Raw genomic sequence first — 55,973 nt, 5'->3', positions numbered from 1 at the left:
ATTCAAGGCAGACTGCTCCAACATGAAGCCTCTAATGGCTTTGCACGGATTTTCAAGCATCTGGCAGAGGTTTGAAAACCCGTGTTTCCGAGTCTTGAAAACTGTTCTAAGAACGTGGACGCAATGAAACAGCAGGTGGCAATGAACGATCAGCCCACACCGATGATGGCGCAATATCTGGCGATCCGGGATGCGAATCCGGGCGCGTTGCTGTTCTATCGCATGGGCGATTTCTACGAGATGTTCTTTGACGATGCCGTGCAGGCAGCCGCCGCATTGGATATCGCCCTGACCAAGCGCGGCACCCATCAGGGAGAGCCGATCCCGATGTGCGGCGTGCCGGTTCATGCCGCCGAAAGCTATCTGCTGACCCTGATCCGCAAGGGGTTCCGCGTCGCTATCGCCGAACAGATGGAGGACCCGGCCGAGGCGAAGAAACGCGGTTCCAAATCCGTGGTGGCCCGCGATGTCGTGCGGCTGGTGACACCGGGAACCCTGACCGAGGAATCGCTGCTGGAAGCGCGGCGGCACAATTTCCTTGCCGCATTCTCGCAGGTGCGCGGCGAGAGCGCGTTGGCATGGGTGGATATCTCGACCGGGGCGTTTCAGGTGATGGAATGCCCGGTCAGCCGCCTGTCGCCGGAACTGGCGCGGCTTGCGCCTCGTGAATTGCTGGCGGCGGATGGCGCGGGGCTTGATGAACTCGCTGCCGATGCGGGCGCGGCACTGACCGATCTGCATGCCAGCGCATTCGATTCCACGGCGGCGCAGCGGCGGTTGTGCCAGCTTTACGGGGTTGAGACGCTGGACGGGTTCGGCACATTCACGCGTCCGGAGCTGTCGGCGATGGGGGCAATCGTCGATTATCTCGATATGACGCAGCGGGGCAAATTGCCGTTGCTGCGCCCCCCCTCCCGCGAGCGGATGGGCGGCGCGATGCAGATCGATGCTGCGACGCGCCGGAATCTGGAACTGACGCAGGCCTTGTCGGGCGGGCGGCTGCTGGAGCGCAGGATCTCGGCGCCATCACGCGACCTGCATCTGATCCATGCGCGGCAGCAGGCCGTGGCCGATCTGGTCGAGGATCCGCGCCTGTCCGCCGATCTGCGCGAGGCATTGGCGCGGGTGCCGGATATGGACCGGGCGCTGTCCCGGCTTGCGCTGGAGCGTGGCGGGCCACGCGATCTGGCGGCGATCCGGGCCGGGCTGACGCAGGGTGCCGCGATTGCCGCTATCCTGCCCGATGACGCGGCGCAGGTGCTGCGGGAATCCGCCAGCGATCTGACCGGCCATGATGAGCTGATCGATCTTCTCGACGATGCGCTTGTGGCCGAACCGCCCCTGTTGGCCCGCGATGGCGGTTTCGTTGCCCCCGGATATGACGAGGATCTGGACCAGACCCGCCGGTTGCGCGACGAGGGGCGCGGCGTGATCGCCGGGATGCAGGCGGATTACGCCGACAAGGCCGGGGTCTCCAGCCTGAAGATCAAGCATAACAATGTGCTGGGCTATTTCATCGAGACCACGGCGACCCATGCCGAAAGGATGATGAAACCGCCATTGTCGGAAATATTCATCCACCGGCAGACCACCGCGAACCAGATCCGTTTCACCACGGTCGAGCTTTCCGAGCTGGAAACCCGCATCCTGAACGCCCGCGACCGGGCGCTTGAGATCGAACGCCGGATATTCGATCGGCTACGAACCGCTTTGCTGGAGAAATCGGCGCAGATCGGGCAGGCGGCGCGGGCGTTGGCCGAGATCGATCTGGCCAGCGGTTTCGCCGATATCGCCAGCGGGGAAGGCTGGACACGGCCCCGTGTGGGTGACAGCCGCGCCTTTATCGTCGAGGGCGGGCGGCATCCGGTGGTCGAGCGGGCGTTGAAGCGGCAATCGGAAAGTTTCGTCGCCAATGACTGCGAATTGACCGAGGGCGAGACCCCGGCGATCTGGTTGCTGACCGGTCCGAACATGGCGGGGAAATCGACCTTCCTGCGCCAGAATGCCCTGATTGCGGTGCTGGCGCAGGCCGGGGCCTTCGTGCCTGCGCGGCGCGCTCATATCGGCATGGTCAGCCAGTTGTTCAGCCGGGTGGGGGCGGCGGATGATCTGGCGCGGGGGCGGTCGACCTTCATGGTCGAGATGGTCGAAACCGCCGCGATCCTGAATCAGGCCGACGATCATGCGCTTGTCATTCTTGATGAAATCGGGCGGGGCACGGCGACATGGGACGGGCTTTCCATCGCCTGGGCGGTGATGGAGCATCTGCACGAGGTCAATCGCTGCCGTGCCCTGTTTGCCACCCATTATCACGAGATGACCGCCCTGACCGCGCGGCTGGATGGCGTCGAGAACGCGACGGTTGCCGTCCGCGAATGGGAAGGCGATGTGATCTTCCTGCACGAAGTGCGCAAGGGCGCCGCCGACCGCAGCTATGGGGTTCAGGTGGCGCGGCTGGCCGGGCTGCCCGCATCGGTGGTGGAGCGCGCGCGCGAAGTGCTGGACGCGCTGGAATCGGGCGAGCGTGAGGGCGCGGCGAAACCCGCCGCCCTGATCGACGACCTGCCCCTGTTCCGCGCGGCACCACCGGCGGCTGCCCCTGCCGTTTCCGGGAAATCGCCTCTGGACGAGCGGTTGAGGGATGTGCATCCCGATACGCTCAGCCCGCGCGAGGCGCTTGACCTGATCTATGAACTCAAGGCTTTGGGAGAACCGCAATGAGCTACAATACCTTTGGCCGCGAATTCCGGTTCACCACATGGGGCGAAAGCCACGGCCCGGCGCTTGGCGTGACCGTTGACGGTGTGCCGCCCCGGGTGGAACTGGACGAGACCTATATCCAGCAATTCCTTGATCGCCGCCGTCCCGGCACATCGAAACACACCACCCAGCGGAAAGAGCCGGATCAGGTGCGTATCCTTTCGGGCGTGTTCGAAGGCCGGACGACCGGCACGCCAATTCAGTTGATGATCGAGAATACCGATCAGAGGTCGAAGGATTACGGGGATATCGCCACCAGTTTTCGCCCCGGCCATGCCGATATCGCCTATCACCTGAAATACGGGATCCGGGATTACCGTGGCGGTGGCCGTTCCAGCGCGCGCGAAACCGCGGCGCGGGTCGCGGCCGGAGGCGTGGCGCAGGCGGTGTTGCGGCATCTGCTGCCCGACCTGAAGATCACCGGTTACATGGTGCAGATGGGCGAGATGCGGCTGAACCGCGACCGTTTTGATCCTGCGGCGATTCCGGGGAACCCGTTCTTTCTGCCCGACGCGACGGCTGCGGAGGCGTGGTCGGATTATCTCGACGGTATCCGCAAAAGCCAGAACAGCGTCGGCGCGGCGGTGGAATTGCTGATCGAAGGCTGTCCGCCGGGTCTTGGAGCGCCGGTCTATGCCAAGCTGGATACCGATCTGGCGGCGGCGATGATGTCGATCAATGCCGTGAAAGGCGTCGAGATCGGCGAGGGCATGGCGGCGGCCAGTCTGACCGGCACCGCGAATGCCGATGAAATCCGCATGGGCAACCACGGCCCGCGGTTTCAGTCCAATCATGCCGGGGGGATTCTTGGCGGTATCTCGACCGGGCAGGACATCGTCTTGCGTTTCTCGGTCAAACCGACCAGCTCGATCACCACACCGCGCAAGACGATCAACCGGATGGGCGAGGAAATCGACCTGATCACCAAGGGCCGTCATGATCCTTGCGTCGGTATCCGCGCGGTCCCCGTGGCCGAGGCGATGGCCGCCTGTGTCCTGCTGGATCATCTGTTGATGGACCGGGCGCAGACGGGCGGGGTGCGGGGCGAGATCGGCTGACATTCAGCACCCGGGCCGCGCATATCGCGGCATGTGACGCCAGAGCACGGGGGTCATTGGTCCCAAAGCTCGTCTTCCGGCGTGTCTGTTTGCAAAAGCGTCTGTGCAAGACGCTGTGCCTGCGCCCGTAAAGGCACATTCCGAATGGCCTGTGCGGGATCGCACATGATCGCGGGATCCGTCGTTTCAGCAAGAGTCGCGAAGAAACGTGACAGGCCCTCCAATCCCTGACGTATCGCATCGGCTTGCTGCAAATCTCTTAGGTCATCCGCGCCGGCCGATTGGATTGCCCGCCCGATCGTTCGGTCCAGGGCTGTCAGGTCTTCCGCCAGCCGCCGTGCCTCGACCGAAGCGCGGCCAAGAACCGCCCGCATCGGTTCGCGTTTGTCTTGGGCTTTGTTTAATGAAGTCACGTCAATTTACCCGTTACCTTTTCGATACAGCCCAGCAATTGTTCTTTGGTGAAGGGTTTGGCGATGAAATTGTTCATCCCCGCCTTTTGACCGCGCGCGATCGTTTCACGGCTGGCGGTGCCGGTGATCAGGATGAAACCGATCCTCTGCGTGCTTTTGTTGCCGCGCAGCGCCTCCAGCAGGGCAAGACCGTCCATGCCGGGCATATTGTAATCCGATATCACCAGATGAACCGGTGAGACCGCGAGTTTCTGAAACGCGGTCTTGCCATCCGCTTCATATTGCACATTCGGGATCTTGGCCCAATCCAGCGCCTGTTCGATCAAGGCGCGGCTGACGGTCATGTCATCCACCACCATTACATGCAATTGCGATTTCAAAGGCATCTCATTCTCCTTCTGGGCGATTAGGTGGCAGAGTGCCGTTACGGCGGAATCGTGTCGTGCCAGTGGGATCGAACAGACCGGCTGCCGGGCCATCCAGCCGTTCGGAATGGCCGATGAACAGCGCGCCGCCATTCCTGATTTGCCGGGCGAATCTGTACCACAGCCTGCGCCGGGCAGGGGCATCGAAATAGATCACGGCATTGCGGCAGAATATGACGTTGAACTGACCGGAAAACGGCCAGTCGTCATGAAGATTCAGTTCGGCGAACCGGATGATCGCACGCAGGTCAGAATTTGCCGTATATTGCTCGCCATCCCGCTGGAAGAACCGCAACAGACGTTTCGCGCCAAGCGGGTGCAATGCCTGCGCGGCATATCGCCCCGCTTCCGCCCGCGCCACCATCGTGGGATCGATATCGGTTGCGAGAATGCGCAGATCATGACGCGCGGCATCCGGAAACAGATCCAGCAGCGTCATCGCGATCGAATATGCCTCTTCCCCCGAGGCACAGGCGGCGGACCACAGGCGAATCCGCTCACCCGCCCGTGCCGCATCGACAAGCGGAGGCAGAATCTCGGTGGCAAGCGCGTCGAAATGATGCGCCTCGCGGAAAAACGCGGTGACATTGGTCGTGACGGCCGACAGCAGATGCCGCCGCTCCTCGATCCCGTCGGCGCCTTCCAGCCGCTGGCAATATGCGCCGTAATCGCGCAGATTCAGCGAGCGTAACCGCCGATTGAGACGCGCTGCCAGCAGGCTGCGCTTGGCCTTTGTCAGGACGATGCCGCTATCCTGGCGGACGATCCGGGCCAGTCTGTCGAACTGGCGATCGGACAGGGCCGGCGCTTCGATCATCTGTAACGCGCTCATGCGGTTTCTTCCCGGGCAATGGGCAGAACCTGGGACAGATCGATCTTTCGAAGGATCTGGCCATCGTCGAATGTGATCATGCCGGTGATGAATTCGCGCGCATGCGTCAGGGCGATGTCGGGGACAGGCTGAATATTCCCGTCATTGACCGTGACGATATCCGACACAAGATCGGCCAGCAGTCCGACCACACGTTCTTCATGCATCGCGATGATGACCACATGCCGCTGCGATGGCGTGGTGGCGCCAAAGCCCAGCCGGGCCGAAAGATCGACCACGGTCACGACAGAGCCGCGCAGGTTGATCACCCCTTTCACGTAATCAGGCGCATGCGGCAGGGTCGTCGTGGGCGACCAGCCGCGAATTTCCCGCACCAGACCGATATCTATGCAGAAATCCTGCTCTGCCAGCTTGAAGGCAACGACGTCGCTTTTTCCGACAGTATTATGTGACATAGACTGAAGCATGATTCATCCCTGTGCTGCTGCGGCCGGGACTGCCCTGTCGTGATCGCCGGACGATGTCCGGACAACCTCTTCGGGGTCGATGATGAGGGCGATCTTGCCGTCGCCAAGGATGGTCGCGGCCGACACCCCCGGCACATGCCCATAATTCTCTTCAAGACTTTTGATGACGACCTGGCGCTGATCTATGATGCCATCCACCAGCAAGGCGGATCGTTTCTGATTGTCGGCCTCGATCACGATCAGGACGCCGCCTTCGATCGTCGCGGGGCAGTCACGCAATCCGAATTCTCCGGCCAGATCTATGATGGGTATCAGATCGCCGCGATTGGACAGAAGCCGGCCATCCTGCCCGACGCCATGCAGCATCGACGGATTGGCGCGCATCGTTTCCTGAACCGCGTTGATCGGAAGAACCATCGTTTCGCCGCAAAGCTGAATCAGCATTCCTTCAAGAACAGCCAGCGTCAGAGGCAGGGCGATCGAGAATGTCGTGCCCTGCCCGATCTCCGAATGGATCATCACGCGACCGCCAAGATCCATGATCTCGCGCCGGACGACATCCAGCCCGACGCCGCGCCCGGACAAAGCCGAGACCTCGGTTTTCGATGAAAAGCCCGGCATGAACAGAAGCTGATCGATCTCTGCCGGGTTCAGGGATGCGCCGGATGCGACCAACCCCCGCTCTTCGGCGATTTCACGCACTTTCGGCCGATTGATCCCGCCGCCATCATCCGAAACCTCGATCTGGACCCGGCCAGAGCGATGGGCGGCCGACAGGGTGATCCGGCCTTCCGCGGGTTTTCCGCGCGCCTGCCGGGTTTCGCCGTCTTCCAGACCGTGATCCACCGAATTTCGGATCATATGGGTCAGGGGATCGATCAGCCGCTCGATCATGGTCTTGTCCACCTCGGTCTCTTCTCCGACCGTGACCAGATTGACCTGTTTGCCGGTCGCGTCGGCGGCTTCGCGGACGATGCGGTGCATACGCTGGAACACCAGCTTCAGCGGCTGCGCGCGGATCGCCATGACGCTTTCCTGAATGTCGCCGGCAAGCTGGCCGATGGCGTCAAGGCCCGCAAGGACATCGGGATCCTCGCTCATCCCGGCGGTCTGGATGACCTGCGCGAGCATCGCCTCCTTGATGACGAGTTCGCCGATCATGTTCATCAGCCGGTCCACCCGCGCGAGGCTGACCCGGATCGTCGCGCCGGAATCGCCGCCGGATGCAGCGGGTCTTGATGGCCTGGCAGAATCGGTCTGAGCGGGTTCCGGCGGGTTGATCTGCGCGGTTTCGGGAATGTCCCCGGGCGAGGAATCAGAGATCTCGTCCGGTTTCGGGGGACCATCCGGTTCCGCTGTCAGCGGGGTTACGTGAAGCTCGCAGCAATCCTCGACGAATTCGAAAATCTCGGCGATCTCATCGGCGGCGCAATTCGTGTGCAGAATGATCGTCCACCGGAGCTGCGGCTGATCTTCCGACCAGTCCGACAGAGGCGGCACGAAATCGGAATCCACCCGGATCTCTGCCTCGCCCAGTTTCGCTAGGGCAAGGAACAGGGCTGCCGGCTCGTTCCCGGAGCGGTAAAGATCGCCATCGGGAATGAAATGAATGTTGAACCCGGCCTCACCGGCAAGCCCGGGCAGGGGATCTTCGCCATCCAGAGCGCCGATATCGATGACCATCGGCGTGAACTCTATCGCGTCGTCATCCCCGCCATCGGCCATGATCCGGTCAAGCTCTGTCAGCAATGCCTCGCGCTTGGCGTGGTCCGGCTCGGACGACTGGCGCGCCGCCGTCACAAGATCGGCAAGGCAATCCGACGACCGGTGCATGATGGACATCAATGCCGGATCCGCTTCCAGCCTGTCCGAGCGCAGCAGATCAAGGACGGTTTCGAACCGGTGCGCGAAAGTGACCAGATCGTTCAGCCCGAATGCGGCGGCACCACCCTTGATCGAATGGACGGCGCGGAAGACGGCATGAACCGTTTCCTTGTCATATCCGGGCTGGTCCATTTGACGAAGACCGTTCGCAAGCCCCTCCAGAAGTTCACCGCATTCGTCGAAGAACATTTCCTGGATTTCGTCCATCTCCGCCATTTGCTACCTCCCCAACACCCTGTTGATGATTGCAATCAGCCTGGCATCCTCGAACGGTTTGACGATCCAGCCGGTGGCGCCCGCGCGGCGTGCCCGAGCCTTCAGATCGGCCCCGCTTTCCGTTGTCAGGACAAGGATCGGAACGTCCGGGTAACGGTCGTCGGCGCGAACCGCTTCGATAACTCCGAACCCGTCCATTCGCGGCATGTTGATGTCGGTGATGATCAGATCGGGCTGGGCTTCCGGAAGGGATTCGATCCCGCTCACCCCGTCAGAGGCAAGAACGACCTCGAATCCGGCGCCGCGAAGCGCCTTGGCGACAAGTGCGCGTATGGTCGGCGAATCGTCGATCGCGAGAATGCGTATTGTCATTGCCCTGCCTCACCCGTCAGCATATCCACAGATGCGCCGATACGAGTCAGCGCCTGCATGGCGTCTTCGGACCAATTGCGAAATTCGATTTCCAACCCGTCCGCCTGCCATTGATGCCGCGCGGCGATCAGCATTTCGAATCCGATCGTGCCCAGTTTCCGGACGGAGCCCGCATCCAGCACGATCGCGGCGCCGCGAAGGGCCAGAAGTTTCGGGGAAAGTTCCGCTACTGCCCTTCGGTCAAGCGTTTCGGGCAAGGTCAAAATGGTCACGGCAACTCCTTTCGAGGCGATGACCCGATTCCTAGCAGCGGGGATTTAACAAATGGTTGCGCGGAATCGCTTTCATCCGGATGCGACACCGGCAGGTATTCCTTAATCTTTCGCCCGTAATCTCATCCGCATCGCAACAGGAGTTCGAATGTGGGTTTTACGACTGCATGGCATCGAATCCGTCCGGATCCCGATTCCGGGCACAGGACCGGTCGGTCTTATGCCGGCCCGGTTACGCTGCGCCTGCGGGACGCCGCGCCGTCATTGGCGAATCACGCCAGAACATCAGGCCGGAGCAAGACGATTGCGGCCGAATAAGTGTCAGTAAATATTTGAGGAATCTCATGTTACGGAACGTGAAAATTGGAACGCAGATCTTCATATGCTTCGGCATCATCCTGACTTTGGTCATCGCTTTCGGATTGATTGCGGGCGGCCAGTTGCAACGCATGCACAGCCTGCAGCAGGCGGATATGCAGACAGATCGATTTGCCGAGACGGGTGAAACGCCCTCCCTGTCGCAGCCTTTCGCGCCGCATGCCTCTGAACGGCAAGCGGCATTGGATGAACGGCGTGCGGCGCTTCACCGTGGCATGCTGATCACGATCATGGCCGGGATTGCCGCGATTGCGTTATGTGGCGGCATGCTTGCCGCGATGCTGGGCCTGTCGATCTCGCGGCAGATTTCCCGCATTGTCACGCAGGCCAGGTGCCTTGCGGATAATGATATGTCGATCGAAATCACCGGGCTTGAAGGCAGGAACGAACTGGCGCAACTGTCCCGGGCGCTTTGGAAATTCAGGGATAATACGCAGGCGCGCAGCAGGCTGAGTGACGAGATTCTTGCAAGGGAAGCAAAGGCAAACAGCAGCCGCGAAGCCGAGCGGCAGGCGCAGGCCCGGGTTGTCGGAGAGATCGGCGCGGGCCTGAACCGGCTGGCGAATGGCGATCTGACCGAGGCGATCGCCAGTCCCGAACAGGATCCCTTTCCCGCCGAATATGAGGCGCTGCGCGAAGCCTATAACAGCGTGGTCCTGATATTGTCGGGTGCGCTTTCGCGGTTCTCGGATGTGGCGGATCAGGTTCGCGGCGGATCGGCGGAAATCACCTCGGCTGCCGAGGATCTGTCCAGCCGCGCCGAGACCCAGGCCGCCACGCTTGAACAATCGGCAGCGGCGCTGAACGAATTGACCGAAAGCGTAAGGTCGACGGCGATTCGGGCCAAGAATGCCGAGAATGCGAGTCTTGAGAACCGGAAGATCGCGGAAAGCGGCGCGTCGGTCGTGCGCGAAGCGGTCGAAGCGATGAAGGGAATCGAGAAATCCTCGGATCAGATCACCAGAATTATCGGTGTGATCGACGATATCGCCTTCCAGACCAATTTGTTGGCATTGAATGCCGGGGTCGAGGCCGCCCGGGCCGGTGAAGCCGGGCGCGGTTTTGCGGTTGTCGCCTCGGAAGTTCGCGGACTGGCACAGCGTGCGTCCGAATCCGCGCGCGAGATCAAGACATTGATCTCCAAAAGCGCCACGCAGGTCGAGGCGGGTTCCGCCCTGGTCGACCGGACGGGCGAATGTCTGGAACAGATTCTGCACAAGGCCCTGGATGTGTCTGATCAGATTTCCGCAATCGCGGTTGCGGCAAGCGAACAGTCGACCGGGCTGGGGGAGATCACGGTAGGCGTCAATCAGCTGGATCAGGTGACTCAGCAAAACGCAGCCGTGGCCGAGTCGACAAATGCCGTGGCTGCGTCGCTTGTGCAGCGTGCGGATGATCTGCTGCGCGAATTCGCACGGTTCAGCATCGGTGAAACACCGGAGCCCGATATTTTGGAAGAGATGGAACCGGATATGGAAATGGCTGCCGATATCGCCCCGGTCGCGCTGGTCGCCGCGATGGGCGGCGCGCCAGCAGGCAGCGCCCGGTTCCACGAATTCTGACCTGTGCGATTCGGACCTGACGGCCAGCCATTGCCCCGCGCGTTCCCGGACGCGCGGGGCAATGCGTTATGCCGGCCGGAAGTTGCGTTCAATTGTATCGAATTGAATCCGCATCCTTCAGGATGCCTGCCTCCGGGTAACGAAATCTTAGAGATCCGGGGTCAGGATGGGGACACAAGCCAATCTTACCTGGGCAATGATTCTGAAATGACAGCCGCAACGACATTCATCATAGACGGAGCGCTTGCGCCAAGCGACGCCGCTCAGGTTCTCGACGATCTGAGAACCTGGCTTGGTTTCAAACATGGCGGCACACTGGATATCGCGCCCGTGCCGACGGATCCGCTGCTGCCGACCCAACCCGCGATCCAGCTGCTTTTCGCCGCCATTCGGGAACTGAGAAATCAGGGTGACGCAACGAGCCGGGTCACCTCCCGGGCTCGGGAAATATGCAACCGTCTGGGTCAGGCGGAACTCGTCGGCAACCACAAACCGGAGGGCCGAAATGGCTAAGACCGTATTGATAATAGATGACAGCAAGGCAATCCGTGACATGGTTGCATTCACGCTGCAGCCCCATGGCTATCAGATCGTCACCGCGGCGGATGGGGCAGAGGGGCTTAGCAAGCTGCGGGCGGATCAACCCGCCCTGATCATCACGGATCTGAACATGCCGGTGATGAACGGGATCGAGTTCATTCGCAACGCGCGGCAAGACGCGGCCGGTGCCGGCATTCCGATTGTCATGCTGACGACCGAAACCAAGCCGGAGCTGAAGGCAGAGGGCAAGTCCGCCGGCGCGACCGGCTGGATCAACAAACCTTTCGATGCCGAAATGCTGTTGACCGTGGCCAAGAAACTGGCGGGGTAAGTCATGGATGACATCAATCCCGCAATCGGCGCTTTCGTTCAGGAGGCGCAGGAGATTCTTGAAGGTCTCGAAGATCTGCTGCTGGATCTGGAAGATCGTTCGGATCCCGAACAGATAGATGCCGTGTTCCGGACCTTGCATACCGTCAAGGGCTCGGGGGCGATGTTCGGCTTCGGCACGCTTGCGCGGTTCACCCATCATTTTGAGGACGCGTTCGATCGCGTTCGCGAAGGCCGGTTATCGATAGACGGCCGGCTGATCGACCTGTCATTGCGGGCGCGGGACCACATGATCGCGCTGTTGAACTGCGGTGGAGATGGTCCGCAGGCGACCGCGCTGGAAGAGGCGCCCGAAGCGATTGCCCTGCTTGCCGCGCTGTTCGAGATTACCGGCAGCGAGACGTCAAAGACCACAGGCGGCAACGAAGACACGGAAACGACGGCTCCGGTTCAGCAACCTGGAACCGCGCGGCGCTGGTTGATCCGTTTCGTGCCCGAGGTGAATGCCTTGCGAAACGGGATGCGTCCCGACCTGCTGATCGAAGAGCTTGGCGGCCTTGGACCGGTCGATGTCTCGGCTGATATTACGGCGCTTCCGTCGATGGATGAGCTTGAACCGACCCGGGGATATCTGGGCTGGACCATCAAACTTGAAACCGATCAGCCCAAAAGCGCGATCGAGGCCGTGTTCATCTTTGCCGATGATGCCGAACTTGCAATCACCGAAGAGATGATCGCGCCTCCGGCGAAAGCCGATCCCTCCGAAGTTGAGCCATCATCCAGCAATGTCAGGGAGAAAAGCGGCGAAAGCGTTCGTGTTCCCGCTGCGAAACTTGACGAAATCATGGATCAGCTGGGCGAATTGGTCATTGCTCAGGCCCGGTTGTGCCAGATGGCGTCAGCAGATGCCGAGTTGGAATCGGTGGTCGAAGAGATCGAAAGACTGGTGACCGGCCTTCGCGATGCGACCCTGTCGATCCGCATGCTGCCGATCGAGGTCGTGTTCGGCAAGTTCCGCCGTGTCGTACGGGATCTGTCCACCGAATTGGGCAAGGTCGTGACCCTGATTACCGAAGGCGGTGAGACCGAAATCGACAAGACGGTTATCGACCGCTTGTCCGAGCCGCTGGTTCATATGATCCGTAACAGCATGGATCACGGGATCGAAAGTGGCGGCGCGCGCACGGCGGCGGGCAAGCCGTCACGTGGGACCGTGCGCCTGTCCGCGCGGCAGGAAGGCGGAGAGGTTCTGATCACGATCAAGGATGACGGCGCCGGGCTTGACGCCGAGGCCATCCGTCTCAAGGCGATCGAGCGCGGCCTGCTTTCACCCGAAGCCCAGCCGACGGAAAGCGAGCTTTTTCAACTCATCTTTGCGCCGGGCTTCTCGACCGCCAAGCAGGTTTCAAGCGTGTCCGGCCGCGGCGTCGGGATGGATGCGGTGCGATCCACTGTGGATGCGTTGCGCGGCTCGATCGAGGTTGCGTCCCGCCGTGGGACCGGAACGCGGGTTACGCTCCGGTTACCTGTGACCCTGGCGATCATCGACGGGTTGCTGGTGCGCCTGGGCAATGCGGTATTCGTCATCCCCCTTGCCGCAGTCGAGGAATGCGTCGAACTGGATGCGGCCGAGCGTCAGCGTGAATCGGGCCGGACGATGCTGTGTATCCGCGAACATCTGGTGCCGTTCCTTGACCTTGACGAGGTGTTCGGCTGGCCGCCCAGCGTTGAAAGCCGGCGGCGTGTGGTGATCGTGAAATTCGATGGTCAGCGTCTTGGGCTGGTGGTTGATGACATTCTTGGTCAAAACCAGACGGTCATCAAGACATTCAGCCAATATCATCGGGATGTTCCGGGTTTCGCCGGTGCAACGATCCTGGGCGATGGTTCAGTGGCATTGATCATCGATGTGGCAACCCTGGCCCGCCGGGCGCTTGCCGAACGGATTGAACGGAAACCGGCAGCATAAGGGAATGCGCATGACCAAAGCCTCTCGCCAGTCGTCGTCATATGAAATGGTCCTGATCTTCCGGCTTTCCGGCGAAGCATTCGCCATCTCTGTCAGCCGGGTCCACGAGATTCTCGATCCGATCCCGGTGACCGAAGTGCCGAATGCGACCGCGTTTGCGCCTGCACTGGTCAATGTGCGCGGCGCCATCGTTCCGCTTATCGATATCCGCCAGCGTCTTCGCATGCAGCCGGAGAGGCCAAGCAATTCAACCCGGCTGGTCGTCCTTGAGCTGCCCGTTGCCGGAATCCCCACGCGGCTCGCCATCATGACCGATGCGGTCGAGGAAGTGGCGGAAACCGATATCTCCGCGCTCGAACCGATCCCGGATCTGGGATCGCGCTGGCCCGAGCAATATGTCAGCGGCGTGATCCGGCACGGAAGCGATCTGGCGATATTTCTGGACACTGAAAATCTGTTCTGCCCCGATCCCGAACGGGCTGCGTAAAGCTGAACACGGATACTGTCATGCGTTTGACGATAAAAGCCAGGTTCGCGGAAATATCCGCCGCGCGGTCGTTGATGCCGCTGGCTGTCATTGCGCCTTTTTTTGATCATCTTGCCCTCAGGAGCCGCGATCATGCCCGAATTGCAAAGCGAAGCCTCAGAATTATCCCCGGATCAATGGGCGGATGCCGGTGACGGCGTCAGGGGCGCCGAGCCGCAGACTTATGTCACATTCGAGCTCGCCGGTCAGATTTTCGCGGTAGAGGTCGGCACCGTCCGCGAGATTCTTGACCTTCAGCCGATATCGTGTTTGCCGAATGCGCCTGCCGATCTTCTGGGAATGATCGATGTTCGCGGCCAGGGAATCGCGGTTATCGACCTGCTCAGCCATCTTGGCCTTGGCCATCCCCTGTCCAGGGAAGAGGGGCGGATCGTCGTATTCGAACTTGATGCGGACAGCCGAAAGCCGGTCGGGGTCATCGCCGACCGGGTTCTGAGCGTCGTCGCCATCGCCGATGCCGAGATCGAGCCTGCGCCCGTGACGATGGTGCGCTGGAACGCGGCTGCAATGACCGGCGTGGCGCGGGTCGATGGTCAGCTCATCATGATGCTTGCCCTTGATCGCTTGTTCAAAAGCGATGCCGCAGGGCCGTTTGATTTCGATTGATCGCCATGACTCATCTGGAAAATACCTTCGCTACGCCGAAACTGACCACCGCACAGGCGCAAACCCTGATCGCCACGGCAAAGCGTATCACCGGTGTTGCCGTTTCGGTTGACAAGATTTCGTTTCTGGAACTGCGGGTCGGGCGTCGGCTGCGCGAGCTGAACTGCCGTGATTTCGACAGTTATCTTGAAACGTTGCGCGGCCCGGGTGGCGAGGTCGAAGCGCGGTATCTGGCAGAGGCGCTTACCACCCATACGACCAGTTTTTTCAGGGAGAAACTGCATTACGACTGGCTGGCAAACGAAGGTCTGCCCGCGCTTCTCGAGAACGGAGCGGGTCGCGATCACAAGCTGACCGTCTGGAGCGCGGCCTGTTCGCTTGGCTCTGAAATGTGGACCGCCGCGATCGTGCTGGATCAGTTTGCAAGGAATCTGCCCGGCGGCATGTCATGGGATGTCGCGGGCACCGATGTTTCCCGCCAGATCCTGCGCCGTGCCGCTGCCGCCGTTTTTTCCGAGGATCAGATTTCCGGACTGCCCGACGCCCTGCGGCGCGAATATCTGATGCATTCGCGTGGAACGCCGCGGATATATCGCATCGTGCCCGAATTGCGAAGCCGTGCCCGGCTTTGCTGGGCCAATCTTGTCGATCTGGATCGCCGTCTCAGCATTACCGCGGATGTGGTTTTTCTGCGCAATGTGCTGATCTATTTTCAGCCTGAAGACCAATTGCGCGCGGTAGAAGGGGTTGTTTCGCGCCTGCGCACCGGCGGTTACCTGATGACCGGCCATTCCGAAAGTCTGTCAGAGCTGCCCGGCAACCTGCGGCAGATCGCAGCTTCCATTTATCAAAAGGTCTGATGCCATGACCCCTTTCGCTCGCCGCCGGATACGCGTTCTTGTTGTCGATGACAGCGCCGTCGTTCGCCAGACCCTGGCGAGCCTGCTGTCCTCGGACCCGGAACTGGAGGTCATCGGAACCGCCGCCGATCCCTTCGCCGCTGCGGCAAGTATCGGCAGGAACCGGCCTGATGTGATTACGCTGGACGTGGAAATGCCCAGAATGGACGGGGTGACCTTTCTGCGCAAACTGATGTCGCAAAACCCCATTCCCGTTGTCATGTGCTCGTCTCTGGTGGGCGAGGATACGGAGACGCTGACGCAGGCGCTTCAGGCCGGCGCGGTCGATGTCATCTGCAAGCCGCAGATGGGCGTGAAGGGATTTCTCGAGGAAAGCCGCACGATTCTGTGCGATGCGGTCAAGGCGGCGGCACATGCGCGGATCGGCAAGATAGCGCCCCGGCCGGTGTCGGAAAAGCTGTCCGCCGACGCTGTGCTTGCTCCGCCTTCTGGTCGCGCCATGAGCAAGACGACCGAGACGCTGATCGCTATCGGCGTCTCGACCGGTGGCACCGAGGCGGTGCGCGCGCTGCTTGAGGCGATGCCCGCCGATTGCCCGCCGATCGTCGTGGTTCAGCACATGCCGGAGCATTTCACCGCTGCATTTGCGCGCCGGCTGGACGGGTTATGCAGGATTACCGTGCGCGAGGCCCAAAGCGGTGTCCGGATGTTGCGCGGCCATGCCCTGATCGCGCCAGGGAACCGGCATACGCTTCTGACCAGAAGCGGCGCAACCTATTGCGTAGAGGTCCGTGACGGCCCGCTGGTATCGCGGCACAGGCCCTCGGTCGATGTCTTGTTTCGCTCGGTCGCCTGTAACGCCGGGCGCAATGCGATCGGCGTGATCATGACCGGCATGGGCGATGACGGCGCCCGGGGGCTTCTGGAAATGCGGCAGGCAGGGGCGCGGACGCTGGGGCAGGACGAAAGCAGTTGCGTGGTCTACGGGATGCCGAGGGAAGCGAAAAAGCTTGGTGCGGTCGAGGACGAAGTTCCGCTGTCGCAATTGCCGGCGACGCTGCTTCGGCTTGCCGCAGGTTAGGGGAAGGGGGCCTGTTCGATGCGGAAAAATATGAATGAGGCGGTGATGGCGTCGGCATATCCTGCAGATGCAGTGTCGAAAGCGGCCGAGCTGGGCGCCCTTCGGCGCGAGTGTCAGAATCTGTTCGAACGGCTGACCGGCGTGCTTGGAAAGGTGCACCATGCGCTGCATGGTATCGGCGGCGATTTCGCATGCCTGAGTCAGCTTGTCGGTGATGTGGGAAGCGCCCGCCGCGAATCCGGGGCGCTGCGTGTCGCCTGTAGCCATCTTGCCGAACAATTGCGCTGTGCCCATAGCGCGATTTCGACGGTGGATCTGACGAATGCGATTTCCGACGGGCTGGACGCGGTCGAGACCCTGCGCCGCGAGTGCCGTCAGCTGAACGCGATCGCATCCATGACGCGGGTCACCGGCTACTCGGTCAATATCGAGGCGATCGAGGATTACATCGTCACCCTGCGCGGCATGATCCAGCGATTGTCCCATACCACCACGGCGGTCCATGAAGGACTGTCGAGTATCGGCCTGGCCGTCCGGCAGGCAACGGCTCAGCTTGGGACGGCCGCGTCTTGCGCGCGGCGGGCAATCGACCAGCAGGCTGGGGATCAGGCGGCTCCGGCGATGGAGGAGATCTGCGGCGCGGCAATCATCCTGGCCGAGCAGCTTCGCGAAAATACGCAGGTGAATACCGGCATTCTCATGACCGGTATCCAGTTTTCGGATGCTTTCGCACAGCGGCTGGATCATATCGAAACGATCCTGACGGCGGCGGAAACGAAACCATCGGCCGCGGTTCTGGCAACGGCGCAGATCTCGGCGCTTGTGTCCGATGCGACGAGAATGCTTTCCGCTACCCGCGACGCGCTGGAGCAATTGGGGACGGTCGGCCAGTCCGCCGTTCGTGCCCTGACCGGCGATACCGGGGCGCAGGCCACGAAACTTCTGGCGGTCTGGCGTGCCGAACTGGATGACGGCCACCAGATCGAGCAGCTTGTCGCTCCGGCTTTGAACGGGGCGATGGATGCGGTGCAGAACATCAATTCCTCTATTGCCGATGCCAGGGAGAATCTTGAAACGCTTTCCTCCACCGCGCTTGAGGTCAGCCTTGCCACCGTCAATGCGGGTCTGCTGGCGCGGCGCAGCGGCTCGGCCAAATCCGCGATGGATGTGCTTTCCACGACGGTTCGGGAACGCGCGCATGCATGCAATGAGCTGAATGGCCGCTGCCGTACCAATTTCGGCCGGATCGATGAGATCACGCAAAACGCGGATTTCGGCCGCCTGACCGCGGATGCCGGACATCTGAGCGAGTTGATCGCCCGCGCGGATGCGGATCTTGTTCTGGCCGCAGAGATGTTTTCCCGGCTGGAGGCGTTGCAGGAGGCGGCGCATAAGGCGGCGCTTACCCTGCAGCACTCGGTCGATGAAGGGCTGCACGCGCTGTCCGGTTTGCCGGAACTGATCTCGCGGATCGCCACCTATGCGCCCAGGGTCGGCGCAAGGCAATTGTCACCCGATGACGCCGCCGCCCTTGCGCCATTCGCCGCGATCTACACGATGGATCGGGAGCGGGAGGTTCATGCGGAACTTGTCGGCTCTTTGCCCCCCGCCGCCATACCGGCGGCTCAGCTTGGCGAACAGACATTGGATGACATCTTCTTCTGACGCCGGATCGGCGGCGGTTTGCAGACAGGCTTGCCGATCGCGCGTCAGTAGTTGTGGCAGCCGTCTATTCCACCGTCACGGATTTCGCCAGGTTGCGCGGCTGATCGACATCCGTGCCTTTGGCAACCGCCGTGTGATAGGCAAGATATTGCATCGGGATGGCGTAAAGGATCGGCTGGATCAGATCCCCGCCGGCGGGCATGGTCAGGGTTGCATGAACGCCTTCGCTTGCCGCCTCGATGCCCTGCCGATCCGACAGCAGCAGGATCTGGCCATGACGGGCCATGACCTCCTGCATGTTCGAGATGGTCTTGTCGAACAGATGGTCGAACGGCGCCAGCACGATCACCGGCACATCCCGGTCGATCAGCGCAATGGGGCCGTGCTTCAATTCGCCGGACGCATATCCCTCGGCATGGATATAGCTGAGCTCCTTCAGCTTCAGCGCGCCTTCCAGCGCCACCGGGAACAGCGCGCCGCGTCCCAGATACAGGACGTCCCGCGCCTGCGACAGCCATTCGGACAGGGCCTGGCAATCGCCGGAAAGATCAAGCGATTGCTGGAGCAGACCCGGAAGCGCGCGCAATTCGTCAAGATATCTGACCAGCCCGTCATCGTCGATCCGCCCGCGATCATGTGCCGCTTTCAACGCAAGGATCGCCAGCACGGTCAGCTGACATGTGAAAGCCTTGCTGGAGGCGACGCTGACCTCGATCCCGGCCAGCGTCGGCAGCGCGATATCTGCGTCCCGGGCGATTGCCGATGTGCCGACATTGACCAGCCCGATGGTGCGGTCGACCCGTCCCCGCGCATAGTGAAGCGCCGCCAGCGTGTCGGCGGTTTCGCCGGACTGGCTGACCGCGACGAACCAGCTTTTCGGTGACAGCGGCGGTTCGCGATAGCGGAATTCCGACGCGACATCCGTGTCGCAGGGAAGACCTGCCAGCGATTCGAACCAGTATTTCGCGACATGGCCCGCATAATGCGCCGTGCCGCAGGCGACCAGCGACAGCCTGTCCACCTTGCTGAAATCAAGGCCCTCGGGCAATACGATCCGGTTATCCTTGATATAATGGTTCAGCACATCGGCAATCACCGAAGGTTGCTGTGCGATTTCCTTCGCCATGAAATGACGATACCCGCCCTTGTCGATCGCCGTCGTGCCGACATCGATCCGGTGTTCGGGGTGGCTGACCTGCTCGCATTCCGCATTGTAGATCTGCACGCCTTCGCGGGTCAGAACCGCATGATCGCCATCCTCCAGATAGGTGATCCGGTCGGTAAAGGGCGACAGCGCGACGGCATCCGAGCCAAGGAACATCTCGCCCTTGCCATGACCGATGGCAAGCGGGCTGCCCTTGCGGGCGGCAATGATCAGATCATCCTCGCCCTCAAACAGAAAGGCCAGCGCGAAAGCGCCCTTCAGCCGGGCAAGGGTTGCCCGCGCCGCTTCGCGCGGGGGCATGCCTTCGGCCATGAATTTCCCGGTCATGAGCGCGACGGTTTCCGTATCGGTCTGCGATTCCGGCTGGATGCCGGCCGAGACCAGCTCATCCCGCAATTCGCGGTAATTCTCGACAATGCCGTTATGCACGACCGCGACCGGGCCGGACCGGTGCGGATGCGCGTTCTCTTCGGTCGCCGCGCCATGCGTAGCCCATCTGGTATGGCCGATGCCGGTATGTCCGCGCAGCGGTTCATGCACCAGCCGGTCAGACAGATTGACCAGCTTGCCGACGGCGCGGCGGCGGTCAAGCTTGCCGGCTTCGTCGATGGTGGCCACGCCCGCGCTGTCATAGCCGCGATATTCCAGCCGTTTCAGCGCATCGACAAGCTGAGGCGAAACCTCGTGACGACCCAGGATTCCGATAATGCCACACATCAGCTTTTCTCCTTTTGCGCGCGCAGCGCCTGCATCAGCCGGATGCCAAGCCCCGGCTTCGTGACCTGCCGTGCCCGCCCGAGCGCCAAAGCGCCTTCCTCGATATCCTCGGTGATCACCGAGCCAGAGCCGGTCACGGCCCGTTCCCCCACCCGTACCGGCGCGACCAGCATCGTGTCGCTGCCGATAAAGGCGTTCGCGCCGATCTCGGTGCGGTGCTTCATCACGCCGTCATAATTGCAGGTGATCGTGCCCGCGCCGATATTGGCATGCTCGCCGATATGGGAGTCGCCCAGATAGGTCAGATGACCGACCTTGACGCCTTCATCCAGCACGGCATTCTTGATTTCCACGAAATTGCCCACATGCACCTCGCTGCCCAGTTCCGCGCCGGGGCGCAGGCGGGCAAAGGGGCCAACAGTGGCCCCGGACGAGATATGGCAGCCTTCCAGGTGACAGAAGGGCAGAACCTCGGCCCCGGATTCGATGGTGACGCCCGGACCGAAGACGACATTTTGCCCGATGACCGCATCGCGCCCGATGGCGGTATCCAGAGAGAACCAGACCGTCGCGGGATCGGTCAGCGTGACGCCATTCTCAAGCGCGCTCACCCTTGCGCGGGCCTGAAAACCGGCCTCGGCGGCGGCAAGCTCGGCGCGGGTATTGATGCCAAGCGTTTCCTCTTCGTCGCAGGTAACGACATCCGCCCGCCTGCCTTCCGCACGGGCCAGCGCGACAAGATCGGTCAGGTAGTATTCCCCCGCCGCGTTGTCATTCGTCAGCTTGCCGATCAGGTTGCGCAGCAGCCCGGCATCCAGCGCCATGACCCCGGAATTGCACAGCGCGATCATGCGCGTCGCTTCATCGGCATCCTTGTATTCGACGATTCGTTCCAGACCGGCATCGGTGATCACCAACCGGCCGTAACGCCCCGGATCCTCGGCCTCGAAACCAAGCACGACCAGATCGGCGCCGTGGCTGGCCAATGCGGCAAGCGTATCCTCGCCGATAAAGGGGGTGTCGCCGTAAAGCACGATCACCTTGCCGTCGAAACCTTCAAGCAAGGGCATGGCCTGCCGGACCGCATGGCCTGTGCCAAGCTGTTCCTGCTGCAGAACGATCCGCGCGTCGGGTTCCAGTTTCGCGGTGGCCTTTTCGACCTTGGCCGCGCCATGGCCCGCAACGACGATGACGTCATCGGGCTCAAGGCTGCGCGCGGCGGCCAAGGCGTGTCCGATCAGCGGCACTCCGGCCAGCCGGTGCAGCACTTTCGGAAGTTCCGATTGCATCCTGCTGCCTTGCCCTGCCGCAAGAATGATTACCGCCAGCGGTTTCTCTGCCATGCCCTTGCCTCGAATTTTGCCCCGTATCGTTGCCGCCGGTTCTAATCCGTGACAGATGCACAGGAAAGCCCCCGGGCATTCACCTTTGGTTTCGGAATATTAACGGAAAGGGAAAAGCATGGCTGGAACGGTGGTCTTCGATCTCGACGGAACGCTTGCCGACACCTCGGCCGACCTGATCGGCGCGGCGAATTCCTGCTTCGAGGCGCGGGGCATGGGGCCGTTGCTGGACCCCGTTCAGGACGCGCTTGTTGCCTTTCACGGGGGTCGGGCGATGCTGCGGGCCGGATATGCCCGTGCCGCGCAGGAGATGTTGTTGCCACCCGGCGCGGAGGATCAGGACTATCCCCGGCTGCTGGAATTCTATGGGCGGAATATCGCCGTTCACACCCGGCTCTATCCGGGCGTGGAGGAGGCGCTACGGCAACTTGCGGCGGATGGGCATATTCTGGCCGTCTGCACCAACAAGCCCGAGGCACTGGCCGAGACATTGCTGCGCGAACTGGGCATCCGGGACGCTTTCGCCTCGCTGATCGGCGCGGATACGCTGCCCGTCCGCAAACCTGATCCAAGGCCCTATACCGCTGCGGTCGAACAAGCCGGGGGCGATCCCGCGAATTCGTTCCTTGTGGGCGATACCGAGACCGACCGGAAGACCGCCGCCGCCGCTGGCGTGCGGGTGGCGCTGGTCGGATTCGGGCCGGAAGGCAACGCGATCTCGCGCCTTGCGCCGGATGCGCTGCTTGAGGATTTCGGACAATTGCCGGAGCTGGCGCGGGATTGGCTTGGGGTCAGGGATCCGGTTTCGGCATAGGCGAATGTGGTCCCGTCCGAACTCTGCCGGATGCGGAATTGTGCGACAGGGAAGCAAGGTCGAGGCTAAAGTATGTTGCGCCTGCCCGGCTTCACATCCTCCTCCTCCCCTTCTTCTTTGCGCAAGTACCTCGGGGGTCCGGGGGCAGCGCCCCGGCCATCGCGGGACGCCCAAAAGCCTTTCCGCCTTACGCGGGAGCACGCCGATCACGCATCTCCGCACTATCCCGCCCGGCTCTGACGGGATACGGGGGGCTGTCAGGAAAGGCCGATCAGCCCCGGCACCTCGGATTCCGGCCAATGCGCGAATGGCAGCACCGCGCCGTCCCTGCGGCTTTCGGCGATTCTCGATCTGTCGATCTCGGCGAAGACCCATCCTGGCTTGTCCATGCCGCCTTCCGCGATGATCCCGGTTTCCGGCCATAGCCCGTCGGGCGGGCCGTAGATCGCCGCGCGGCCGCGGTTCTCATCCGCCACTTGCAGCCAGTCGTTCTGCCCGACGGTGGGCGAATGCACGACGACGCATTGGCTTTCAAGCGCGCGGGCCATTGCCCCGATCCGGACCCGGTGGAAACCCGCAACCGTATCGGTGCAGCTTGGCACAAGGATCAGTTCCACCCCGGCTTTGGCCAGAACGCGGCCAAGCAGCGGAAATTCGCTGTCATAGCAGATCAGGATTCCGATCCGGCCCAGTTCCGTGTCGAAAATCTTCAGACCCGGCGCGCCGACGACATCCATCGGGTCGCGCTCATACCGGGTCATGATCTGCTTGTCCTGATGCCCGATCCGTCCACCCGGTCCGAACAGAACCGCCCTGTTCACCGGGCGATCGCCCTCGAATACCGGGCCGGATGCCGCAAGGATGTGGCAGCCATGCTCCCGCGCCAGCCGGATATGCAGATCCGCCGCCGCCCCGGCATGGCGGGAGACCTCGTGCAATGACGCCTCGGGATCATCGGTGATTGCGGTTCCGCCAAGCGAGGCGAGTTCCATCGCACCATATTCCGGGAAAACCAGAAGATCGGCCCCCTCGGCCTTCTGAACCCATGTCGTCAGCTTGGCCTCATAGGCGGCGAAATCTTCAAGCCAATCCAGCGCATAAGCGGCAGTCGCGATTTTCATAAGCGTCTCATCCAGAATTGCAGCGGTTTTTCGGATTGTAGTTCGTCGCCCACATCTTTCCATGAAAAACGTGCCACCACTCCGGGCAATGGTTCATAGCCGCGCTTGCGCCAGAAACCGTCCAAGGGCCGGTAATCCGCAGGCCGGGCAGGGTGATCGGCAGGGCGGCTGACGCTGCAAAATGCGGTATAGCGGGCGCCAAGACTACGGGCATGTTCCTCGCGCGCGTCGAAAAAGGCATGGCCCAGCCCATGCCCGCGATATTCCGGCAGCAGAACCGATTCCGCGCAATAGAAGATCTCGGAAAGCGGCTCGGGGCGGTCACTGAAGGCCGCCGCGAAATCCCCGGCATGATCCGTCATCGGCGCGCCGGTCGAGGCCCCGACGATCCGGTCGCCGTCGAATGCGGCGACCACCACCGCCCCCGGCGACTGATAGGCGGCAAGATAATTCCGCTCGTAGTCCAGATCGCCATCGTACAGATAGGGCCATGACCGGAACACGGTGATTCGCAGCCGTGCGACGTCGCCCAGCGCCGATTCGAGCGCCGCGCCGGTCAGGATCTGCGTCTTCACGCTCATGTGCTGATCTGCCGGGTCCATTCGCCAAGGTTGTAATATGTCGTCACGCGCGAGATCTTGCCGTCTCGGATGGTGAAGAACGATCCGGCGGGAAGGCGATAGGTCTGGCCGGATGCCGGCGGCAGCCCTTCATCGGTCTTGAGATAGGTTCCATTCACCACATATTCCGCCGCCGCGCGATCCCCGGATTCATCGGCGAAAATCACCATATCGGTCAGGTTTTCCCGGTAGCACTCGGTCATATGGGCGTTGAATTCCGCGAAGAGTTTCCTGCCCTTGCGGATATCTCCCTCATTGACGTGATGTTCGATCTCATCATGCAGCAGATCCAGCATCCTGTCGGTCTGCGCCGCATTGAAGGCATCGAAATAGGCCGCGATCAGTGCTTTGGTGTCCATGCGAATCCCCTTGATTGGTTTTGCCCCGTCTAGCTATTCCGGCACTCTGCGTCACCTCCGCCCAAAGGACCAGAGACTTGCATTTCGGCGGCAAGCTGGTAGCGCTGTGCCCGAAAAGCCGCGCAGCAAGAGGAAGCGCTTATGAGTGATCGGAACAATCTCGGGCACCGTGATGTAACCTGTTTCAAGGCATATGATGTAAGGGGTGAACTGGGGGTCAATCTGGACGCCGATATTGCTTACCGGATCGGCCGGGCATTCGCCGAAGCGCGGCAGGCGCAGCGGGTCGTCGTCGGCCGCGACAGCCGCGCAAGCTCCCCCGAACTGGCGCAGGCCCTGATCGAAGGGCTGACGGATGGCGGCACCGATGTTCTGGATCTGGGGCTGGCGGGCACCGAAGAGGTCTATTTCCATACCGGTTTCCATGACACCGATGGCGGGATCGAGGTCACAGCCTCGCATAACCCGATCAATTACAACGGCATGAAGATCGTCGGGCGCGGTTCCGCCCCGCTGGATCCGGCGACGGAACTGCCGCCCATCGTGGAACTGGCGACATCCGGGGTATTCGCCCCGTCGGCGAAAAAGGGCGAGGTCACCGATTTCAGCCATGCGCGGGCGGAATATGCCAGCGCGATGGCGGATTTCGTCGATATTTCCGCGTTGCGTCCGATGAAGATTCTGGTCAATGCCGGCAACGGCACTGCCGGCCCGACCTTTGACGCCATCGCGGCGGAATTGCAGCGCCGTGGCGCGCCTCTGGAATTCATCCGCCTGCACCACAATGTCGATTCCAGCTTCCCGAACGGCATCCCGAACCCGCTTCTGCCGGAAAATCAGCCGCCCACGGTCGCGGCGGTCAAATCTGAGAATGCCGATCTGGGCGTCGCATGGGACGGCGATTTCGACCGCTGTTTCTTCTTTGACGAGAATGGCCGCTTCATTCCCGGCGAATATATCGTCGGCCTGCTTGGCGCGGCATTCCTTGAAAAATCCCCCGGCGAGAAAGTTGTGCATGACCCGCGCGTCATCATGAACACCCGCGCCATGATCGAAGAGGCGGGCGGCGAAGCCGTTGTCAGCAAGACCGGCCATGCCTTCATCAAGCGCAAGATGCGCGATACCGGCGCGATCTATGGCGGCGAGATGTCGGCCCATCATTATTTCCGCGATTTCTACTATTGCGACAGCGGGATGATCCCCTGGCTGCTGATGGTCGAACTGCTCTCGCGCAAGGGCAAGACGCTGGCCGAATTGCTGGAAGAGCGGATGCGGCTTTATCCCTCTTCGGGCGAGACGAATTACGAGATCAGTGATCCCGACGCGGCGATTGCCCGTCTGATCGAACGTTACGAGGCGCAGGCCGACAGCCGCGACGATCTTGACGGCGTGTCGCTGGATTTCGGCAAATGGCGCTTCAACCTGCGGAAATCGAATACCGAGCCCGTCGTGCGCCTGAATCTCGAATCCGACGGCGATGCGGCATTGGTGGGCGAGAAACAGGCGGAGCTTGCGGCATTGCTGAAGGGATAGATGGAAACTGACCCTAAACCATGGGCCATTGCTGTCTTCCCCGCCCGGCTTGCGTCACTGACGGGGCCCTGAATGGATGCGCCAATGCTGACGATCTACCGGATAATCTCGCGACTGATCGAAATGATCTTGCGATTGCGCGTCCGGATCAGCGGATCGGAGGCATTGCGACAGCGACTCCTGCTGGATAGCCCTTCTGCGCCTGCCGATATCTGGATACATGGCGCCTCGGTCGGTGAGTTGACCTCGGCCCGCCCGATCATTCAGGCGCTTGCCGCCGATTTCAGCCTGCTGGTGACGGCGAACAGCCAGACCGGTCGCGATATGGTCGCCGAATGGGGCCTGCCGATATGCCTTGCCCCGCTTGACGTGCCGGGGGCGCTGGACCGCTTTCTGAATGCGGTCCAGCCCCGGCTTGCCCTGACTGTCGAAGCCGAAATATGGCCGCTCAGATCGCGGATGCTTGCCGATCGCGGCATTCCGCAGGCGGTGATCGGTGCGCGGATGTCCGAACGCTCGGCGCAACGCTGGGCGCGGCTGCGCGGGCTGATTTCGCCGGTGCTTGGCCGGATCGCGGCCTTCTCGGCACAGGATGAGGATAGCGAGGCGCGTCTGCGCCAACTGGGCCTGCCCGCTTCGGCAATTCTGCCCCGGCTCGACCTGAAACTGCTGGCACCCGCGCAGGTCGTGCCGCCCGCCGACGATCCGGCGCGGGATATGACCGTGCTTGCCGCCTCGACCCATGAAGGTGAGGATGCGCCGATTCTGGACGCATGGCTTGCCGCGCGGGCCGCGCATCCGGATCTGCGGCTGATCCTTGCGCCACGCCACCCGCAGCGCGGCGCGGATATCGCCGCATTGATCGCCGCGCGGGGGCTGGACGTCATGCGCCGCTCGGACGGGGCCGGGGATGCGCCTCTCCTGCTGGCCGATACATTGGGCGAGATGCCCCGCTGGTATGCAATGGCGGGGATTTGTTTCGTCGGTGGCTCTCTGACGGATATCGGCGGGCATACCCCGTGGGAGCCCGCCGCCTATCGCTGCGCGATCCTGCACGGTCCCCATGTGGATAATCACGCCGCCAATTATGCCGCCCTTGCGGAAGCCGGGGCGGCGTTGCCGGTCGACGCCCGGACGCTTGGCGCGGAACTGGTGCGGCTGGCCGGGGATCCCGCCGCGGCGCACCGGATGGGAAAGGCCGCGCAAGGGCTTCTGAAAGACCGGGCAGGAGATCCCGTGCCATTGCTGAACCGTTTGCGGGATCTTGCCAAGTCCGGTGGCGCTTACGATATATAGGGAATCCGGGAAAGGTTACCGCATGATCCGCTATTCTCTGCGCTGTGAAAAGGGCCACGACTTCGATGGCTGGTTCCGCTCGTCCGAGGGGTTCGAGACGATGCGGGCGGCGGGGCAGGTCACTTGCGCGCAATGCGGTTCGGCCGATGTGGCAAAGGCGCTGATGGCGCCCTCGGTCCCGGCTGAAAAGGCGCGGCTTGACGCGCCCCGCAATCCGGCCGAGCAGGCGCTCGAAAAATTGCGCGAACATGTCGAGAAGAATTCGGATTATGTCGGCCTGCGCTTTGCCGACGAAGCCCGCGCCATGCATGAGGGCGACCGCCCGACCCGCGCGATCCACGGCGAGGCCCGCCCCGAAGAGGCCCGCAAACTGATCGAGGACGGCGTCCCGGTCGCGCCGCTGCCCTTCATCCCCCGGCAGAAGGCGAACTGATACATGACAGTGCTGATTACCGGCGCCAATCGGGGGATCGGCGCGGCCCTTGCCCGGACCTATCGCAAGATGGGCAAGAATGTCATCGGAACGGCACGCAGCGGCGATGATTTCTGGAAGCTCGATGTCACGCGCGAGGCGGATTTCCCGACCCTGGAAAAGCGGCTTCAGGATACCGCCCTGTCGCTGCTGATCTGCAATGCGGGCATCTATGTCGACAAGGGATTGCGGGACGAGCAGCGCGACGCGCAGGTCTGGGCCCGCAGTTTCGCCGTCAATGTCACCGGCGTTTACCTGACGGTTCAGGCCTGTCTGCCCGCCTTGCGCCGTGGGGCGGGCAAGATCGCTCTGCTGGGCTCGGCCATGGGGTCGGATCAACGGGCGCCGGGCGGCTCTTATGCCTACCGGGCAAGCAAAGCGGCATTGTTGAATCTTGGCCGCAATTTCGCTGCGGATCTGGATCTGCCGGTGGGGATCTATCACCCCGGCTGGGTTCGCACCGATATGGGCGGGGACGGGGCGGATATCGCGGTCGAGGACTCCGTCAGCGGCCTGATCGCGCGTTTCACCGAACTCGATCGCGGCAGCAGCGGATGTTTCCTGTCATATGACGGAAAGCCCGTGCCGTTTTGACGATATGACCGGATCGCCCCGAAACGATCCTTTCTTCCGCGTATTTCTTCTTTGCCTAAAAACCTTGCAGGGGGTGCGGGGGATGCAAAATCCCCCGCTGCAGCGCGGAACGCAATCAATCGATCAATTCCCGGCCACCGCTTCCCCGTTCAGACAGTTTTTTTGTCGGAAATATGCAAGAAGTGATGCCGGGGCATGCGCTTGCCCTTGTGGTTTCCCGCCGCCGCCCATAAAAACCCCGCCGATGAACAGGTCTGAGGCTGGAGGCCCGCATGCCGCTTCTGGTGATGAAATTCGGCGGCACGTCGGTGGCCGATCTCGAGCGGATCAGGAACGCCGCCGGGAAAGTGCAGCGCGAGGTCGAGCGTGGCTATGACGTCATCGTCATCGTCAGTGCCATGTCGGGCAAGACCAATGAACTGGTCGGCTGGGTCGAACAGACCTCGCCACTATTCGATGCGCGCGAATATGACGCCGTGGTCAGCTCGGGCGAGAATGTGACCGCCGGGCTGATGGCGCTCACGCTGCAGGAGATGGGCGTTCCCGCGCGAAGCTGGCAGGGCTGGCAGGTGCCGATCAACACGACCGACGCCCATTCGGCGGCGCGATTCGTGGATATCCCGCGCGACAATATCGACCGCAAATTCGCCGAAGGCTTCAAGGTTGCCGTGATCGCCGGTTTTCAGGGCATCGGCCCGGATGGGCGGATCACCACGCTGGGCCGTGGCGGCTCGGACACGACCGCCGTCGCCTTTGCCGCCGCTTTCGGGGCCGAACGTTGCGATATCTATACCGATGTCGACGGCATCTATACCACCGATCCGCGCATCACCAATAAAGCGCGCAAGCTGGAAAAGATCGCCTTCGAGGAAATGCTGGAACTGGCCAGCCTTGGCGCGAAAGTGCTTCAGACCCGCTCGGTCGAGTTGGCAATGCGCTACAAGGTCCGCCTGCGCGTGCTATCGTCCTTCGAGGAAACGGACGAGAATTCCGGCACGCTGGTCTGCGATGAGGATGAAATCATGGAATCGAAAGTCGTCAACGGAGTCGCCTATTCGCGCGAAGAGGCCAAGATCACCCTCGTCACGGTCGAGGATCGTCCCGGCATCTCCGCCGCGATCTTCGCGCCACTGGCCGAGGCTGGCGTGAATGTCGATATGATCGTGCAGAACATTTCCGAGAAAGATTACGAGGATCACCCCGGCTCGGTGACCGACATGACATTCTCGGTGCCGATCAATCAGGTCGAGCGTGCCCGGAAAGTCATGGAAGAGGCGCGGACCGCGGGTCATATCGCCTATGAGGAACTGATCGCCGATACCGAGGTCGCCAAGGTCAGCGTGGTCGGCATCGGCATGCGCAGCGCGACCGGTGTGGCGGCGCGGATGTTCAGGGCGCTTGCCGATGAAAATATCAACATCAAGGTCATCGCGACGAGCGAGATCAAGATTTCCGTGCTGATTGAACGTAAATATATGGAACTCGCGGTGCAGGCACTGCATGATGCCTTCGGGCTTGAAGCGGCCTGATCCTTTAACCCGGCGCAAGATCCGGGAACGGGCCGCCGGGCCATCGCGGCAAGAAATACAGGGGCGCGATGCCGGATCGTAACGATAGCGACTCACGTACGCTGCTCAGGCGGCTGAAGGGGATTCTTGCCGCGCCGGGCGGCGGGCAGGATCGGCTTGACCAGATCACCCATCACATCGCCGATTCGATGGGCACGCAGGTCTGCTCGATCTACCTGTTCCGCGATGCCGAAACGCTGGAGCTTTGCGCGACCGAGGGTCTGCGCGCGGCTGCCGTGCATCAGACCCGGCTGCGGCTGGGCGAAGGTCTGGTGGGGCGCGTCGCCCGGACCGGACGCTATATCAATACCGCCGATGCGCCCTCTGCCCCCGGTTTCCGCTTCATGCCCGAAACTGGCGAAGAGGTTTTCCCCAGTTTCCTTGGCGTTCCGATCCAGCGCGTGGGCGAACGCCTGGGCGTGCTGGTCGTTCAGTCGCAGGACAAACGCCAGTTCACCGATGACGATGTATATGGTCTGGAAGTCGTGGCCATGGTTCTGGCCGAGATGACCGAACTTGGCGCTTTTCAGGACGGCCAGTCCGATTCCATGCCCTCGGCCCATCGTTTCCCGCTGATGCTGCGCGGCGGGACCGGGCAGGAGGGTCTGGCCGAAGGCCATGTCTGGCTGCATGATCCCCGCGTCGTGATCGCCAACCCCGTCGGCGACGATCCCGAGACCGAGCTGGCACGGCTGCATGAGGGCGTGAACCGCCTGCGTGAAACCGTCGATACGATGGTGGCCGCCGCCGATATGGGCGATGGCGGCGAACATGCCGCCGTGCTGGAAACCTATCGGATGTTCGCCCATTCGCGAAGCTGGCTGCGCCGGATGGAAGAGGATATCAAGCTGGGCCTGTCCGCCGAAGCCGCGGTCGAGAAAGAGCAATCTGCCGCCCGTGCCCGGCTGGAACTTGCCGCCGATCCCTATCTGCGCGACCGCCTGCACGATCTGGACGATCTCTCGAACCGGCTGCTGCGCATCCTGACCGGTCAGGGCAACGATACCGGCGCCGAGATGCCCGACGACCCGATTCTCATCGCCCGCAATATCGGCCCTGCGGAATTGCTGGAATATGGCCGCAAGCTGAAGGGCGTGGTGCTGGAAGAGGGCTCGGTCGGCAGCCATGCCACGATCGTGGCGCGGGCGCTGGCCATTCCGCTGGTGATTCACGCGCCGCGCATCACCGCCGAGGCGTTGAACGGCGATCCGATTCTGGTCGATGGCGATCAGGGCATCGTTCACCTGCGTCCCGAAGAAAGCGTTGCGGTCGCCTTCCGCGACAATCTGGCGATGCAGGCCGCGGCGCAGGACCGCTATGCCAGCCTGCGCAATCTGCCCGCCACCGGCACCTGCGGCACGACCATTCAGCTTTACATGAATGCCGGGCTGATGGCCGATCTGCCCTCGCTGGAAGGCTCGGGCGCCGAGGGTGTCGGGCTGTTTCGCACCGAATTGCAGTTCCTGATTCGCAACCATGTGCCCCAGCGGGCCGAGCTGGCGCGGCTTTACCGTCATGTCATGGACAGCGCGCGTGGCAGGCCGGTCATGTTCCGGACGCTGGATATCGGTTCCGACAAGGTGCTGCCATATATGAAGCCGCAGGACGAGCCGAATCCGGCGATGGGCTGGCGGGCGATCAGGGTTGGTCTGGACAAGCGCGGCGTGTTGCGGATGCAGCTGCAATCGCTGATTCGCGCCGCTGCGGGGGAACGGCTGCATGTGATGTTCCCCTTTGTCTCGGATATCGGCGAATACGAGGACGCTTACCGCATTTTGATGCATGAGCTGTCCCGCGAGCAGCGGCTGGGTCACGATATGCCCAGCGATATCCGGGTTGGCGCGATGCTTGAAACGCCGGCAATGGCGTTCGCGCCCAAACGATTCTTCGAAATGTGCGATTTCATTTCGATTGGCGGCAACGATCTGAAGCAGTTCTTTTTCGCCGCAGACCGCGAGAATGAACGCGTGCGGAGACGTTACGACACGCTCAGTTCCTCATTTCTGCTGCTGCTTCAGCAGATCGTCGCGCGCTGCGAAGAAGCACGCGTACCGCTTTCGTTCTGTGGGGAAGATGCCGGCCGGCCCATCGAAGCATTGACATTAGCGGCACTGGGCATTCGCAGGCTGTCCATGCGCCCGGCTTCGGTCGGTCCGGTCAAGCACTTGATTCGGCGGGTTTCCATTATCGAGCTGCGCAAGGTTATCGACGCCGCGCTGCAAGAGGGGCGACCCAATCTTCGCCGACCGATCACGGAATGGCTTGCACGCCAATAGTTGAATGGATGATACTGCGTTGTGAGTTAACATTAGGTAATTAAAGGTTATGCCTGTCAGCAGGAAACCTGTTGGCAGAGCAGCACGTTACCGCCTATACAGCTTGCTGCAATGCGGCAGGGTCCGTATGATAATCAGGTTTTTGGGCATCGAAATCCACGTATGAAGCGCAGACAATTTCTTAATGCCGCCAGTGTGCTGGCAGTCGGTGGTCAGATTGTGGCAACCAGGGCGCAGGCTCAGGAAGCTGACGATGAAACTGGCGGGGATGTGCCGACCGCGCATCGTGATTTCGGGTTCGAAGACGTCGCCGCGATTGCGGAAGACCGCGCGACCCGCGTTTACACCCAGCCCGTGGCCGAACAGGTCGGCAGTTTTGCCGATCTGAATTACGATCAATATCGCGGGATTCGTTTCCGCCGCGATCTGGATCCGCTTGAGGGGCGCGGGGGCTTTGCGCTTGATCTGTTGCCGCCGGGCGTAATCTTCTACGAGCCGGTGAATATCAGCATCGTCCGGGACGGCGTTCCGCAGAAGCTTGGCTTCGATCCGCATATGCTGGAATTCGATCCCTCGCAATTTCCGGACGGCGCCGATCTGGATACCAAGGGCGAGATGGGCTGGTCGGGTTTCCGCATGCGGACCACGCTGAACAAGCCCGGCGTCATGGATGAATTCCTGGTCTTTCAGGGCGCGACCTATTTCCGGGCCGTGGCGCGCGGAACCCTTTACGGTCTGTCTGCCCGCGGATTGGCGATCAAGACCGGCAGTCCCGATGGCGAGGAATTTCCTCTCTTTACCGATTTCTGGATTCACGAACCCGATCCGGATTCTGCCGGGACGATCCGCATTCACGCGATTCTGGACAGCAAATCGGTGACTGGCGCCTATGAATTCGATGTCAGCCCGGGTGCCGTGACCATGGTCCGCACGCGGGTCGCATTGTTCCCGCGCATCGATCTGCGCGAAACCGGGATTGCGCCGCTGACCTCGATGTTCTGGTTCAGTCCCGCAAGCCGCCGCACGGTCGACGATTACCGACCCGCCGTTCATGACAGCGACGGGCTGCAGATGCATACCGGCGCGGGTCAGGCCCTGTGGCGCAGCCTGTCATCGCCGAAGAATCTTCAGATCGCCTCATTCGTGGACAGCAATCCGCGCGGCTTCGGTCTGATTCAGCGCAAGCGGGAGTTCGAGGATTATCAGGATGCCGAAGCATCCTATCACCTGCGCCCCTCGGCATGGATCGAACCCGAGGGCGATTGGGGCGATGGCGAGATCAGGCTGGTTGAAATTCCGGTCGAGAATGAGTTCAACGACAATATCGTCAGCTATTGGGTGCCCAAGGAACCGATCACCAAGGGCAAGCGGCGCGAATTCCAGTATCGGATGAGCTTCTCGGCCCTGCCGCCAAGCGAATTGCCGCTGGCAAAGATCCGGCAGGTCCGGTCGGGCCGCTCGATCAATGAGGAAACGCAAAGAAGTTACATCGTCGATTTCGATCTGTCCCTGTTCTCTTCGGAACTGCCGGAATCCAAGGTGACGACCTCGAAGGGCAAGATCGTTCACGCCTATCTGAAGCAATTGCCCGAGCAGCAGGTTTTGCGGCTCGCTTTCGAGTTTCAGCCCGAAAACGCGCAATTCGCAGATATTCAGGCCGTATTGACCGGCAAGGACGGGATCGCGCTTAGCGAAACCTGGATGACTCGCTGGTCGGCATGAATATTGCGCTTGACAGTAACGGCGCGGATTTGCCGCCGATGCCCTCGGAAGCACCGCTGGAAATGCCGGTGCAGGATTTCCGCGGACCGCCCCCGAAAGGCCCGAAAGCCGGGTTCGAGAACTGGCGGGTCTGGCTGGCCCGGCTGATCGCCTTTGGCGGGACGGCGGCGCTGGCGGTTATCGGCTTTCTGCAAATGCTGACCGCCTTCGGCGACAAGCCGACGCCGATGCAGCTTATGCTTCTGGCCTTGTTCGTGCCGACCTTTGCATGGGTCGGGTTCAGTTTCTGCGCCACGATTGTCGGTTTTCTGGCACGCGTGCCGAAGACTCCGGATATTCCCGGCACCGCCCGCATCGCCGTTGTCATGCCGATCTATCACGAGGATGCCACGACAAGCATCGGCCTGCTGACCGCCCTTGCCGAGGATCTCATGCGTGAGGGGATGGGCGAACGTACCGAGATATTCGTGCTTTCGGATACGCGCGACCCCGAGATTGCCGTCAATGAAACCCTGGCGGTCTCGGCGGCGCGGGAAATGTCGCCTCTGCCGATCTGGTATCGCCGGCGCGAAACCAACGAGGATCGCAAATCCGGCAATATCGCGGAATTCCTGCGCCGCTGGGGCGGGAATTACGATCATATGGTCGTTCTGGATGCCGACAGCATCATGAGCGGCGAAACCATCAGGGCGCTTTCGGCGCGGATGGAGGGGGCGCCGGATCTGGCTCTGATCCAGACCATGCCGGTTCTGGTCGGCGGCGAAACGATCTTCGCCCGCCTGACTCAGTTCGCCGGGCGCGTCTATGGCCCGATGATCGCGCGCGGGGTCGCCGCATGGTCCGGAAATACCGGAAATTTCTGGGGCCATAACGCAATTATCCGCATTTCTGCCTTTGCCCAATGCTGCGGATTGCCCAAACTGCCCGGCAAACCGCCTTTCGGCGGTTCGATCCTCAGCCATGATTTCGTCGAGGCGGCGGCGCTGTGCCGGGCGGGCTGGAAAGTCCGGCTGGATTACGATCTGCGCGGCAGTTACGAAGGCTGCCCGCCCACGCTGCTGGACATGGCGGCGCGGGAACGCAGATGGGCGCAGGGGAACCTTCAGCATCTTGGCCTGATCGGTATGAAGGGCACCCGCGCGATAAGCGGCGCGCATTTCGCCATCGGCGTGCTGGCATTCCTGATGAGCCCGATCTGGCTGGCGCTGATTCTGGTCGGGCTTGTGCTGTCGGCCACGGTGCTTCTGTCCACGCCGGAATATTTCCCGAACGCCTATCAGCTTTTCCCCGAATGGCCGGTTTTCGATTCCCTGCGGATGCTGTGGCTGTTCATCACCGCCATGGCGCTGCTGCTGCTGCCCAGATTCTTCGCGCTTTTCCGGGCGTGGCTCCGGCCGTTGGCGCGGAATTCCGGCGGCCCGGTGCATATTCTTGCAAGCGCGCTGTTCGAGATCGTGCTTTCGGCACTGATCGCCCCGGTGCAGATGCTGACCCAGACCCGGCAGATATACGAAATCCTGCGCGGCCGGGACAGCGGATGGAAAGCACAGGTCCGTGCCGGAACGGTTCCGCCGTGGCATGTCGTGATCAGCCGTCACTGGGCGCATGTCGCGCTGGGCGTGGGCACGCTGATCGTGCTGGCCGAATTCTCGCCGCGGCAGCTGATCTGGCTGTCGCCGATCCTGATAGGGCTGATCCTGTCGCCGCTGACCTCGCGTTTCTCGGCCAGCCCGGTCTTTGGCCGCTGGACCCGAATGCGCGGATTGCTGGTCACCCCGGAAGAGCGCGATCCGCCCCGGGTGCTGTCCGAGGCTCAGGCCGTGATGCGCAAGCTTCCCCGGCAGCAATCGGGTAACGAGTCGATCCTTCGCCTTGGGAAGGAACCCGAGCTGCTGGCCTGGCATATGGCGCTTGTCCCGGTGTTGGACGAAAGGCCCGCCGCGGAAAGGATGGACCAGATCACCGCAGGCGCCAAGATCGCCAATGCGGCAAGCCAGACGGAAGCGCTTGGTTTCCTGAACCCGGCTGAGGCAAACGCGCTTGTGTCAAGCAGGGAACTGCTGCGAGAGTGGAGCCAGCTTCCCATATGAAGCGCATGATATCTCTGGATGCGCTGCGCGGCTACGCGCTTGTCTGCATTATGCTCGATCACATGCCGGCCTCGATCCTGCGCGAGGTGACGCTGGCGAATTTCGTGGTCTTCGATGCGGCAGAACTCTTTGTGCTGCTGTCGGGATTCCTGATCGGGATAGTCTGGCTGAATGTCGAGGAAAAGCAGGGCCGCGGCGTTGCCAGGCGCCGGTTTGTCCGCCGCGCCTTCGAGGTCTGGCGCGCCCTTGTGATCGGCGGTGTGCTGCTTGCGCTTCTGTCCGCAATATTGCTGGCATTCGAGATGAGACATACTGCCGTCTGGAACCAGTATGCGATCTGGGTCCTCGAGAATCCGCTGGGTTACGTGGGCACATTGATGACCATGTGGATGCAGCCGAATCTTCTGGACGTGCTGGCGGTCTATGTCCTGCTGATCGCCTCCACACCGTTGCTTGTTCCGGTCATGCTTCGCTGGCCGCTGGTTTTCGCCATCTGTTCGGTGACGCTTTGGTGGTTCGCGCCGACGCTGAATGCCATGATCCCCAATCAACGCGGATCGGGCTTCCTGTTCAATCCGTTCGGCTGGCAGATGCTGTTCTTCACCGGCGTGGCGATGTCGCTGTTCCGCAAACAGTTCATGCCGGTATTGCTGCGGTATCGGCTTGCGGTCACGCTGGCTGCCTGGGCCATGTTCCTTTTCGGTGCGGTTCTTGGCACTGCGGTTCAATTCGGTCAGGCGGGGTTGCCCTTGCGCAATGCGCTCAGGCCGCTCTACGGGCATATCGACAAATGGCCGCTGGACGGCACACGCTATCTGGCGATCGTCGCGGCAAGCTGGCTGGTCGCGGTGCCATTGGCCCGGATCATTGAGCGGATCGCCGCAAGCCGCCCCGGAGAAGCGATGCAGCAGATCGGGCGCGGCGGATTATGGTCCTTCATCGCCTGCGTCCTGCTGTCGATTCTGGGGGATGCGTTGCAGATCAATCCTGCCGATCAGCCGGTATTGCAAAGACTGGCGGTCGATCTGTGGGTCGTTATGGCGCTATGGGGGCTTGCCATCGTCTGGCTGGAATATGGCGCGCCGCGGCAAAAGGCCCGGAAAGCGGCCAGAGCGGCGAAAGCTCTTCAGGCCAAGGCTGCCAAAGCGGCCAAGGCCGCCAACGCCCTTCAGGCTCCGGCAGAAACATGCGTTCCGGAACCCTCCAAAGCCGGGCAGTGCCCGCCCGTTCAGGCACGGACATAGCGGCGGCGGTTTATCCGCGTGCCGACTTCAGGAAAGATTTCAGCCAGTCCCGCGCATCAAAACCCGGCAGGGGGGACGCCGCATAAAGCTGGCGATCAAGCTCGGTCAGGCCCTGCGGCTGAAGCCCGCGCCAGTCAAGATGCCGTTCGGCGGCGTGGCGAAGGGCGGTCAGATCGTTGCGGCTGGCCGCCTTCCGCATCACCCGCATATGGGGTGAGGGCAGCAACCGGCGCAGGCGTCTTTGCAGGGCATCGCCCCGCATCGGGCTGCGCTGCCATAGCAGCGCCACCAATCCGCCGGTAAAGGCAGCCAGCAGCACGGCAATTGAAATCATGCGGTTGGGCAAGGCACTGCCATCGCCGCTATCGCCGAAATTCGCGCCAAATCCGCTAAATCCGAAGGGAATCGGGTCAAGCGGCGCGATCTCGACCCGCCGGTTCGCGCTGTCGAACCACGCAAACCCCGCGCCGGGCAGGATGGCGGGTTCGCCGGTATGCGGGCGCAATTGCCATTCCCAGACCACCCGCGCCACCGGACCGTTATCGGTCATGACCGTCTCGCGCTCTTCGGGCGCGGTGAAACTGATCATCCAGGGCTGGCTGAGATCCGGGCGCGGAGGCAGATAATGGGCCAGCGTGTCCTGCGCCTCGATGGTGACGCGGCGGGTCAGGACCTCGTTCTGCTTCAACTGCCCCGGTTCCGCCGACAATTCGTCGGTCAGGGTCAGTTTCTTCGCCGAAAGGGGGCGGTGATCGCCGGGAAAGGGCTTGACGTTCAGCACTGCCGCCGGCGCGGTGACATCGGTTTCCGCGCGTTGCCCATTGCCCTGAACATAGGTCAGGTGATGCGTGATCGGGCCGATGGAGATTTCTCCGTCATGGCTGGGAAAGACGGCGATCTTCCGTTCGAATATCTGCAACAGGCGGCCATTCACCCGCTCTTTGTGCCAATCGTCGCGGGCGATCTGGATCCAGTCGTAATCGGGCGAATTCGGGATGACCATCTCTTCCAGCGAGACGGTCAGGTCATATTCGCCGCGAATCGTCAGCCGGACCATCTCGGACACGACCGGATTGCCGTGATCATACAGGATCCGCAGCTTCGTATCGCCCTGCGCGGCGGCGGGAAGCGTGGCGGCCCCCCATAAAATGGACAGCCATAGAAGCAGCGACAGGATCGGTCGGCTCACCATGGGTCGGCCTCTTTCGGGCGGATCAGGCCAAGATTGGCGCGGCGTTCATATTCGGCGCGGATGCGCAGGCGCAGGAACTCGCCCGGATCGTCCGAGATGATCTCGAGCCATTCATCCGTCGCGGCGATGCCCTTGCGGTCAAGCTGGCGGTCCCATTTCGGACCCGAGGCATTGGCAAGCAGATTGGAGTCGGGCGCCTCTTCCGATTCCATGCCTCCGGCCCCGGCCAATCGTCCCGGCGCGATGCTTTCCCCGCGCGGCGGCGGGAACATTGAGGCGACCAGCTCGCGATTGGACCGGGCCTGCGCATCGGCGGGATTGGCAAACAGCATCGCGTCGAAATAGGCGACAGACAGCGGGTAATCCCCGGTGGCCGCAAGGCTGAGACCGCGATTATAGGTCTGCGACCGGCCGGCATCGGCGAATGCCTTGTCGGCGGCGGCGTAATCCCCCATCCGGTACAGCGCCACGCCCTGCGCCGCACGGTCGGATAACAGCCGCGCCGCCGCCCCGTCCCAGCCAGACCGCAGCGCCAGCCGCCCCATCGCCTCGGGTCCGGCAAGGGCGATGGCGGCAAGAGCGGCGATCAGGATAAGCAGGGGCAGTTTCATCGCATCCCCCCGATGATGAGTGCGACTGGCCTGCCCCATCCGCCCGACCGGGCGGGCGCGTTTGTAACGTTATCCTGCGGTATCAACCCCGTCCGGAGTTGCGCCATAAAGCGAGAAACACATCCCTTTGCCGCCCACCCGGCGGACGGGCGCTGCGCCGCTATCCCGATGTGGAACCCCGCCGTCATTTCTGCCTCCGCAACATGATCAGCAGCGGAAACAGCGCGAATGCTGCCAGAACCGGGCCCAGATCGCGATATTGCAGCGCCCGCAGCACCGGATCGCGCATCGCCGCGCCCGTCCGGTCCAGCGATCCGGCCATCCGCGCCATCTGATCGGCGGGCAAAACCTTGCCCTCGCCCCGCGCCAGCCGTTCAAGCGCATCTGAAGGCGGTACCGGGGCGTCCGGCGCGACATCCGAGATCCGCAGGGCCGAGATCCGCACGCCCGCATCGGCCAGCCGGTTCGCCTCGGCCTCGGCCTGACGGTCGACGCCGCCGCCATCCGAGATGATCACCAGATCGGCGCGGCGCGGCTGTTCCAGCATCTTGCCCGCCTGCCCAAGCGCATCCGCCACCCGGCTTCCCGGATTGGGCATCGTGTCGGCATCCAGAACCGCGATCTGCGTTTCAAGCGTGGACAGATCCAGGGTCGGCGCGGCCACGGTATAAGCCTCGCCCCCGTAAAGGATCAGCCCGACGGGCCGCCCGGCCAGCCCCTGCAACAGCCCCGCCGCCGCGAATTGCGCCTGTTTCAGACCCGGCCCCGCTGCGACCGAAGGCGACAGGTCCATGGCGATCACCACGGCATCGGTCTGGGTCAGCACCGGCGCATCGCGGCGCGGCAGGGCGGGGCCGGTCAGGCCAAGGATCAGGGCCAGCATCGCAGCAGGCGTCAGACTGCGCTGCCACAGCGGCTGCCGCCCGCCCAATGCGCCAAGCGCGATCATCGCACGCAGCATCCGCGGCGGCATGACCCGCTGCCAGCCGCCCGCATCGCCATTATGCCGTAATGTCCACAGCGTCAGTGCCGCCAGAGGCAGCAGTGCCAGAAGCCACCATGGGCGCATCAGGATCAACCCGCCCATCCATGCCTCCTGACGGTCAGAAGGATAAGGCATCCAAGCGCCAGCAGCGCCGGCCATTGCCACAGCGATTGCCAATAGCGCATCGGCGGGCGCGACGAAGGGTTCGGTTCAAGCCGGTCCAGCGTGGCCGCCATGCGCTGCAAATCCGCGGTCGTGCGGACCCGGAAGCTTTCGCCTTCCGCCGCCGCCGCGATATCGCGCAGGGTCTTTACATCCACCGCATCGCGCGATTTGGGCTGGTTCTCCAGATCTTCGGGGCCAAGGGCGATGGAATGGACCCTGATCCCGTGCGAGGCGGCCAGCTTTGCCGCCTCGACTGCTGGCACATTGCCCGAGGTATCCACCCCGTCCGACAGAAGCACGATCACCCGTGTCGGCGCATCGCTGCGTGACAGCCGCTTGGTGGCAAGCCCCAGCCCGTCTGAAATCGCCGTGCCGCGCCCGGATATGCCGATCTGCGCCTCGTCTATGGCGCGGGCGACGGCATCCACGTCGAAGGTCAGCGGGGCGGCGAAATAGGCTTCTTCGCCGAAGATCACCAGCCCGATCCGGTCCCCGCGCCGCGCCGCGACAAAGGCCGAGGCGGTGCGCTTGACGGCATCCAGCCGCGACACGGGCTGATCGTCCAGCCGGAAATCCTCTTTCATCATGCTGCCCGACAGATCGATGGCCAGCACGATATCGCGCCCCGAGGCGGGGATGATGTCGCTGACCGCTTCGGTCCTTGGCCCTGCCAGCGCAAGCACCAGCAGGATCCATGTCAGCCCGGTCAGCCACGGCCCGCGCCGGATCTCGGCCCCGGTTTCGTTGTGAGCGGCCTGCAACAGATGTTGCGGCAGGATCAGTGCCGGCCGGCCGATGGCGATGGGCGGCGTCAGCCGTCGCAGCAATAGCGGCAGCGGCAGAAGGATCAGCAGCCAGGGCAGGGCAAAGCTCATCTTCGCCTCTTGCCGCGCGGGTTTGCGCCCGCCAGCGCGATCCGCTCGATCTGCTCGTCCGAAGGCGGCGGGGCAGCGCCATAGGCAGCCGGGCGCAATGCTTCGGGCAGATGGCCAAGGATGCGGGCGATGGACAGGATCCGCTCGGCTCCGGGCTGTCCGCGCGTGGCGCGGATGCGGACGCGGCGCGAAGGGCGGCGGGTCAGCCAGGGCAGCAGCAGCGCGAACAGGATCAGCGCCGCCAGCAGGCCCAGCCCGGCCAGCCCGCAAAGCTCGCGCCAGCCCAGCGCGGCCATATCGGCGGGCAGGCGGGGCGGGGCAAGTGCGGCAAGCATGTCTTCATGCGTCATGGTTGCACCTCGGCGGGTCTGGTGCCGATGGCGCGCAGCCGGGCGCATTCTCCGGCCAGATCGGGCAGGGCAAGACGGGCAAGACGGCTTGCGCGGCCATCGCTGACAGCAAGCACGCCGCGCGGGGGGGTGCATTCGATCTCGTCCAGCATCAGGGCGATGGTGACGGTGCGGCGGCGGGCAAGCCGCGATAGCGCCGCCTCGGCATCGCGCCACTCACCCGGCGCAGTCGCCAGCAATACGCGCCCGCCCGCAGGGGCCAGCCGCGCGGCACGGGCAAGGGCCTCGGCCAGGGGCGGCCTGCCGGGATTGCCGGACGCTCCGTCATTCAGTGCCCGATCATGCTGCAGCGCCAGCAGTTTCGCGATGCCGGCCATATGCTGGTCGCCCGCCGCGCCGGGCAGTTCGGCCAGACCGTCCCCGGTGACGGTCAGCGCGGCGACCGATCCGCCGCGCAGCACCGCCTGCCAGCCCGCGCGGGCCAGATGATATGCCCCCCTGACCGACCGCAAGGCCGTTCCGGTGCCCCACAGCATCGGCGCGCGGAAATCGGCGATCAGCAAGGTGGTGTCGTCGCGGTCTTCATGCAGGCTGCGGATATGGGGATGGCCGGTCCGCGCGGTTGCCGCCGGGTCGATCCGCCTTGGATCGTCGCCCGCGACATAGGCCCGGATCTCGCGCAGATCCATGCCTGCGCCTTCCATCCGCGCGGGTACCGCTCCGGGCTTGCGCGTTGCCGGACGGTGCCGGTTGGGCGCCACGCCCTCATCGCGCAGCGCCAGCAGTTCCGCCTCCGTCAGCCGGATCCCCGGAGGGGCTTCGGATGAGCGCAGACCGGTCATTGCGGGATTCCGGAAGAGATGATCGCAAGGCACCCGGTATGTCTGACCATCGTTTCGTTACCGACATAGCCGCGCGGTGCCCGGCCGCGGATGGGCGCGGAACCGGTTGTGATCCGCGCTTTATGGTGCAACCACGCGCTTTGCTGCACCCGGAGGATAACGGCACCAGAGCGCCCGTCCGGGGGGCGGCCGGGCGCTGCGCGGCGGGCCGTTGGCCCTTGATTCCGCGCGTGCGAGATAGCGGTGCCGCGGTTCGTTTCACCCCTGCCGGACGGAAAGACCGCATTCGCGGCACACCGCAAATCCCGATCTGCCGCCCTGTGTTTCACCAAGGCCGGACCTCGGCCAATATCTCGGCGACCAGTTGCCTTGCGCTGCGCCCCTCGCTGACGGCTTGCCATGCGGGAACCATGCGATGCGCCAATGCGTCCGCCGCCAGCGCCTCGGCATCCTCGGGCAGCCCGTGATCGCGGCCATTCAGCCAGGCCCGTGCCCGCACCCCCGCCGCCAGTGCAAGGGAACCGCGCGGCGAAACCGGATGCTCGATCCATTCCGCGACAGTGCCGCCCGGACGTGTGGCCATGACCAGCCGCACGATGAAATCCTTCAGTGCCGGGGCAAGATGAACCTGCGCCACCTCGGCCTGCGCCTGCGTCAGATCCTCGGGCGCGACGACTGTACCGGGTTTGGGCGGTGTCTGCCCTTCGGCCTCGACCAGATCGAGGATCGCGCGTTCGGCCTCGGCTCCGGGCAGATCCAGCCGCAGATGCAGCAGGAAACGGTCAAGCTGCGCTTCGGGCAGCGGGAATGTGCCTTCATGCTCGATTGGGTTCTGGGTTGCCACGACCATGAAGGGATCGGGCAGCGGCCGGGTGACGCCGCCGCTTGTTACCTGCCGCTCCGCCATTGCCTCCAGCAGCGCGGATTGCACCTTGGGCGGCGCGCGGTTGATCTCGTCCACCAGAACCAGACTGTGAAAGACCGGGCCCGGCATGAAGTCGAACCCGCCGGTTTCGGGCCGGAATACCTGCGTGCCGGTGAGATCCGACGGCAACAGGTCCGGCGTGCATTGAATCCGCGCATGGCTGCCGGGCAGATGCGCGGCAAGCTGCTTGACGGCGCGGGTCTTGGCGATGCCGGGCGGCCCCTCGATCAGGACATGTCCACCGGCGAGAAGTGCGATCAGCAACCGCTCGACCAGGATTTCATGACCGATCAGCGCCGCGCCGACTTCTGCCCCCAGCCGTGCGACAGGATGCGTTTTGTGCGAAAGCTCGTTCATCGCTGCCCTCCAGAGCGAACATGCACATTGTGCAGGGACTCGTGCCCGGTATCCAGCCCGCCGAAAGTCTGACATAGGTGATTGTACATTATGACCAGGTGATTTTAAGGGAATCATGCTTGCAGATTATTCCCACGCCCCAAATCATGCCCACAGCCGTGGCGGAAAATGGCAGGGTGCGCTTGTCGGGCTGGCCTTACCTGTTTTCGGCATGGCCTGCGCCCGGAAAACGAAAAATCTGTTGCAATTGACTGGAATGCCCCCGCAGTTTCTGGTCATTGGGGAAAAATGATTGACTCAGAGATGAAACAGCGAAGCCGATGAGCATACATCTTTACCAGAATGATCTTCCCGACGATCTGAATCTTGGTCCGGTCGTGGCCATCGATACCGAAACCATGGGGCTGGACCCGCGCCGGGACCGGCTTTGCCTGGTGCAGATGTCCTCGGGCGACGGTCAGGCGCATCTGGTCCAGATCGAAAGGGGCCAGACCGAAGCGCCCAATCTCTCGCGCATGCTCACCGATTCCAAAGTGCTGAAATTGTTTCATTTCGGGCGTTTTGACATCGCTGCGCTGGAAAACGCCTTTGGGGTCGTGACCTCTCCGGTTTGGTGCACCAAGATCGCGTCGAAACTGGTGCGGACATTCACCGACCGGCACGGGCTGAAAAACCTTCTGTCCGAGCTTGTGAATGTCGATGTCAGCAAGCAGCAGCAGACCAGCGACTGGGGCGCCGAGGACCTTTCCGATGCGCAGCTGGAATATGCGGCATCGGATGTGCTGTATCTGCACAAGCTGAAAGACGCGCTCGAGGAACGTTTGCGGCGCGAGAATCGTTTGGGTCTTGCGCAGGCCTGTTTCGATTTCCTTCCGGCGCGTGCCCATCTGGATTTGCTGGGTTGGGGGGATGAAAAGGATATCTTCCACCACTAGATGAATATCTTCCACCAATAGATGGGCAGCATGAATTCGTTTCTCGACACCGCCACCCGCGTAATCCGCACCGAAGCAAGGGCGCTTGACCTTCTGGCGGACGGTCTTGGCCCGGAATTCCAAGAGGCCATCGACCTGATCCTTGGGGCATCGGGCCGGGTGATCGTGTCCGGCATGGGCAAATCCGGCCATATCGCCCGCAAGATCGCGGCGACGCTGGCTTCGACCGGGACGCCCGCGCAATTCGTCCACCCGGCCGAGGCGAGTCATGGCGATCTGGGCATGGTCACGCAATCCGATGTGACGCTTGTGCTGTCGAATAGCGGCGAGACGCCGGAACTTGCCGACCTGATCGCCCATACCCGCCGCTTCCGGATCCCGTTGATCGGGGTGGCGTCGAAACCCGGCTCGACCCTGCTGCGGCAATCGGATGTGGCGCTTGTGCTGCCCGACGCTCCCGAGGCTTGCGGGCGGGGGATCGTGCCCACCACCTCGACCACCATGACGCTGGCGCTGGGCGACGCGCTGGCCGTGGCGTTGATGGAGCATCGCGAATTCACCGCCGAGCATTTCCGCACCTTCCACCCCGGCGGCAAGCTGGGCGCGTTGTTGGCGACCGTGGGTGATCTGATGCATGAAGACATGCCTCTGGTGCAGGAAAACGATCCAATGAGCGAGGCATTGCTGGTCATCAGCCAGAAAGGTTACGGTGTCACCGGCGTGCTGGACGGCGAAGGCAAACTGACCGGCATCATCACCGATGGTGACTTGCGGCGGCATATGGACGGGCTTCTGGATAACAATGCGGCGCAGGTCATGACCCGCGATCCGCGCGTAATTGAGCCCGCCGCATTGGCGGCATCGGCTCTTGCCGAAATGCAGGCTCCGGGGCGAAAGAATATCACCTGCCTCTTTGCCGTGACCGACGGCAAGCCCGTCGGGATCCTGCATATCCATGACTGCCTGCGGGCCGGGATGGTCTGAGCCGATGACGCGCACCCGGATCGTTCGTTGGCTGCGCGTCCTGCTGCCCATGCTGGCGCTTGTCATCTTGTCGACGATGTTCCTGTTCTCGGGCGGCTCGGATACCGAACCCGAGATTCCCTATGCCGAGACCGATGCCGAAAGCATGGCGCGCGAACCGCGCATGATCGCCCCGGAATATTCCGGCGTGACAGAGGATGGCGCGGAATTGTCCTTGCGCGCCTCGCAGATCAGCCCTGCGCAGGATGCGGGCGGCTCTGCCGATGGTTTGCGGCTGGATCTGCGCCGTCCCGATGGGCTGGCGGCGCAACTGACCGCCCCGGCCGGCGCGATGGATGACGAATTGATTACCTTGCAGGGGGGCGTGACCATGGCGACCTCTTCGGGATGGTATATAATCGCCGAAAAGATCGACACCGCAACCGACCGTTCGCGCATGGTGGCCACCGAGGGAATCGGGGCGACCGCGCCTTTCGGCAAGCTTACGGCGGGGGCAATGGAATTGCAGGCGGGGGCGGAACAGAAGGATTCGGCGGTATTGAATTTCACCGATGGTGTGCGTTTGATATACCAACCCTGATTTCAGTGAAGGAAGATGCAGATGCTGCGTTCGATGATGATTGCACTGACCCTTGTGGCCCCGATCTTTGTGGCGGTGCCGGCAATGGCGCAGCAGGTCGGATTCGGGGGCCTGAAAGCGGATGCCTCGGCCCCGGTCGAGGTGTCGGCGGATCAGCTTTCGGTCCGGCAGGAAGACGGCCATGCGGTATTCAGCGGTAACGTGGTGATCGGGCAGGGGGAAATGCGCCTTGCCGCCGATCAGGTCACGGTGGAATATGCCGATGCCGGGCAAAGCCGGATCAAATCGCTTCACGCCAAGGGCAATGTGACGCTTGTCAGCGGCGAGGATGCCGCCGAGGCTGCCGAGGCCAGTTACAATGTCGAGGCGGGCGAGGTGGTCCTGACCGGTGACGTGGTGATGACACAGGGCCAGAATGTCCTGACCGGTGACCGGATGCAGGTTGATCTGGCGGCTGGCACGGCAAAGGTCGATGGCCGGGTGCGGTCCGTTCTTCAACCGGGCACGAACTGATGAAGCAGATTTCGAATGACGGCCTGATGGTCAGGGATCTGCGCAAATCCTATCGCAACCGGCTGGTGATCCGTGAAGTCTCGGTCACGCTGAAACGCGGCGAGGTCGTGGCGTTGCTTGGGCCGAACGGCTCGGGGAAGACGACCTGTTTCTACTGCATCGCGGGGCTGGTCGCGCCGGATGCGGGGCAGGTCATGATCGACGGACAGGACGCGACACGCTTGCCGATGTTCCGGCGCGCGCGCATGGGAATCGGTTATCTGCCGCAGGAAATGTCGATTTTCCGGGGCCTTACGGTCGAGCAGAATATCATGGCCGTGCTTGAGGTCGCCTTTGACGATCCGCGCCACCGCCGGGACCGGCTTGAAGAGCTTCTGGCGGATTTCTCGATCAGCCATTTGCGCAACGCGCCCGCCCTGGCCTTGTCGGGGGGCGAGCGCCGGCGGGTCGAGATCGCCCGCTGTCTGGCCTCTTCGCCGAAATTCCTGCTGCTGGACGAACCTTTCGCCGGGGTCGATCCGATCGCCGTGGGGGAAATCCGCGAACTGGTGCATGATCTGAAAACGCGAGGCATCGGCGTGTTGATCACCGATCATAATGTGCGCGAAACGCTGGCGATCGTGGATCGCGCCTATATCCTGCATGACGGTCATGTGCTGATGTCCGGCTCCACGGATGAGATCGTGGCGGATCAGCGTGTGCGCGAGGTTTATCTTGGCGACAGCTTCCATATCGGCTGACGGTATTGGCTGAACCCCGCAGGAATTTCCTGCAGATCTTATGCTTGCCGTTGACAGAAACGTTTTGCTGTCACCAAATTGACTCATGTGGGTGCGGCTTGTCGTACCCCGCTATTCCCGTTTTCCGCCACGCGCGGACCTATGAACGGATCGGCGCAGGCAGAAACGGGCAACCGGAAAGGATGTAAGATGCGCTTTACCATCAGCGGAAAACAAATTGATGTCGGTGACGCCCTCAGCACGCATGTCGAGACAGAGCTGGGCGACACAGTTGTGAAATATTCCCAGCGCCCCACCGAGGCGACAATCACCTTTTCCCGTGATGCGCATCAGTTTCTGTGTGACGCTGTTGTTCATTTGTCCACCGGGCTGATCGTGCAGGCGCGGGGTGCCGCGAATGAGGTATATGCTTCGTTCGAAGCCTGCCGCGAAAAAATGGACAAGCAATTGCGGCGCTACAAGCGCCGGTTGAAGGATCATCACAAGGACCGTACGGAACCGGTTGAATTCGGTGAGGCCGGCTTGTATGTGCTCTCCGCCGACGAGGATGTATGGGAAGCGCAGGAAAGCGGACTTGAACCCATCATCATCGCGGAGATGGAAAGCCGTGTCCCGACCTTGTCGGTGGGTGACGCGGTGATGCAAATGGAATTGGCCGGGGCTCCGCTATTGGTGTTCCGGAATGAGAAACATGGCGGTGTCAATGTCGTGCATCGCCGTGAGGATGGCAATGTAGGCTGGATTGATCCGCGTGGAAACGGATAGCCGGTCGCGCTCCGCGTTCCGGACGGAACCGCCCCGGCAACAGGCTTGTCGGGGCGGCAAGCGTAGGAAAGACAGGACTGAATGCAACTTAGTGAGATTCTCGGGCCGGGGGCCGTTCGCACCCTCGGGCAGGTAACATCAAAGAAAAGGCTGTTTCAGGAACTGGCCGACCTGGCAAATTCCCAATACGGGCTGAATGCGTCCGAGGTGCTGGACGCATTGCAGGAACGCGAAAGCCTTGGTCCGACCGGCGTCGGCGAGGGCGTTGCCCTGCCCCATGCGCGCCTGCACAAGCTTGACCGGGTCGTCGGGCTTTTCCTGCGGTTGGACAAGCCGCTGGATTTCGATGCGGTGGATCGCAAGCCGGTTGACCTGATCTTCGCCCTGCTTGCCCCGGAATCGGGCGGCGTGGATCATCTCAAGGCGCTTGCGCTGGTGTCGCGGACCTTGCGCGATCCCGATCTGCGCAGCAAGCTTCGCGCCAATGACAGCCCGACCGCGCTGCATGCGGTTCTGGCGGCGGCGCAGGGCATTCAGGCGGCCTGAATTTGGCGCCGGAGCGATTCGGCGCTATACTGGCTTCCTGCCACCTTGGAGGAACCGATGAACAAGCATGTCGAGGATCAGCCCCGCAGCCCCGATCACAACCGGCTGCGCGAATATACACGTCAGGAACGCGAATCGGGCATGCATCCGGCCATCTGGGCGCTGCATAGCCGCCCCTTGATGCGTGGCTCGGTGAATCGCAAGACCGCCGAATATCTGCGAATCGCGCGCGGCCGGACGGTCTGACGCCGCAAGATCCGGGCGTGGGGTCTGGTTTTAATCGAATCAAAGCCTTGCAGAGCCGGGCAGTGCCCGGCCGCGGGCGGGCATCACGGCAATCGTGGTCAGCATTTTATGGTGCAATCCCGCACGACGCCCGGCTAGCAGGACAACGTCACCAAAGCGCCCGCCCACTGGGGCGGTCGGGCGCTGCCCGGCGGGCCTTGATTCCGGGCGTGGATATAGCGGCAGCTGATTATTCCTGTTCAGTACCGCCACAAAACCACCCTCGCGCCGCATTGATCCCGCGCGAGGCGAAGCGCCGCCGTTACGGCGCCCCTGCCGGACCGATATCTTACGCCCGAACGAGTTTCTCGTAATCCTCGGCGATGCCGCGCGTGGTCTGGCCGACCTGGAAATGCCAGTCGCCGATCTGGCCGACCGGCGTCACCTCGGCTGCGGTTCCGGTCAGGAAGCATTCCTGGAAATCTTCCAGTTCTTCCGGCTTGATACGGCGCTCATGCACGGCCACGCCCTTGTCCTTGATCATCTGGATGACGGTCTGGCGGGTGATGCCGTTCAGGAAGCGATCGGCCAGCGGCGTATGCACCTCGCCATCCTTGACGAAGAAGATATTCGCGCCGGTCGCCTCGGCCACGTAACCCTCCCAGTCCATGAACAGCGCGTCCGAGCAGCCCTTGGCCTCGGCGGCATGTTTGGACATGGTGCAGATCATGTAGAGACCGGCAGCCTTGGCGGCGGTGGGGATGGTTTCCGGGCTGGGGCGCTTCCATTTGGCGACGTCCAGCTTGGCGCCCTGCCATTTGGCATCGCCGTAATAGCTGCCCCATTCCCATGCGCAAACAGCCATGCGCACCGGGTTCTTCCGGGCCGACACGCCCATATCCTCGCCCGAGCCGCGCCATGCGACCGCGCGCACATAGGCATCGGTGAATCCATTGGCCTTCAGCACGGCATCCTTGGCAATGTCGATCTCTTCGGCGGAGTAGGGGATCGGCATGTCCAGCAGGCGGCCCGATTCGATCAGCCGCAGCGAATGCTCATGCCCTTTGAAAATCTTGCCGTTATAGCAGCGCTCACCTTCAAAAACCGAGCTGGCGTAATGCAGCGCATGGGTCAGGACATGCACTTTCGCGTCGCGCCATTCGACCAACTCGCCATCCATCCAGATTTTACCGTCACGATCGTCATATGCCGCCGTCATTTTACTCTCCATCAATTCCGGAATTTTCGGATCTTGCGCAAATAACCCCGGAATTGGCCAATTTCTTGCGTAAGATGCTTGACGGCTAGCAATCGAATCTTGGAAAGTCAACAAGGCTGCCCTATCAAGCCGGTAAATGGATGGAAGGAAATGAACATGCAGCAGAATATCAGGATGCCGGGGATGATTGGCGAAGATCTGCTGTTTCTGACCGATGACCAGTTGCGGCGCGGAATCGAGGCGATGTTCTTCGCCTATCGCGCCTTTACGGCCGATCCGGACATGATTCTGGCCGAAATGGATTACGGCCGCGCCCATCACCGCGCGCTGCATTTCATCAGCCGGGGGCCGGGACTGACCGTGACCTCGCTTCTTGCGGTTCTGGGCGTGACCAAGCAATCCCTGAACCGGGTTCTGCGCACCCTGATCGAGGACGGGCTGGTCGAAAGCAAGATCGGACGCCGGGACCGCCGCGAACGTCAGCTTTTCCTGACCGAAAAGGGAACCGAACTGGAACGCCGGCTGTCCGAGGCGCAGCGTGCCCGGATGCGGACCGCCTATCGTACTGCCGGGCCTCAGGCGGTGGCGGGTTTTCGGCAGGTGCTGGAGGCAATGATGGACCCCGCGACGCGCGGGCTGTATCAGTCAGTCAAGGATTTGCCCGAGGATCAAAAAGACCCCGCCAATGAGCAGCCAAGATACACATATTCTGATCGTCGATGACGATGAGCGCATCCGCAGCCTTCTGGGCCGCTTCCTGCGCAAGAACGGTTTTCTGATCACCTGCGCCCGGGATGCGTCGCAGGCGCGGCGGCTGCTGGCCGGGCTGGATTTCGATCTGGTTGTGCTGGATGTGATGATGCCCGGGGAGGATGGTTATTCCCTGTCCCGCCATCTGCGCGAGCGGTCGGACATGCCGATCCTGATGCTGACGGCCAGAGGCGAGACCGGGGACCGGATTACCGGGCTTGAAAGCGGCGCCGACGATTACCTGGCCAAGCCCTTCGAGCCGCGGGAATTGCTGTTGCGAATCGCCGCCATCCTGCGCCGCGTCCCGGCGACCGAGACCGTGCAGCCCAAATTCCTGACCTTGGGGATGCTGCGCTACGATACCGAGAAGGCGGAACTTTGGCAGGGCGATTCCCATCTGCGGCTGACGGGCACCGAACAGGCACTGTTGCGGCGGCTGGCGGCAAGTCGCGGTCAGGCGGTCAGCCGGTCCGAGCTGATCGAGGATCTGGGGCGCGGCACCGGCGAGGAATCCGAGAATTCCGAGCGCGCCATCGATGTGCAGATCACCCGGCTGCGCCGCAAGATCGAACCCGACCCGAAAGAGCCGCGCTTTCTGCAAACGGTGCGCGGGGCGGGATATATGCTGGTGACCGATTGATGCCCATGGGCGCGGCGGCGGATATGCCCCTGTATTCCCGGCCCGGGAAGCGCTGTCCATTTCGCCCTGAAATGCGCTAATCTGGCAGCATGGGCGGGAATCCGACATATCAGGGCATCGAACTTGACGCGGACACGGCGCTGGCGCTGCTTGAATGGCAGGCCGAGATGGGCGCGGACGAACCTGTCGCCGATGCGCCGCTTGACCGATTCGCCTTGCAGGACCGGCCCCGCGCCGCCGCGCCTGCGCCGACGGTTCAGCCCGTGGCCGCGAAACCTGCGGGCGAGCCGGAGCCGCCGGTAGCCGAGGCCGAAGCATTGGCCGCCTCTGCCGACAGTCTGGAAGCCCTGGCGACCCTGCAGGAACGGTTCGACGGGATCGAACTGAAGAAGGGCGCGCGGAATTTCTGTTTCTCGGATGGCAATCCCAAGGCGCGGTTGCTGATTCTGGGTGAGGCTCCGGGCGATCAGGAGGATCGCGAGGGCCGGCCATTCGTCGGCCGTGCCGGGCAGTTGCTGGATCAGATGTTCGGCGCGATCGGGCTGTCACGGGATGCGGTGGATGCCGAAAAGGCGCTGTATATCATCAATGTCCTGACCTGGCGGCCCCCCGGAAACCGTGACCCCAGCCCCGAAGAGATCGCGCTGAGCCTGCCATTCGTCCGCCGCCATATCGAACTGGCCGCGCCGGATCTGATCGTGCTGATGGGCAATATTCCCTGTCAGGCCGCCCTTGGCCGCCGCGGCATCCTGCGCCTGCGCGGCACCTGGACCGAGGCTTTCGGCCTGCCCGCATTGCCGATGACCCATCCCGCCTATCTGCTGCGCAACCCGCCCGCCAAACGCGAGGCATGGGCGGATCTGCTGTCGATCGCCGCGCGGCTGGAGGGCTAGGCGGCACAGCTGGGGCGCAAGAGGCGCAGGTCAGCCGGCTTTGTCGAGTGTGACGGTTTTGAATTGAACATGGCTGCGGGTTTTTTGCGTCCCGCGAAGGCCGGGGGATTTTGCATCCCCCGGACCCCCGGCAAGGTATTTGAGCAAAGAAGAAGAGTGGAGGCCGAGGCAGGCAGGGTCGGATGATATTTGTCCGGCTGTGACTCTTCGTCAGTCCCTGAACCCGTCCCATTCGGGCTCGTTCGCGAAGACGAAATCGTAATATTCGCGGCCTTCAAGCTGGCTTGCCGCCGCCTCGTCCACGATGATCTTGCAATTCGGGTGAAGCTGAAGCGCCGAGGCGCTGATCATCGAGGTCACCGGCCCCTCGACGGCGCGGGCGACGATGGCGGCCTTGGCCGGACCGGTCGCAAGCAGGATCAGTTCCCGCGCGTCCAGAATCGTGCCCACCCCCATCGTCAGGGCGCGTTTCGGCACCCGGTCCGGGTCGCCGCCGAACATCCCGGCATTCTGCGCCCGCGTCACCGGGGTCAGCGCCTTGTCGCGAGTCCGCGACATCAGCGAGGATAACGGTTCGTTGAAGCCGATATGCCCTGCTTCGCCGATCCCCAGAAGCTGAAGATCGATCCCGCCCGCTTGCGAGATCCGGTTTTCGTAATCCTGCGCCGCCGCCTTCAGATCGGCTGCAGCGCCATCCGGGACATGCGTATTGGCCGGATCGATATCGGTCTTCGAGAACAGATGTTCGTTCATATAGCTGCGATAGGAATTCGGATCCTCGGGCGACAGGCCGATATATTCGTCAAGATTGAAGCTGGTGCAGCGGGCCAGCGACACGCCGCTGGCGACCAGTTCGGCATAGACCTGCTCCATGGTCCGGCCGGTCGCGAGGCCCAGAACGGCGTCGGGTTTCGTGCGGATCCGCGCCTCAAGCAGCTTTGCGACCAGCCTGACGGCCTGTTCGGCGGTGCTGCGGGTGATGACTTCCATTCGCTCAATCTCCCAATGCCGGAAACAGATCGGCCAGATCCTGAGATACTGCGACTGCGCGGCCCTGATCCAGCACATCACGCAATGCGCCATCCTGCCAGCGGCGCAGGCGGTAAAGCGTGGCAAAGGTGAAATCCGGCGCGGCCTGACCCTGACCCATGACAAGCTCGCCGCCCCTGCGCACATTGTCGATCATCCAGCCGGGCAGGCGCAGGTGATAGGGATTCCGCCGCACCTCGCCGACATGGCAGGACAGGGCGGCGATCAGGTCGGCCACATCGTGATCACCGGATTCGACCATCAGGTTGGGGCTGTCCATCGCGCCCCAGAATTCGGTTTCGACGACATGGCAGGCAAAGCCCTCGGGTTGCTCGCGCAAGGCATCGGTCAGCAGCAGATGCGTGCCGATATGGGTCTGGTTCCAGTCATCGTCATGCGGAAAGAACACGACCTGCGGGCGATGCGCGGCGATGATCCCCGAAATGACATCCACGGCGCTGCGCCAATGCGGCGCCTCCTGTTCGCGGGTCTCGGGCCGGATCCGGGTCAGCCCGCCATCGCCGGTCGCAATCAGGCCGAAGCCCAAAGCGGCACAGCCCTGCGCCAGTTCCTGCCAGCGTTCCGCCCGCCGGTCCTCGCGGCTGCCCTGAGTAACGGCGACATTGACGATACGGTAACCAAGTTCGCGCAACAGCCGCAGCGGCAGGCCGCCGATGATGCATTCGTCATCGGGATGCGGGGCGAAGATCAGTGCGGTTGGCGCGTCTTCTGCCTGTGCCTGCCCGGTCATGGCAGGGAAACCGCCAAGCGGCAGATCCCGTCCTCGTGCAAGCAGCCGCGCGAAATCCGAGACATATTGCCTATATGGGTTCTTCTCCGCCATTCCCTCCGGCCCTCGCCCTGTTCCTGCCTTCCGCATAAATGACGGGGGGGCAAGGCTTGTGCAAGCGCCGTGTTCAGAGCCGGTTCCAGCGATCTCTCCACCCGCCCTGCATCCGGATCGCTCCGGACCCTTGCCCTTTCGGCATATTTCTTCTTTGTTCAAATACCTTGCAGGGGGCGCGGGGGATGCAAAATCCCCCGCTCCGGCATTTCACGGCGCTTCCTCTCTTCGCTTTCGGGGCCTGCCGCGATAAGAGCTTGCGCATGACTGGCCAAAGCCTCACCTCTTTGCCGTCGCTTTCCCCGGATCAGGCTGATGCGTGGGACAGTCTGGCGGAATGCTTCCTCTCGGCAGGGATCGACCTGACGAGCGAGGAATTGCTGCCGCCGCTTCCCGGAAAGAGCCGCGTCATGGCGGTGATCGGCAAGGCGGGATCGGGGAAGACCCTGCTTCTGTCGGAAATCACCCGTGCCCTGCGCGAAGCGGGCGTCGAGCTGGTCAGTGCCGATTACGAGGGCCGCGCCCGCAAGGACCGCCGCACCGTCGCGATCCTTGCCCCCACGAACAAGGCCGCCTCGGTGCTGCGCAACAGGGGCGTTCCGGCCACGACGATCCACCGGATCCTGTACACCCCGGTCTATGACCCCGAATATGAACGCATCGCCGAATGGCTGGCGGGCGATGCCACCCGTCCCACGGTCGAGGGGCTGACCGATGCCGCGCTTGATCGCGCAAAGGCATTCTACGACCAGAATGCCAGCATTCCCGGCGCATTGGCGGCGGCGGGGCTGCGCGGCTCGGATTTCATCAAGGGCTGGAAACGGCGCGAGGATGGGCTGGATATCGGGCTGATCGACGAAGCCTCGATGCTGGATGAAAAGCAATTCGACGATCTGCGCGAGATTTTCCCGGTGCTGGTCCTGTTCGGCGATCCGGCGCAGCTTGCGCCTGTCGGCCAGTCGGGCGAGATGGTCTTCGATCGGTTGACCGAATCCCAACGGCTGATGCTGAGCCGGATCCACCGTCAGGCCGATGACAGCCCGATCCTTGATCTGGCCCATGCGCTTGCCGATGAGGGCCTTGAATTCCGCGAATTCGAGCAGATGATCCGCGAGGCCGCCGCCCGCGATCCCCGCGTGATCTGGGCCGAGCGGGTGGAAAGCGATCTGATGGCCCGCAGCCCGGTTCTGGTCTGGCGCAATGCCACGCGGATCCGGCTGATCCATGCGTTCCGCTCGGCTTTCGGCGCGCCGGGCGACGCGCTTCTGCCCGGAGAGCCGCTGATCTGCGACGGGCTGGAACTGCCACTGAAACATCGCAAGAAGCGGATTGATCTGGAGGCGCGGGGCCTGATCAAGGGCGCTCAGGTGATCTATCTGGGGCCGGGCCGCAAACCGGGCTTTTCCCGTCTGCATGTGATCGGCGCGGAGGATCCCCGCCTGTCCGCCGCCAGCATCGTCAAGATCGAGATGCCGGATGCCGAGGAACCCTTTATCCCCTTTGCCGCCAATATGGGCGCGGCTTTCCTGCATGGCGCGGCGGTCACGATCCACAAGGCGCAGGGCTCGCAATGGCCCGATGTGCAGGTCTTCGGCCCCGATATCAGTGCCGCCGCATGGTCGGGCCGTTCGGAAGCCGGGATCGCGCTGTGGAAACGGCTGGCCTATGTGGCGATCACCCGCGCGCAGGAGCGGCTTTACTGGATCACCCGGGCGCGGCTGGCCCGCCCTTCGGCCGCGCTTTCGACCGAGGATCTGACCGTGCCGCTTGCGCCGCTTGCGCTTGAAAGCGACGAGGGCTGAGCCGGGCGGGGGAGCGGCGATGCGGTCATTTCGCG

At 62.7% G+C, this 55,973-nt stretch carries 55 protein-coding genes; 33 read left to right on the top strand and 22 right to left on the bottom strand.

All coding sequences use genetic code 11. From position 1 onward, the window contains the following. Window positions 1-141: 141 nt before the first annotated feature. Both mutS and aroC read left to right on the top strand, forming a co-directional pair. Entirely contained in the window at window positions 142-2,721 is a 2,580-nt protein-coding gene (mutS, locus tag D3P04_RS15955) for a DNA mismatch repair protein MutS (RefSeq protein ID WP_119750671.1), read from the top strand. Continuing rightward, window positions 2,718-3,818: a chorismate synthase gene (gene aroC / locus D3P04_RS15950; protein ID WP_119750669.1), complete on the top strand. Its 1,101-nt coding sequence runs from the start codon at window positions 2,718-2,720 to the stop codon at window positions 3,816-3,818. The genes mutS and aroC overlap by 4 nt, the downstream gene beginning before the upstream one ends. A gap of 53 nt (window positions 3,819-3,871) precedes the next feature. Here aroC and D3P04_RS15945 read toward each other — a convergent pair whose 3' ends face one another. The 7 genes from D3P04_RS15945 to D3P04_RS15915 are packed head-to-tail and all read right to left on the bottom strand — an operon-like array spanning window position 3,872 to window position 8,699. After that, window positions 3,872-4,231: a hypothetical protein gene (locus D3P04_RS15945; protein WP_147391951.1), complete on the bottom strand. Its 360-nt coding sequence runs from the start codon at window positions 4,229-4,231 to the stop codon at window positions 3,872-3,874. Further along, entirely contained in the window at window positions 4,228-4,617 is a 390-nt protein-coding gene (locus D3P04_RS15940) for a response regulator (RefSeq protein ID WP_119750665.1), read from the bottom strand. Before D3P04_RS15940 ends, D3P04_RS15945 begins: the two co-directional genes overlap by 4 nt. 1 nt (window position 4,618) lies before the next feature. Beyond that, window positions 4,619-5,488, bottom strand: a complete 870-nt coding sequence (locus D3P04_RS15935) for a CheR family methyltransferase (protein ID WP_232845044.1) — start codon at window positions 5,486-5,488, stop codon at window positions 4,619-4,621. Beyond that, the gene (locus D3P04_RS15930; protein ID WP_232845043.1) at window positions 5,485-5,943 is read right to left on the bottom strand and encodes a chemotaxis protein CheW; all 459 of its coding nucleotides are present in this window, start codon (window positions 5,941-5,943) and stop codon (window positions 5,485-5,487) included. Before D3P04_RS15930 ends, D3P04_RS15935 begins: the two co-directional genes overlap by 4 nt. Before the next feature lie 15 nt (window positions 5,944-5,958). Continuing rightward, window positions 5,959-8,055: a chemotaxis protein CheA gene (locus tag D3P04_RS15925; protein ID WP_119750661.1), complete on the bottom strand. Its 2,097-nt coding sequence runs from the start codon at window positions 8,053-8,055 to the stop codon at window positions 5,959-5,961. A gap of 3 nt (window positions 8,056-8,058) precedes the next feature. After that, on the bottom strand, window positions 8,059-8,427 hold the full coding sequence (locus tag D3P04_RS15920; protein WP_119750659.1) for a response regulator: 369 nt from the start codon (window positions 8,425-8,427) through the stop codon (window positions 8,059-8,061). Continuing rightward, a complete protein-coding gene (locus D3P04_RS15915; RefSeq protein WP_182912897.1) occupies window positions 8,424-8,699 on the bottom strand; it encodes an STAS domain-containing protein in 276 nt (91 codons plus the stop codon). The genes D3P04_RS15920 and D3P04_RS15915 overlap by 4 nt, the downstream gene beginning before the upstream one ends. Window positions 8,700-9,043: 344 nt before the next feature. Between D3P04_RS15915 and D3P04_RS15910 the strand changes: the two genes are divergently transcribed. The 9 genes from D3P04_RS15910 to D3P04_RS15870 all read left to right on the top strand — a co-directional run bounded on the left by D3P04_RS15910 (window position 9,044) and on the right by D3P04_RS15870 (window position 18,237). Further along, a complete protein-coding gene (locus tag D3P04_RS15910) occupies window positions 9,044-10,639 on the top strand; it encodes a methyl-accepting chemotaxis protein (RefSeq protein ID WP_232845042.1) in 1,596 nt (531 codons plus the stop codon). Window positions 10,640-10,846: 207 nt separating this feature from the next. Next, a complete protein-coding gene (locus D3P04_RS15905) occupies window positions 10,847-11,152 on the top strand; it encodes a hypothetical protein (RefSeq protein WP_119750656.1) in 306 nt (101 codons plus the stop codon). Then, entirely contained in the window at window positions 11,145-11,510 is a 366-nt protein-coding gene (locus D3P04_RS15900; RefSeq protein ID WP_119750654.1) for a response regulator, read from the top strand. Before D3P04_RS15905 ends, D3P04_RS15900 begins: the two co-directional genes overlap by 8 nt. Window positions 11,511-11,513: 3 nt before the next feature. Beyond that, a complete protein-coding gene (locus tag D3P04_RS15895; RefSeq protein WP_119750652.1) occupies window positions 11,514-13,478 on the top strand; it encodes a chemotaxis protein CheA in 1,965 nt (654 codons plus the stop codon). Window positions 13,479-13,488: 10 nt separating this feature from the next. Further along, the gene (locus D3P04_RS15890; protein ID WP_182912896.1) at window positions 13,489-13,965 is read left to right on the top strand and encodes a chemotaxis protein CheW; all 477 of its coding nucleotides are present in this window, start codon (window positions 13,489-13,491) and stop codon (window positions 13,963-13,965) included. A 132-nt stretch (window positions 13,966-14,097) separates the two neighbouring features. After that, window positions 14,098-14,631 carry a chemotaxis protein CheW gene (locus tag D3P04_RS15885; protein WP_119750648.1) on the top strand — a complete coding sequence of 178 codons (534 nt, stop codon included), beginning with the start codon at window positions 14,098-14,100 and terminating at the stop codon, window positions 14,629-14,631. A 5-nt stretch (window positions 14,632-14,636) separates the two neighbouring features. Beyond that, the gene (locus D3P04_RS15880) at window positions 14,637-15,491 is read left to right on the top strand and encodes a CheR family methyltransferase (protein WP_119750646.1); all 855 of its coding nucleotides are present in this window, start codon (window positions 14,637-14,639) and stop codon (window positions 15,489-15,491) included. Window positions 15,492-15,495: 4 nt separating this feature from the next. Then, window positions 15,496-16,572: a protein-glutamate methylesterase/protein-glutamine glutaminase gene (locus D3P04_RS15875; protein WP_119750644.1), complete on the top strand. Its 1,077-nt coding sequence runs from the start codon at window positions 15,496-15,498 to the stop codon at window positions 16,570-16,572. Window positions 16,573-16,617: 45 nt separating this feature from the next. Further along, on the top strand, window positions 16,618-18,237 hold the full coding sequence (locus tag D3P04_RS15870) for a hypothetical protein (RefSeq protein ID WP_182912895.1): 1,620 nt from the start codon (window positions 16,618-16,620) through the stop codon (window positions 18,235-18,237). Between the two features lie 64 nt (window positions 18,238-18,301). Here D3P04_RS15870 and glmS read toward each other — a convergent pair whose 3' ends face one another. Then, on the bottom strand, window positions 18,302-20,119 hold the full coding sequence (gene glmS / locus D3P04_RS15865; protein ID WP_119750640.1) for a glutamine--fructose-6-phosphate transaminase (isomerizing): 1,818 nt from the start codon (window positions 20,117-20,119) through the stop codon (window positions 18,302-18,304). After that, window positions 20,119-21,462, bottom strand: coding sequence for a bifunctional UDP-N-acetylglucosamine diphosphorylase/glucosamine-1-phosphate N-acetyltransferase GlmU (gene glmU / locus D3P04_RS15860; protein ID WP_119750638.1), 1,344 nt, complete (start codon window positions 21,460-21,462; stop codon window positions 20,119-20,121). The genes glmS and glmU overlap by 1 nt, the downstream gene beginning before the upstream one ends. 118 nt (window positions 21,463-21,580) lie before the next feature. On the opposite strand from glmU, the gene D3P04_RS15855 reads away from it, so the two are divergent. Beyond that, window positions 21,581-22,276, top strand: coding sequence for an HAD-IA family hydrolase (locus D3P04_RS15855; protein ID WP_119750636.1), 696 nt, complete (start codon window positions 21,581-21,583; stop codon window positions 22,274-22,276). 257 nt (window positions 22,277-22,533) lie between these two features. Here D3P04_RS15855 and D3P04_RS15850 read toward each other — a convergent pair whose 3' ends face one another. The 3 genes from D3P04_RS15850 to D3P04_RS15840 are packed head-to-tail and all read right to left on the bottom strand — an operon-like array spanning window position 22,534 to window position 24,376. Further along, on the bottom strand, window positions 22,534-23,397 hold the full coding sequence (locus D3P04_RS15850) for a carbon-nitrogen hydrolase family protein (protein WP_119750634.1): 864 nt from the start codon (window positions 23,395-23,397) through the stop codon (window positions 22,534-22,536). Continuing rightward, window positions 23,394-23,978 carry a GNAT family N-acetyltransferase gene (locus tag D3P04_RS15845; RefSeq protein ID WP_119750632.1) on the bottom strand — a complete coding sequence of 195 codons (585 nt, stop codon included), beginning with the start codon at window positions 23,976-23,978 and terminating at the stop codon, window positions 23,394-23,396. Before D3P04_RS15845 ends, D3P04_RS15850 begins: the two co-directional genes overlap by 4 nt. Then, a complete protein-coding gene (locus tag D3P04_RS15840) occupies window positions 23,975-24,376 on the bottom strand; it encodes a ketosteroid isomerase-related protein (RefSeq protein ID WP_119750630.1) in 402 nt (133 codons plus the stop codon). Before D3P04_RS15840 ends, D3P04_RS15845 begins: the two co-directional genes overlap by 4 nt. 141 nt (window positions 24,377-24,517) lie before the next feature. Between D3P04_RS15840 and D3P04_RS15835 the strand changes: the two genes are divergently transcribed. The 9 genes from D3P04_RS15835 to opgC all read left to right on the top strand — a co-directional run bounded on the left by D3P04_RS15835 (window position 24,518) and on the right by opgC (window position 37,171). Continuing rightward, window positions 24,518-25,909 carry a phosphohexomutase domain-containing protein gene (locus D3P04_RS15835; RefSeq protein WP_119750628.1) on the top strand — a complete coding sequence of 464 codons (1,392 nt, stop codon included), beginning with the start codon at window positions 24,518-24,520 and terminating at the stop codon, window positions 25,907-25,909. A gap of 84 nt (window positions 25,910-25,993) precedes the next feature. Further along, entirely contained in the window at window positions 25,994-27,205 is a 1,212-nt protein-coding gene (locus D3P04_RS15830) for a 3-deoxy-D-manno-octulosonic acid transferase (RefSeq protein WP_232845041.1), read from the top strand. A 22-nt stretch (window positions 27,206-27,227) separates the two neighbouring features. Further along, window positions 27,228-27,638, top strand: a complete 411-nt coding sequence (locus D3P04_RS15825) for a DUF1178 family protein (RefSeq protein WP_119750626.1) — start codon at window positions 27,228-27,230, stop codon at window positions 27,636-27,638. A 3-nt stretch (window positions 27,639-27,641) separates the two neighbouring features. Then, window positions 27,642-28,271 (top strand): SDR family oxidoreductase, encoded by a 630-nt coding sequence (locus D3P04_RS15820; RefSeq protein WP_119750624.1) that lies wholly within the window; start codon window positions 27,642-27,644, stop codon window positions 28,269-28,271. A gap of 272 nt (window positions 28,272-28,543) precedes the next feature. Further along, a complete protein-coding gene (locus tag D3P04_RS15815; protein WP_119750622.1) occupies window positions 28,544-29,800 on the top strand; it encodes an aspartate kinase in 1,257 nt (418 codons plus the stop codon). A gap of 68 nt (window positions 29,801-29,868) precedes the next feature. Then, entirely contained in the window at window positions 29,869-32,115 is a 2,247-nt protein-coding gene (ptsP, locus tag D3P04_RS15810; protein ID WP_119750620.1) for a phosphoenolpyruvate--protein phosphotransferase, read from the top strand. Between the two features lie 162 nt (window positions 32,116-32,277). Beyond that, window positions 32,278-33,837: a glucan biosynthesis protein gene (locus D3P04_RS15805; protein ID WP_119750884.1), complete on the top strand. Its 1,560-nt coding sequence runs from the start codon at window positions 32,278-32,280 to the stop codon at window positions 33,835-33,837. Continuing rightward, window positions 33,834-35,927 carry a glucans biosynthesis glucosyltransferase MdoH gene (mdoH, locus tag D3P04_RS15800; protein ID WP_119750618.1) on the top strand — a complete coding sequence of 698 codons (2,094 nt, stop codon included), beginning with the start codon at window positions 33,834-33,836 and terminating at the stop codon, window positions 35,925-35,927. Before D3P04_RS15805 ends, mdoH begins: the two co-directional genes overlap by 4 nt. Beyond that, the gene (gene opgC / locus D3P04_RS15795; protein WP_119750617.1) at window positions 35,924-37,171 is read left to right on the top strand and encodes an OpgC domain-containing protein; all 1,248 of its coding nucleotides are present in this window, start codon (window positions 35,924-35,926) and stop codon (window positions 37,169-37,171) included. The genes mdoH and opgC overlap by 4 nt, the downstream gene beginning before the upstream one ends. 10 nt (window positions 37,172-37,181) lie before the next feature. Here the strand turns inward: opgC and D3P04_RS15790 are convergent, their stop codons facing one another. From D3P04_RS15790 to D3P04_RS15760, 7 genes are all read right to left on the bottom strand, one after another. Then, window positions 37,182-38,363: a BatD family protein gene (locus D3P04_RS15790; protein ID WP_119750615.1), complete on the bottom strand. Its 1,182-nt coding sequence runs from the start codon at window positions 38,361-38,363 to the stop codon at window positions 37,182-37,184. Further along, the gene (locus tag D3P04_RS15785; protein ID WP_119750883.1) at window positions 38,357-38,974 is read right to left on the bottom strand and encodes a hypothetical protein; all 618 of its coding nucleotides are present in this window, start codon (window positions 38,972-38,974) and stop codon (window positions 38,357-38,359) included. The genes D3P04_RS15790 and D3P04_RS15785 overlap by 7 nt, the downstream gene beginning before the upstream one ends. Before the next feature lie 184 nt (window positions 38,975-39,158). Beyond that, window positions 39,159-40,061 carry a VWA domain-containing protein gene (locus tag D3P04_RS15780; RefSeq protein ID WP_119750613.1) on the bottom strand — a complete coding sequence of 301 codons (903 nt, stop codon included), beginning with the start codon at window positions 40,059-40,061 and terminating at the stop codon, window positions 39,159-39,161. After that, window positions 40,049-40,999 (bottom strand): VWA domain-containing protein, encoded by a 951-nt coding sequence (locus tag D3P04_RS15775; RefSeq protein WP_119750611.1) that lies wholly within the window; start codon window positions 40,997-40,999, stop codon window positions 40,049-40,051. The genes D3P04_RS15780 and D3P04_RS15775 overlap by 13 nt, the downstream gene beginning before the upstream one ends. Then, window positions 40,996-41,349 carry a hypothetical protein gene (locus D3P04_RS15770; RefSeq protein WP_119750609.1) on the bottom strand — a complete coding sequence of 118 codons (354 nt, stop codon included), beginning with the start codon at window positions 41,347-41,349 and terminating at the stop codon, window positions 40,996-40,998. Before D3P04_RS15770 ends, D3P04_RS15775 begins: the two co-directional genes overlap by 4 nt. Continuing rightward, window positions 41,346-42,191 carry a DUF58 domain-containing protein gene (locus D3P04_RS15765; protein WP_232845040.1) on the bottom strand — a complete coding sequence of 282 codons (846 nt, stop codon included), beginning with the start codon at window positions 42,189-42,191 and terminating at the stop codon, window positions 41,346-41,348. The genes D3P04_RS15770 and D3P04_RS15765 overlap by 4 nt, the downstream gene beginning before the upstream one ends. A gap of 325 nt (window positions 42,192-42,516) precedes the next feature. Next, on the bottom strand, window positions 42,517-43,473 hold the full coding sequence (locus D3P04_RS15760) for an AAA family ATPase (protein WP_119750607.1): 957 nt from the start codon (window positions 43,471-43,473) through the stop codon (window positions 42,517-42,519). 320 nt (window positions 43,474-43,793) lie between these two features. On the opposite strand from D3P04_RS15760, the gene D3P04_RS15755 reads away from it, so the two are divergent. The 8 genes from D3P04_RS15755 (at window position 43,794) to D3P04_RS15720 (ending at window position 48,782) form a co-directional block, all read left to right on the top strand. Beyond that, complete coding sequence (locus tag D3P04_RS15755; RefSeq protein ID WP_119750605.1) at window positions 43,794-44,408, top strand: ribonuclease D; 615 nt, start codon at window positions 43,794-43,796, stop codon at window positions 44,406-44,408. Window positions 44,409-44,438: 30 nt separating this feature from the next. Continuing rightward, window positions 44,439-45,392, top strand: coding sequence for a KpsF/GutQ family sugar-phosphate isomerase (locus D3P04_RS15750; protein ID WP_119750881.1), 954 nt, complete (start codon window positions 44,439-44,441; stop codon window positions 45,390-45,392). A gap of 4 nt (window positions 45,393-45,396) precedes the next feature. Continuing rightward, window positions 45,397-45,972, top strand: coding sequence for a hypothetical protein (locus D3P04_RS15745; protein ID WP_119750603.1), 576 nt, complete (start codon window positions 45,397-45,399; stop codon window positions 45,970-45,972). Between the two features lie 21 nt (window positions 45,973-45,993). Beyond that, a complete protein-coding gene (lptA, locus tag D3P04_RS15740; protein WP_232845039.1) occupies window positions 45,994-46,485 on the top strand; it encodes a lipopolysaccharide transport periplasmic protein LptA in 492 nt (163 codons plus the stop codon). Then, window positions 46,485-47,225, top strand: coding sequence for an LPS export ABC transporter ATP-binding protein (lptB, locus tag D3P04_RS15735; protein WP_119750601.1), 741 nt, complete (start codon window positions 46,485-46,487; stop codon window positions 47,223-47,225). Before lptA ends, lptB begins: the two co-directional genes overlap by 1 nt. A 189-nt stretch (window positions 47,226-47,414) precedes the next feature. After that, the gene (gene hpf / locus D3P04_RS15730; RefSeq protein WP_119750599.1) at window positions 47,415-47,990 is read left to right on the top strand and encodes a ribosome hibernation-promoting factor, HPF/YfiA family; all 576 of its coding nucleotides are present in this window, start codon (window positions 47,415-47,417) and stop codon (window positions 47,988-47,990) included. Window positions 47,991-48,071: 81 nt separating this feature from the next. After that, window positions 48,072-48,536: a PTS sugar transporter subunit IIA gene (locus D3P04_RS15725; protein ID WP_119750597.1), complete on the top strand. Its 465-nt coding sequence runs from the start codon at window positions 48,072-48,074 to the stop codon at window positions 48,534-48,536. 57 nt (window positions 48,537-48,593) lie between these two features. After that, window positions 48,594-48,782 (top strand): hypothetical protein, encoded by a 189-nt coding sequence (locus D3P04_RS15720; RefSeq protein ID WP_119750595.1) that lies wholly within the window; start codon window positions 48,594-48,596, stop codon window positions 48,780-48,782. Between the two features lie 328 nt (window positions 48,783-49,110). Here D3P04_RS15720 and D3P04_RS15715 read toward each other — a convergent pair whose 3' ends face one another. Further along, window positions 49,111-49,980 (bottom strand): branched-chain amino acid aminotransferase, encoded by an 870-nt coding sequence (locus tag D3P04_RS15715; protein WP_119750593.1) that lies wholly within the window; start codon window positions 49,978-49,980, stop codon window positions 49,111-49,113. A gap of 156 nt (window positions 49,981-50,136) precedes the next feature. Here D3P04_RS15715 and D3P04_RS15710 point away from each other — a divergent pair, with 156 nt between their 5' ends. From D3P04_RS15710 to D3P04_RS15700, 3 genes are all read left to right on the top strand, one after another. After that, complete coding sequence (locus tag D3P04_RS15710) at window positions 50,137-50,703, top strand: MarR family winged helix-turn-helix transcriptional regulator (RefSeq protein ID WP_232845038.1); 567 nt, start codon at window positions 50,137-50,139, stop codon at window positions 50,701-50,703. Next, window positions 50,666-51,370, top strand: coding sequence for a response regulator (locus D3P04_RS15705; protein WP_119750591.1), 705 nt, complete (start codon window positions 50,666-50,668; stop codon window positions 51,368-51,370). Before D3P04_RS15710 ends, D3P04_RS15705 begins: the two co-directional genes overlap by 38 nt. A gap of 89 nt (window positions 51,371-51,459) precedes the next feature. After that, window positions 51,460-52,263, top strand: a complete 804-nt coding sequence (locus tag D3P04_RS15700; RefSeq protein WP_119750589.1) for a uracil-DNA glycosylase — start codon at window positions 51,460-51,462, stop codon at window positions 52,261-52,263. 210 nt (window positions 52,264-52,473) lie between these two features. Here the strand turns inward: D3P04_RS15700 and nagB are convergent, their stop codons facing one another. Then, window positions 52,474-53,253 carry a glucosamine-6-phosphate deaminase gene (nagB, locus tag D3P04_RS15695; protein WP_119750587.1) on the bottom strand — a complete coding sequence of 260 codons (780 nt, stop codon included), beginning with the start codon at window positions 53,251-53,253 and terminating at the stop codon, window positions 52,474-52,476. Between the two features lie 4 nt (window positions 53,254-53,257). Next, window positions 53,258-54,136 carry a PIG-L deacetylase family protein gene (locus D3P04_RS15690; protein WP_119750585.1) on the bottom strand — a complete coding sequence of 293 codons (879 nt, stop codon included), beginning with the start codon at window positions 54,134-54,136 and terminating at the stop codon, window positions 53,258-53,260. 263 nt (window positions 54,137-54,399) lie between these two features. Between D3P04_RS15690 and D3P04_RS15685 the strand changes: the two genes are divergently transcribed. Further along, window positions 54,400-55,938: an ATP-dependent DNA helicase gene (locus D3P04_RS15685; RefSeq protein ID WP_119750878.1), complete on the top strand. Its 1,539-nt coding sequence runs from the start codon at window positions 54,400-54,402 to the stop codon at window positions 55,936-55,938. Window positions 55,939-55,973: the final 35 nt, after the last annotated feature.

Origin of the sequence: Paracoccus onubensis, from assembly GCF_003591515.1 — a bacterium.
GTDB lineage: Bacteria > Pseudomonadota > Alphaproteobacteria > Rhodobacterales > Rhodobacteraceae > Paracoccus > Paracoccus onubensis.
The sequence above is the reverse complement of the archived record's forward strand: the minus strand, read 5'-3'. Positions and strand labels throughout refer to the sequence as shown.

Excerpts from the sequence above, each read along its gene's own strand:
- mutS (WP_119750671.1), top strand. The coding sequence starts at position 142 with ATGAACGATCAGCCCACACCGATGATGGCGCAATATCTGGCGATCCGG.
- aroC (WP_119750669.1), top strand. The coding sequence starts at position 2,718 with ATGAGCTACAATACCTTTGGCCGCGAATTCCGGTTCACCACATGGGGC.
- D3P04_RS15940 (WP_119750665.1), bottom strand. The coding sequence starts at position 4,617 with ATGCCTTTGAAATCGCAATTGCATGTAATGGTGGTGGATGACATGACC.
- D3P04_RS15935 (WP_232845044.1), bottom strand. The coding sequence starts at position 5,488 with ATGAGCGCGTTACAGATGATCGAAGCGCCGGCCCTGTCCGATCGCCAG.
- D3P04_RS15930 (WP_232845043.1), bottom strand. The coding sequence starts at position 5,943 with ATGTCACATAATACTGTCGGAAAAAGCGACGTCGTTGCCTTCAAGCTG.
- D3P04_RS15925 (WP_119750661.1), bottom strand. The coding sequence starts at position 8,055 with ATGGCGGAGATGGACGAAATCCAGGAAATGTTCTTCGACGAATGCGGT.
- D3P04_RS15920 (WP_119750659.1), bottom strand. The coding sequence starts at position 8,427 with ATGACAATACGCATTCTCGCGATCGACGATTCGCCGACCATACGCGCA.
- D3P04_RS15910 (WP_232845042.1), top strand. The coding sequence starts at position 9,044 with ATGTTACGGAACGTGAAAATTGGAACGCAGATCTTCATATGCTTCGGC.
- D3P04_RS15905 (WP_119750656.1), top strand. The coding sequence starts at position 10,847 with ATGACAGCCGCAACGACATTCATCATAGACGGAGCGCTTGCGCCAAGC.
- D3P04_RS15900 (WP_119750654.1), top strand. The coding sequence starts at position 11,145 with ATGGCTAAGACCGTATTGATAATAGATGACAGCAAGGCAATCCGTGAC.
- D3P04_RS15895 (WP_119750652.1), top strand. The coding sequence starts at position 11,514 with ATGGATGACATCAATCCCGCAATCGGCGCTTTCGTTCAGGAGGCGCAG.
- D3P04_RS15890 (WP_182912896.1), top strand. The coding sequence starts at position 13,489 with ATGACCAAAGCCTCTCGCCAGTCGTCGTCATATGAAATGGTCCTGATC.
- D3P04_RS15885 (WP_119750648.1), top strand. The coding sequence starts at position 14,098 with ATGCCCGAATTGCAAAGCGAAGCCTCAGAATTATCCCCGGATCAATGG.
- D3P04_RS15880 (WP_119750646.1), top strand. The coding sequence starts at position 14,637 with ATGACTCATCTGGAAAATACCTTCGCTACGCCGAAACTGACCACCGCA.
- D3P04_RS15875 (WP_119750644.1), top strand. The coding sequence starts at position 15,496 with ATGACCCCTTTCGCTCGCCGCCGGATACGCGTTCTTGTTGTCGATGAC.
- D3P04_RS15870 (WP_182912895.1), top strand. The coding sequence starts at position 16,618 with ATGGCGTCGGCATATCCTGCAGATGCAGTGTCGAAAGCGGCCGAGCTG.
- glmS (WP_119750640.1), bottom strand. The coding sequence starts at position 20,119 with ATGTGTGGCATTATCGGAATCCTGGGTCGTCACGAGGTTTCGCCTCAG.
- glmU (WP_119750638.1), bottom strand. The coding sequence starts at position 21,462 with ATGGCAGAGAAACCGCTGGCGGTAATCATTCTTGCGGCAGGGCAAGGC.
- D3P04_RS15855 (WP_119750636.1), top strand. The coding sequence starts at position 21,581 with ATGGCTGGAACGGTGGTCTTCGATCTCGACGGAACGCTTGCCGACACC.
- D3P04_RS15850 (WP_119750634.1), bottom strand. The coding sequence starts at position 23,397 with ATGAAAATCGCGACTGCCGCTTATGCGCTGGATTGGCTTGAAGATTTC.
- D3P04_RS15845 (WP_119750632.1), bottom strand. The coding sequence starts at position 23,978 with ATGAGCGTGAAGACGCAGATCCTGACCGGCGCGGCGCTCGAATCGGCG.
- D3P04_RS15840 (WP_119750630.1), bottom strand. The coding sequence starts at position 24,376 with ATGGACACCAAAGCACTGATCGCGGCCTATTTCGATGCCTTCAATGCG.
- D3P04_RS15835 (WP_119750628.1), top strand. The coding sequence starts at position 24,518 with ATGAGTGATCGGAACAATCTCGGGCACCGTGATGTAACCTGTTTCAAG.
- D3P04_RS15830 (WP_232845041.1), top strand. The coding sequence starts at position 25,994 with ATGCTGACGATCTACCGGATAATCTCGCGACTGATCGAAATGATCTTG.
- D3P04_RS15825 (WP_119750626.1), top strand. The coding sequence starts at position 27,228 with ATGATCCGCTATTCTCTGCGCTGTGAAAAGGGCCACGACTTCGATGGC.
- D3P04_RS15820 (WP_119750624.1), top strand. The coding sequence starts at position 27,642 with ATGACAGTGCTGATTACCGGCGCCAATCGGGGGATCGGCGCGGCCCTT.
- D3P04_RS15815 (WP_119750622.1), top strand. The coding sequence starts at position 28,544 with ATGCCGCTTCTGGTGATGAAATTCGGCGGCACGTCGGTGGCCGATCTC.
- ptsP (WP_119750620.1), top strand. The coding sequence starts at position 29,869 with ATGCCGGATCGTAACGATAGCGACTCACGTACGCTGCTCAGGCGGCTG.
- D3P04_RS15805 (WP_119750884.1), top strand. The coding sequence starts at position 32,278 with ATGAAGCGCAGACAATTTCTTAATGCCGCCAGTGTGCTGGCAGTCGGT.
- mdoH (WP_119750618.1), top strand. The coding sequence starts at position 33,834 with ATGAATATTGCGCTTGACAGTAACGGCGCGGATTTGCCGCCGATGCCC.
- opgC (WP_119750617.1), top strand. The coding sequence starts at position 35,924 with ATGAAGCGCATGATATCTCTGGATGCGCTGCGCGGCTACGCGCTTGTC.
- D3P04_RS15790 (WP_119750615.1), bottom strand. The coding sequence starts at position 38,363 with ATGGTGAGCCGACCGATCCTGTCGCTGCTTCTATGGCTGTCCATTTTA.
- D3P04_RS15785 (WP_119750883.1), bottom strand. The coding sequence starts at position 38,974 with ATGAAACTGCCCCTGCTTATCCTGATCGCCGCTCTTGCCGCCATCGCC.
- D3P04_RS15780 (WP_119750613.1), bottom strand. The coding sequence starts at position 40,061 with ATGGGCGGGTTGATCCTGATGCGCCCATGGTGGCTTCTGGCACTGCTG.
- D3P04_RS15775 (WP_119750611.1), bottom strand. The coding sequence starts at position 40,999 with ATGAGCTTTGCCCTGCCCTGGCTGCTGATCCTTCTGCCGCTGCCGCTA.
- D3P04_RS15770 (WP_119750609.1), bottom strand. The coding sequence starts at position 41,349 with ATGACGCATGAAGACATGCTTGCCGCACTTGCCCCGCCCCGCCTGCCC.
- D3P04_RS15765 (WP_232845040.1), bottom strand. The coding sequence starts at position 42,191 with ATGACCGGTCTGCGCTCATCCGAAGCCCCTCCGGGGATCCGGCTGACG.
- D3P04_RS15760 (WP_119750607.1), bottom strand. The coding sequence starts at position 43,473 with ATGAACGAGCTTTCGCACAAAACGCATCCTGTCGCACGGCTGGGGGCA.
- D3P04_RS15755 (WP_119750605.1), top strand. The coding sequence starts at position 43,794 with ATGAGCATACATCTTTACCAGAATGATCTTCCCGACGATCTGAATCTT.
- D3P04_RS15750 (WP_119750881.1), top strand. The coding sequence starts at position 44,439 with ATGAATTCGTTTCTCGACACCGCCACCCGCGTAATCCGCACCGAAGCA.
- D3P04_RS15745 (WP_119750603.1), top strand. The coding sequence starts at position 45,397 with ATGACGCGCACCCGGATCGTTCGTTGGCTGCGCGTCCTGCTGCCCATG.
- lptA (WP_232845039.1), top strand. The coding sequence starts at position 45,994 with ATGCTGCGTTCGATGATGATTGCACTGACCCTTGTGGCCCCGATCTTT.
- lptB (WP_119750601.1), top strand. The coding sequence starts at position 46,485 with ATGAAGCAGATTTCGAATGACGGCCTGATGGTCAGGGATCTGCGCAAA.
- hpf (WP_119750599.1), top strand. The coding sequence starts at position 47,415 with ATGCGCTTTACCATCAGCGGAAAACAAATTGATGTCGGTGACGCCCTC.
- D3P04_RS15725 (WP_119750597.1), top strand. The coding sequence starts at position 48,072 with ATGCAACTTAGTGAGATTCTCGGGCCGGGGGCCGTTCGCACCCTCGGG.
- D3P04_RS15720 (WP_119750595.1), top strand. The coding sequence starts at position 48,594 with ATGAACAAGCATGTCGAGGATCAGCCCCGCAGCCCCGATCACAACCGG.
- D3P04_RS15715 (WP_119750593.1), bottom strand. The coding sequence starts at position 49,980 with ATGACGGCGGCATATGACGATCGTGACGGTAAAATCTGGATGGATGGC.
- D3P04_RS15710 (WP_232845038.1), top strand. The coding sequence starts at position 50,137 with ATGCAGCAGAATATCAGGATGCCGGGGATGATTGGCGAAGATCTGCTG.
- D3P04_RS15705 (WP_119750591.1), top strand. The coding sequence starts at position 50,666 with ATGAGCAGCCAAGATACACATATTCTGATCGTCGATGACGATGAGCGC.
- D3P04_RS15700 (WP_119750589.1), top strand. The coding sequence starts at position 51,460 with ATGGGCGGGAATCCGACATATCAGGGCATCGAACTTGACGCGGACACG.
- nagB (WP_119750587.1), bottom strand. The coding sequence starts at position 53,253 with ATGGAAGTCATCACCCGCAGCACCGCCGAACAGGCCGTCAGGCTGGTC.
- D3P04_RS15690 (WP_119750585.1), bottom strand. The coding sequence starts at position 54,136 with ATGGCGGAGAAGAACCCATATAGGCAATATGTCTCGGATTTCGCGCGG.
- D3P04_RS15685 (WP_119750878.1), top strand. The coding sequence starts at position 54,400 with ATGACTGGCCAAAGCCTCACCTCTTTGCCGTCGCTTTCCCCGGATCAG.